We start from the raw sequence: 55,791 nt of genomic DNA on the forward strand, positions 1-55,791 counted from the left end.
TTCTCACGCTGACCCCGGCCCCGGTCCCGCGCGGGGTCCGCGGTCAGCGTGAGAACACGTCGTCCAACGTGTACGTCCCGAGCCGACGCTGCCGGACGAGCGCGCCCAGCCGGGGGAGCGCGTCGATCGTCCCCGGGAAGTTCGCGTGCCCGATCACGATCCGGCCCGGCGTGAACCACTGGTCCGCGAACCCGACGATCTGCCCGGCACCGATGTCTCCGGAGTCCGCGAGCGTGCCGTACCAGAGCAACGGCGTGGTGTAGCCGACCCGAGCGGCCACCGCGTCGACCCGGGCGTCGTGGTACCCGAACGGCGGCCGGAAGTACGGGCGCGCGTCGACGCCGAACGTGCGCTCGATGAACTCGTGGTTGCGCGTCAGCTCGTCCTCGATGGCCTGGTCGCCGAGCTTCGTCAGCGCCGGGTGGTCCCAGGTGTGGTTGCCCATCTGCACCTGCCCCGACTCGACGAGGGGCCGGAGCACGTCGGCGTGCTCCGTCCAGGAGGGCCGCGCCCCGTTCACGAAGAACGTCAACCGAGTGCCGGTCGCGGCGGCGAAGCGGGCGTAGGCACCGACGACGTCGGAGGACGCTCCGTCGTCGACGGTCCACGCGATCCCGGGCGTCCCCGCCGGTAGTCCGGTCACGGTGCCCGCCGGGAGCGGCGTCCTCGAGATCGTCGGCTGCACCCACGTCGGTGTCGGCGTCGGAGTGGGCGTCGGCGTCGGGGAACGCGTCGGGGTCGGTGGGTGCGTCGCGACGGCCTCCCGTCGTGGTCCGGTCGGCGAGCAGGCGGAGAGCGCCCCGGCGGCGAGCAGGGCGCCCGCTCCGGCGAGCAGGGAGCGGCGGGTGGTGCGGTGGTCCATCGGCACCAGCTTCGGTCGACCGGCCGGTCGGGCGCATCGGCTGGCGGGACGATCCGGTTGGCCGGTCGGCCACCTGGCGCGGGCACGGGACTGCGCACGGCGACGACGAGTGCGCACGGTGCACGGCGCGCAGACGTCGTTCCGATGCGCACCTCCGGCAGGCGGCTGACGCGGGACCCGGGGGCGCCGCGGGCGGGCCAGGAGGCGCGGGTCGCGTCCGCCACGGAACGCGCTGACCGGACGGGGCTGGGAACGCACCACGGGGCGGGCGGGTACCGACGTGGGGAGACGAGCCGCGCCTCCTGGCCGGCCCGAAGCGACCACGAGAGGAACGCGACGTGCGCGCACTGACCTGGCAGGGCACCGAGAAGGTGTCCGTCGAGACCGTCCCCGACCCGACCATCCAGGAGCCGACCGACGCGATCGTGCGGATCACCTCGACCGCGATCTGCGGCTCCGACCTGCACCTCTACCGGGTGCTGGGCGCCTACATCGACAAGGGCGACGTCCTCGGCCACGAGCCGATGGGCATCGTCGAGGAGGTCGGCTCCGCCGTCACCAACCTCAAGGTGGGCGACCGTGTCGTCGTCCCGTTCAACATCTCCTGCGGCCACTGCTGGATGTGCCGCAACGGCCTGCAGTCGCAGTGCGAGACCACCCAGACCACCGAGTACGGGACGGGCGCCTCGCTGTTCGGCTACACGAAGATGTACGGCCAGGTCCCCGGCGGACAGGCCGAGTACCTCCGCGTGCCGCACGCCGACTACGGACCCATCGTCATCCCGGACGACGGCACGCCCGACGACCGCTGGCTGTTCCTCAGCGACATCCTGCCGACCGCCTGGCAGGCCGTCCAGTACGCCGACGTGCCCGAGGGTGGGACGCTCGCGGTGCTCGGCCTCGGTCCGGTCGGACAGTTCGCCGCCCGCATCGGCGCGCACCTCGGCTACCGGGTGCTCGCCGTCGACCCCGAGCAGGTCCGCCGCGACCTGGGGGCGAAGCACGGTGCCGAGGTGTTCGACCTGACGAAGGACGTCGTGCCGCAGCTCATCGACCTGACCGACGGTCGCGGTCCCGACGGTGTCGTCGACGCGGTCGGCATGGAGGCGCACGGCAACCCGGTCGCCGGGTTCGCGCAGCGCGCCGCCGGACTCCTGCCCGACGCGATCGCGCAGAAGGCCATCGAGGTCGCCGGTGTCGACCGGCTCGCCGCCGTGCACGCGGCGATCGACCTGGTCCGCCGTGGCGGCACGGTCTCGTTGAGCGGTGTCTACGGCGGTCGAGCGGACCCGATGCCGATGTTCACGCTGTTCGACAAGCAGATCACCGTCCGCGAGGGGCAGTGCAACGTGAAGCGCTGGATCGACGACATCATGCCGCTCGTGCAGGACCCGTCGGACCCGCTCGGCACGCTCGACCTGACGACCCACCGGGTCTCGCTCGAGGACGCCCCGCACATGTACGAGGTGTTCCAGAAGAAGGAGGACGGCTGCGTGAAGGTCGTGCTCGACCCCGCACTGGCCGCCGCCTGATGCGGATCGTCGTCGTCGGCGCGACCGGCAACCTGGGGACCGCCGTGCTGCGTCGGCTGGCAGCGGTCCGTGCCGAGGGCACCTCCGTCGAGGTCGTCGGGGTCGCCCGGCGGCTGCCGGACCTCCGTGCCGAGCCGTACGGGACGGCCGTCTGGCACGCCGTCGACATCGGCGCCCCGGACGCGGTCGACCAGTTGGCCGCCGTCTTCCGGAGTGCCGACGCGGTGGTCCACCTCGGCTGGGCCCTGCAACCGACGCACGACATCCCGGCGCAGTACCGGACGAACGTGACCGGGACCGCCAACGTCCTCGAGGCCGTGGCGCGCGTCGGCGTCCCCCAGGTCGTCGTCGCCTCGTCCGTTGGCGCGTACCGCGGGGTCGACGTGGACGGCAAGCGGACGCCCGTCGACGAGGAGTTCCCCGTCACCGGCATCCCGACCGCCACGTACTCGATCCACAAGGCCGAGAACGAGGCGGCGATGGACGCCTTCGCCGCTCGCCACCCGGACGTCGTCGTGACCCGGCTCCGCCCCGGACTGGTCTTCCAGCGCAGCGCCGCCGCCGAGCTCCGCGGACTGTTCCTCGGACGTCTCGTGCCGATGTCGATCGTCCGGTGGATCCGCTGGGCGGTCCTGCCGTTGCCGCTGCCGTTCGTGTTCCAGGCCGTGCACGCCGACGACGTCGCCGATGCCTTCTGGCGCGCGATCGACCGACGTGCCGGCGGGGCGTTCAACATCGCTGCCACCCCCGTGCTCAACCCGCCGAGGATGGCGCGGGCGTTCGGGATGCTCGGGGCGATCCGAGCGCCGATGTGGCTGATCCGCGGGCTCGTCACGCTCACGTGGCGGCTGCGGTTGCAGCCGACGGACGCCGGGTGGGTGGACATCGCGGCCCAGGTGCCGATCATGCGGACCGACCGGGCGCGGTCGGTGCTCGGGTGGGAGGCGCGGCACACCTCCGAGGAGGCCTTGCGCGAGCTCGTGGCCGGGTTCGCGGACGGGGCGCGGGTGCCGGGGTCGGGGCCGTTGAGCGGGTGAGGGTGGCCCCTTCGCGGGGCAGCGCCCGGGCCGGGGAAGCGCTACGGTCGGATCGTTCCGACGAAGGGGGACGGCGTGTTCGGGGATCTGTACAGCGACGGCAGCGGCGGGTTCGGGGGTTTCGGCGGGCTCGGCGACTTCGGCGCGTTCGGGGTCCTGTTCGGCGTGGGCTCGGCCGTGATCGGTCTCGGGTTCGTCGCGATCGTGGTGACGATCGTCCTCCGCAGCGCCCGGATGGCGAAGCGGGGCCAGAACCCGTTCACCATGGAGGAGGACCTGGCGTACCAGGCCATGCAGAGCCGGACGCTCGCGCCCGAGAAGTCGCTCGAGCAGCGGCTCGCCGAGCTCGACGACCTGCGCGCCCGCGGCGTCATCTCCGACGAGGAGCACCGCACCGCCCGCACCGAGGCCCTCCGCGGCTAGCCTGGGCGGGTGCTGCAGCCCATCGACCTGCTCGGGGAGTGGACCCTGCGCCGCACGGTCCACGACCGGCGGGCCGGGGTCGACGGCCTCGTGACCGGGACGACCACGCTGACGCGCGCGGCCCCGGACGAGGTCCGCTGGGACGAGACCGGCACGATGGCCTTCGACGGGCGGACCGTCCCCGTGGCACGGACGCTCCGGGTGCGCCGGGGCCCGGACGACCGCTGGACCGTGCACTTCGCCGACGGCCGGGTGTTCCACGACTGGGTCTGGGGATCAGCGGTGTCGCACGCGTGCGCGCCCGACGACTACTCCGGGGTGCTCGCCGGGGACGCCGAACGGTGGACGGTCCGGTGGGAGGCACACGGTCCCGCGAAGGACTACGTCCTCGACAGCACGCTGCGACGTCGGTCCCACGCGGCAGACTGAGCGCATGCCCCGCAGCTCCGGTACCGACGCACCGCGCATCACCCTGACCGAACCGACGGACCTCGACGACTGGACGCCCGGTCCCGGCGACGTCCTCACGGGCGACCGGATCGAGGGGAAGCGCATCGACGTGTTCGACCTCGCGGGGGAGCGGCTGCCGGACCTCGAGATCGAGGAGTCGGTGATCGGCACCCTCCGGGTCGACGGCGCCGACCTCCGGGGACTGCGGGTGCGTGACTCGGTCGTCGAGACGCTCGACGCGCCGGTGCTCCGGGCGTCGAGCAGCTCCTGGCGCGAGGTCCGGATCGCCGGCGGCCGCATCGGTTCCGCCGAGCTGTACGACGCGGGGCTGAACGGCGTCGAGTTCGTCGGGATGAAGCTCGGGTTCGTGAACCTCCGCGGCTCGACGCTCACCGACGTGGTGTTCCGCGACTGCGTCGTCGACGAGCTGGACATCGCCGATGCCCGACTGCTGCGGGTGTCGTTCGAGGGGACGAGGATCCGCGCGGCCGAGGGCTCGAACACGCGGATCGAGCACGTCGACCTCCGCGCCGCCGACCTCGACCGGGTGGAGCGGCTCGAGGGGTTCCGCGGCGCGACGATCGCCGCCGACCAGCTGTACACGCTCGCGCCGCTCCTCGCGGCCCAGGCGGGCTACCGCGTCGACTGACCCGCCAGCGCGGACGCGGTCGCCAGCGCGCGCGCCAGGTCGGCCTGCACGAGGTCGCCGTGCACCGCCGCGCCCGCCTGCGTCCCGGCCGCCGCCGACGCGATGACGGTCGCCATCGGCGCCGCCACGTTCCCGGCCGCGTACACGCCCCGCACGCTCGTCTGTCCGGCGGCGTCCACCGTCAGGGCACTCGCGTACCGGTGGTCTCCCATGAGCTGATCGGTGGCCTCGAGCCCGAGTCCCTCGAGGAACCCGATGCGCGCCTCCGCCGTGCTCGCGGCGGCCAGGGCGTCGAGCGCCACGAACTCGCCGGACACCAGCGAGACGCCGGTGAGCCGATCACCGTCGGACACCACGTCGCGCACCGGTCCCGTCACGACCCGGACACCGCGGGCGGCAAAACCGGCCAGGGTGGTGTCGTCGACGAGCGCCGGGTCCGTGACGAAGGCCGTCACGTCCTCGCTCAGCGCGCGGAACATGAGCACCTGGTGCGCGCCGATCGGCGACGTCACGAGCACGCCGATGCGCTGGTCGCGGATCTCCCACCCGTGGCAGAACGGGCAGTGCACCACACCGCGCCCCCACTGCTCGGCGAGGCCCGGGACCTCCGGCAGGACGTCCACGGCGCCGGAGGCGACGACCAGCCTGCGGGTCGCGAGGATCGCGCCCGACTCCAGCGTGACCGAGAAGCCGACCGGGTCGACACCGTCACCGTCCGTGGCGGACGCGGCCACGATCCTCCCGGTCGTCACCTCGACGCCGTAGGCGGCCACCTCGTCGCGGCCGACCGAGCCGAGCTCCGCTGGCGAGGCGCCCTCGCGCCCCAGGTAGTTGTGGACCCCCTCGGCGCGGGCGTTCCGCGGCTCGCCGGAGTCGACGACGAGCACGGACCGTCGCGACCGGCCGAGGACGAGTGCTGCTGACAGGCCGGCGGCTGCTCCGCCGACCACGATGACGTCGTAGTGATCACGCATGCCTGCATCCTGCGGATCCGTGCGCGCAGACGGCAAACATCCTTGCCGGTCTGGCAACATGGTTGGCATGACGACGGATCGGGAGGAACGGATCACCCCGCGCACGACGGCCGAGGTCGTCGACGGGGTCGGTCCACGACTGCGCGCGCTGCGGACGCGCCGTGCCGTCACGCTCGCGGCGCTCGCCGCCGAGACCGGGATCTCTGTGTCGACGCTGTCGCGGCTCGAGTCGGGCCAGCGGAAGCCCACGCTCGAGCTCCTGTTGCCGCTCGCACGGGCGTACCAGGTGCCCCTCGACGACCTGGTCGGGGCGCCGAGGACCGGGGATCCACGCGTGCACCTCGCGCCGGAGCGGCACGGCGGCCGGGTGGTGGTGCCGCTCACCCGACGGACCGGCGGCGTGCGCTCCTTCAAGCAGCTGATCCCGCCGGAGCCCGCGAACACCGATCGATCCCTCCGGACGCACGAGGGCTACGAGTGGCTCTACGTGCTGTCCGGACGGCTCCGGCTGCTCCTCGGCGACCGTGACTTCGACCTCGGACCGGGCGAGGTCGTCGAGTTCGACACGCACACGCCGCACTGGGTCGGGAACACCACGGACGAGGTCACCGAGGTGCTGTGCCTGTACGGGCCGCAGGGCGAGCGGGCGCACATCCGGTCGCGGCCCGCCGACCGCTAGAAGACGTGTGCGATGACGTCGTCGAGGAGACCCGACGTCGGCGTGTTCGACTGCTGGACGTGGATGCCGACGTCGCCGCGGGTGTAGTACGTGTCGCCGTCGGTGACCGGGTACTCGGCGTTCTGCGTGATCTTCTGGCAGCGGTACCCGTAGCCGTCGAGTGAGCAGTCGTACCCGTCCAGTGCCGTCTTCAGGTGCTCGTACGCCTTCGTCGAGTCCACGGTCGCGACCCGGATCGACAGGAACGAGATGTCCGCCCGCGGGTCCTTCCAGACGCAGGAGAGCTGCTTGCCGTCCGGCTGGAGCACCGGGGTGAGGTCGTCCTTCGGCACCACCACCGGGTCGCCGACCACCGTGGGGTCGTTCAGGGGCGAACCCGCGAACGAGGAGTCCCACTTGCCCGCCGTGATGAGGGCCTCGCACGAGTCCGGGATCCGGCCGGCGTCGTCGTCGACCCCGGGCACCGGGGTGATCGTCGAGGTCGGATGCGGGGTCGAGCCCGGCGTGGTCGGGGAGGCGCTCGGAGCCTCGGCGGACGTCGTCCCGGTCGGGGCAGGGTCGGCGCCGGTCGAGCCCTGGGCGCAGCCGGTGAGGGCCAGCGCTGCGAGCGCGATCGCGATCGCCGTGCTCCCCGTGGTCGTCGTCCGTCGCATGTGCTCCCCCTGGTGCCGCGATCACGGGCCGGTCGGCGGCCCCGCAGCCGACCGTAGTCGTCGGCGTCCCCGGACCGGTCCGATCGTCATCGGATCGTGTCCGGGGTGGTTCCCGCCGGCGATGGGAGGATGACCGGGTGACCACGCCCACCGTCCCGCTCTTCCTCGACTGCGACACCGGCGTCGACGACGCCCTCGCCCTCACCTACCTGCTCGACGTCCCGCACGTCGACCTCGTCGGCATCGGTACGGTCTCCGGCAACACCGACGCGGCGACCGCTGCCGTCAACACCGCGGCGCTGCTGGCCCTGTGCGGCCGGACCGTGCCCGTCGCGGTCGGCGCGCACGACCCGATCGGCGGCTCGTACGGCGGCGGCGCACCGCACGTGCACGGGGTGAACGGCATCGGCGGAGTCGACCTCCCGCCGGGTGTCGCGGCCGCGGAGGACCCCGCCGCCGAGCTCCTCGTCCGGCTGGCCCGCGACCACGCAGCCGGTGACCGGAAGCTCGACGTCTTGGCCATCGGCCCGCTCACGAACCTCGCCGTCGCGCTCGAGGCCGAGCCGCGTCTGCCGGAGCTCGTCGGCACGCTGACGATCATGGGCGGTGCCGTGTGGGACGCGGGCAACGTGTCGCCCACCGCCGAGGCGAACGTCCACAACGACGCCGAGGCCGCCAGGCGGGTCCTCCGCGCCGGATTCGATCTCGTGCTCGTGCCGCTCGACGTCACCCGGCAGCACCGCTTCGACGACGCCGATGCCGACCGGTTCACGGCGGCCGGCGATCCGCTCCGGGTCGCGCTCGGCACGATGCTGCGCAGCTACGTCGACTTCTACGAGTCGGTCGACCGCGTCCGTCGCGCACCGCTCCACGACCCGCTGGCGGCGGCCGTCGCGGCGGGCGAGGTCGAGCCCTCCGTCCGGACCACGCCGCTCGACGTGGTGGTCGGTGGGGTCGAGCACGGCCGGACGGTCCCCGCTGCGGACGGGCCGGCGGTCCGTGTCGTGGTGACGGCCGACGATCGTGCGGCGGACGTCATCCGCGAGCGCATCCTCCACGTCGGCACGGTGTCGAGCGGGTCGGTCGGGCGCGACGGCGTCGGTCGGTAGCGCAGCGACACGCCGTGGTCGCGCGGTCTCAGCTCCGCCAGACCACCCGCGGAGCCAGCAGGCGGTGTCCGGTCGACGCGGGCAGGACGGTCCGACCGGCGCCCATGAGCAGTTCGATCGCGGCCGCGGCGACCCCGCCCAGGGGCTGCTCCACGCTGGAGATGCCCACCGCCTCGGCCACCGGGGTGTCGTCGTAGCCCACCACCGGCACCGCCGCCCCGAGCGCGAACCGGGCTCCGAGGGCGAGGGTGTCCGACGCACAGACGAGCGCGTCGAACCCGGCGCCGTCCTCGACCGCCGCCGCGACCGTGCCGGTGGCCGCGGTGACGTCGTCCTCGCACGTGAGCCCGGGATCGTCGGGCAGCCCGGCCGCGCGCATCGCGTCCCGCCAGCCCCGTCGGCGCTCGTCACCCTGTCCGGACGGGCTCGGCCAGCCCAGGAACCCGATCCGGCGGTGCCCCTGCGCCACAAGGTGCTCGGTCGCGTCGTGCACGCCCGCGTACCCGTCGACGTCGACCCAGGGGTGCGGCGCGGCGTCCATGTCCGGTAGACCCCACGGCCGGCCGAAGGTCACGAAGGGGATGTCCCGGGCGCCGAGCCACGCCGCGCGGGGATCGCCGTGGAACGTCGAGGTGAGGACGAACCCGTCGACGTCCGAGCCCTCGACGAGGCGTTCGATGTGTGCGAGTTCGTCGTCGACGTCGGTGGCGGTGAAGAGCAGGATGCGCATCCCGCGCAGGTCGGCACACTCGACGAGCGCGTGCAGGAAGCGGTCGAGCACGGCGCCGGAGATGCCGTGCACCGGTTCCAGCCGGACGCCGAGCGTGGAGCTCTGGCGGGTGCGGAGCCGGCGGGCGGACGCGTGCGGCCGGTACCCGAGGTCGTCGATGGCGGCCCGGACCCTGGTGAGCGTCGCGGGGCGGACGACCTCGGGCCGGTTCAACGCGTTTGACACCGTCTGCCGTGAGACGCCCGCGGCGAGGGCGACGTCGGCGACGGTGGCGGGATGCGACATGGGGTTCACCGTAGCGCCTCGCAGGTGTATGGTCGACTCGTTTGATCGATCAAATTTGAACGATCGAAGTACTGCACTCGACGAGGAGTCCCCCTGATGCAACGACGCACAGCACGCATGCTGACCGCGGGAGCGATGGCGCTCACCGCAGCTCTGACCCTCTCCGCCTGTGGCTCCGGCTTCTCGAGCTCGGGCGGCAACGGTTCCGGCGGTGGCGCCGCGAAGCTCACCTCGAGCGACGACCCCCTCACCGTCCTCATCGGCTCGTCGGGCGACGCCGAGACCGCCGCCGTGAAGAGCGCCGCCGCCGCGTGGTCGAAGTCCTCGGGCACCGACGCGACGGTGCAGCCGGCGAACAACCTCGACCAGCAGCTCGCCCAGGGCTTCGCGGCCGGCAAGCCCGCCGACGTGTTCTACGTCAGCACGTCATCCCTCGCCGGGTACGCCGCGAACGGCTCGCTGTTGGCCTACGGCGACCAGCTCGAGGACACGAGCGACTTCTACCCGACGCTCACGAAGTCGTTCACCGTGGACGACCAGCTCTACTGCGCGCCGAAGGACTTCTCCACCCTCGCGCTGTTCATCAACACGAAGGACTGGAAGGCCGCCGGGCTGACCGACAGCGACGTCCCGACCACCTGGGACCAGTTGCGGACGGTCTCCGAGAAGCTCACCCGCGACGGACGGGTCGGACTCACGACCAGCCCGCAGATCGAGCGTCTCGGGGCGTTCATGACCCAGGCCGGCGGTGCCCTGACGAACAGCGCCCAGACGAAGGCGACGGTCGACTCGGCCGCGAACGTCGAGGCCCTCGACTACGTGAAGAGCCTGCTCGACGACGGCTCGATGAAGTTCTCGAGCGACCTCGGCGAGAGCTGGGGAGGTGACGCGTTCGGCAAGGACAAGGCCGCGATGACCATCGACGGCAACTGGCTCACCGGGGCGATGTCGTCGAGCTACCCGAGCGTGGACTACAAGGTCGTCGCCCTGCCGAAGGGCCCGAAGGGTGCCGGCACGCTGCAGTTCACGAACTGCTGGGGCATCGCGAAGGACTCCCCGAACCAGAAGGCAGCGCTGTCCTTCGTCGAGAAGATGACGAGCACCGACCAGCAGCTCGCGTTCGCGAAGGCGTTCGGTGTGATGCCCTCGGTCGAGTCGGCCGCCGGCACCTGGAAGCAGGAGTACCCGCAGTACGCCGCGTTCCTCGACCAGGCGGACGCCGCCCAGGGCCTGCCGAACGCGTCCGGGACCGCCGACGTGATCGCCGACTTCGACTCGAAGCTCGGCAGCCTCAGGACGACCGACACCAAGACCCTGCTCGAGGGCGTCCAGAAGAACATGGCCGCCGCGCTGAAGGGCTGACGGACGTGTCCCGGAAGAACCGTGCCGAAGCCGTCTCGGGCTGGCTGTTCACCGCGCCGACGATCATCGTCCTCGGCCTGTTCCTCGCCGTGCCGGTGGTCATGGCGGCCTGGGTCAGCGTGTCCGACTGGCGGGGTGTCGGCAGCCCGTTCTCGTCCGACGTCTCCTTCGTCGGCGGGCAGAACTACGCCAAGATTCTCGGCGGCGGAGGCCTCGACGAGCAGAACTTCGGCACCGCGCTGCGGAACAACCTCTGGTACGTCGTGTTCGTCGTCCCGCTGCAGACCGCCGTGGCGCTCGGGCTCGCCCTGCTCGTCAGCGGTCGGGCACTGCGCGGGCGCGGGTTCTTCCGGACCGCGTTCTACTTCCCCTCGGTGACGAGCTCGGTCGCCATCACCGTCCTCTGGCTGTTCCTGTTCTCGTCGACGGGAGCCGTCAACAAGATCATCAGCTGGGCGGGGATCAACGGACCGAACTGGTTCAACGAGCCCACCGGCCTGTTCCACCTCGGCGCAGGCACGCCACCGGCCTTCCTCGCCGACCACACGATGCTCGGCATCTCGTGGTGGGAGTGGCTCGCCGGTCCGTCGGTCGCGATGACCGCGTTCATCCTGCTCGCGGTGTTCACGACGAGCGGCACCTTCATGCTGCTGTTCATCGCGGCGCTGCAGAACCTCTCACCGGAGGTCGACGAGGCGGCGATGATCGACGGCGCCGGGTCCTGGACGCGGTTCTGGCGGGTCACCCTGCCGCAGCTGCGCCCGACGCTCTTCACGGTGCTGACGCTCGGGCTGATCGGGACGTGGCAGGTCTTCGACCAGATCTACACGGGCACGAAGGGCGCCCCGGCGAACACGACGCTCACGCCGGCGTTCCTGTCGTACACGTCCGCGTTCCAGAGCCAGCAGTGGGGCGTCGGCGCAGCCATCGCCTTCATCCTGTTCGGCATCATCGTCGTCTTCACGCTGCTGCAGCGGTGGGCGCTGCGCGACCGCCCGGTGTCCCGCCGTCGGATGCGGTGGATCGAGAAGGGGAGCACACGATGACCAGCGCACCCACCCCGGCGACCGCAGGCGGCGGGACCGAGCCGACCCGCGCCTCCAGGGCGGCAGTGCCAGGAGGCGCGGTGCCGGACCTCGGCGCCACCACCGTCACGCAGGCACCCGGCCCGGGCCGGCGGCCACGTCGGCTCACGCCGCGGAGCGTGGTGCTGCTGGTGTTCGGCGTCCTGATCGCCGTCGTCTACCTGCTGCCGTTCTACGTCGCGATCGTGAACGCGTTCAAGACCGACCAGGACGCCTCCCTGCACCCGCTGGCGCTCCCCGTCACCTGGACCGGCGCGGCGTTCCAGACCCTCTTCGAGAACTCCGACTTCGGGATCTGGGCGATGAACTCGATCATCGTCGCGGTCTTCGTCACGCTCGGCCGGATCTTCTTCGACTCCCTCGCCGGGTACGCGTTGGCGCGACTGCGGTTCCCGGGTCGCCAGACCGTCTTCGCCCTGCTCATCGCCGTCATGGCGGTGCCGGGCGTGGTCCTGCTCATCCCGAAGTTCCTCGTGATCAACCAGCTCGGCATGTACGACTCGTACTCGGGCATGATCGTGCCGTTGCTCGTGGATGCCGCCGGGGTGTTCATCATGAAGAACTTCTTCGAATCGATCCCGGTGAGCGTCGAGGAGCAAGCGAAGATCGACGGTGCCGGCACGTTCCGGACCTTCTGGTCGGTCGTGCTCCCGATGGCGCGTCCGGCCGTCGTGACGATCACCATCCTGTCGTTCCAGGGATCGTGGAACGAGCTCGCGCACTTCATCGTGTCGACCTCGTCGCCCGACCTCACCACGCTCACGAAGGGCGTCGCATCACTGGCGTCGGGCGCGCTGAGCGCCGGGAACCAGTTCCCGGTCAAGCTCGCGGCGGCCTTCGTCATGACCATCCCCGTGGCGGTCGCGTTCTTCGTGTTCCAGAAGCGCATCATGAACGGCAGCGACGGGGCGGTCAAGGAATGAGCACCCCGACGTGACCGCCACCGAACCCACGATCCTGGCCACCTGCGGCGGTCTGGTCGGCGGCGAGTGGGACGACTCGGCGTACGGTCCGCTCCTGTTCGAGGCCGTCCGGCTCGCCCGCGTTCCCGCCGGTCGGCCGCCACGCGTGTTGCACGTGAACACCGCCGGCGGCGACCAGCGGACCGTCGAGGGGGCAGAGCTCGCCGCGGCCCGTACGGCCGGTGTCGAGGCGTCGCACCTGCGGTTCTTCCCGAGACGGAACGTGCCGTCCCTGCGCGACGCCGTCCTCGGTGCGGACGTCGTCTGGGTCTCGGGCGGCTCCGTGGTCAACCTCCTCGCCGTGTGGCGTGCCCACGGTCTCGACGAGGTCCTCCGTGAGGCCTGGGGAGCCGGGGTGGTGCTCGCCGGTGGATCGGCCGGCGCGCTCTGCTGGCACACCGGCGGCGTCACGCAGAGCCACGGCCCGCAGCCGTCGGTCCTCGCCGACGGACTCGGCTTCGTGTCCGGCTCGCTCGGTGTCCACACCGACTCGGACCCGGACCGGTCGCCGGTCTTCCGCGCAGCCGTCGCGGCGGGGGACCTCCCGGCGGGCATCGAGCTCGACGAGGGCGTCGGCGTCGTCCACCGTGGGCGCTCGGCCACGTTCGTCGAAGCCGTCACCGACCACGACGGAGGCGGCGCGGTGCGCATCGCCCGTGCCCCCGGCGACCCGACCGGCATCCGTGCCGAGCCCCTGCCCGTGCGTCGCCTGCCGGACGCACCCCGATCCGTACCGAGCTGGACACCCAGCGCCTGGACCCCGTCCCCCGAACCCGTCGACGAGGAAGCCCCATGACCTCCACCACCACGAACACCACCACCGCCGCTGCCACGACCGCCACGCTGCAGCCCCTGCTCCACGACGAGGTCGCCGTCATCGCGGCACCGACGCAGGCATGGTCCGGTCGGGACGGTGCCATCGGCGCGAACCCCGTGCACGGCTACTGGACCGGCGACCAACGGTTCGTCTCCGCCGTGCGCGTCAGCGTCGAGCACTCCGCGGTGGAACCGATCGCCGTCGTGCCCGCCGGTGCCCGCGAGGTCGTATTCACCGGACTCCTGCGCGGCCTCGACGGTACCGGCGCCGATCCCGACGTCCGCCTCGACCGTCGTCGGACGGTGCGCATCGACGGGGTGGCCGAACGCCTGCGCGTCACCGATCGGCTCCAGGGGCCCGGCGCGAGCACCGCGGAGCTCGTCGTGACCGTCAGGCTGACCCCGGACGCTGCCGGGATGGACGCGGTGAAGGCCGGTCACGGCCCCCAGCCGGTCCCCGCCGACGCCTCGGACCAGGCCGCATCGTGGACCTCGGGCTCCGTACGGGTCCGGCTCGACGCCCCCGGCGCATCCGTCCGCGTCGAGGACGGTGACGTCGTGCTGCGCTGGCGGACGGAGCGCGCGCACCAGGTCGACCTCGCGTGGGACTGCGCCGTGGAGACGCCCGACGCCGTCGTCACCGGCGTGACGACCCCGCGCCCGTTCGACGTCCCGGCCGGCGTGCAGGACGACCGGCTCCGGCGCTGGCTGGAGCGTGCCACCGACGATCTCGACGCCCTCCGGCTGGCACGGCCCGAGGGCGAGTTCATCGCGGCCGGCGCCCCCTGGTTCTTCACCCTGTTCGGCCGCGACGCGATCTGGGCCGCCCGCTTCCTGCTGCCCGTCGACACCAGCACCGCCGGGGGCACCCTCCGGGTCCTCGCCGCGCTGCAGGGCACCGCGGACGACCCCGCGACCGCCGAGCAGCCCGGCAAGATCATGCACGAGCTGCGCCAGGCGTCCCTGCCGGTCGACAACGACGAGATCTCCCTGCCACCGCTCTACTACGGGACCGTCGACGCGACGGCGCTCTGGGCGTGCCTGCTCCACGACGCCTGGCGTGCGGGGCTCCCCGACGCCGAGGTCGAGGCCCTCCTGCCGACGCTCGAACGCGCCCTGGCGTGGATGCGCGACCACGGCGACGCCGACGGCGACGGGCTGCTCGAGTACGTCGACGAGTCCGGCCGAGGGCTGGCGAACCAGGGCTGGAAGGACTCCGGGGACAGCGTGCAGTGGCGGGACGGCACCCTCGCCGACGGCCCGATCGCGCTGTGCGAAGTGCAGGGCTACGCGCACGAGGCCGCGGTGCACGGTGCCGACCTGCTCGATGCGTTCGGCCGTCCCGGCGGCGACGAGTGGCGTGCCTGGGCCGCGCGCCTGGCCGATCGCTTCCGCGACGCCTTCTGGGTGGCCGACGACATCGGTCGGTACCCGGCGATCGCCCTCGACGCCCGCAAGCGCCCCGTCGACTCCGCCACGAGCAACATCGGCCACCTGCTCGGCACCGGCCTGCTCACCCCGGACGAGGAAGCCGTCGTCGCAGCACGCGTCGTGAGCCCGGACCTGGCGAGCGGCTTCGGCCTCCGGACCCTCTCCACGACCGCCGCCGGGTACTGGCCGCTCAGCTACCACGGGGGCACGGTCTGGGCGCACGACACCGCCGTGGTGATCACGGGCCTCGTCCGGTCCGGACACCACGACGAGGCCCGGGTCCTGTCCGAGCAGCTGCTCGCCGCGGCGGTGGCGTTCGACTTCCGGATGCCCGAGCTGCACGCCGGTGACGACGCGTCCGCCGTCACACGTCCGGCCCCGTACCCGGCCGCCTGCCGCCCGCAGGCCTGGAGTGCCGCCGCCGCCTTCCCCGTCTGGGTGGCGCTCCGGTAGGCCGCCGTCGCAGGGATCCGGCGGTACGGTCGAGGGCATGACGACGACCCCGGACGACCTCGCCGAGGAGCTCCGCGAGTCGATCGGCCGGATCGTGCGGGCCACCCGGGCACTCACCGACGAGCTGCCGCAGGCGCAGAGCGCGAGCCTGGGCCTGCTCGACCGGCAGGGGCCGCAGACCATCGCCGAGCTCGCGCGGGCCCGCGGCGTGAAGCACCAGGGACAGTCGCGGACCGTCGCGGAGCTCGAGGAGCGCGGCTTCGTGGAGCGAGGCGTCTCCGACGGGGACCGGCGGGTCTCGGTGATCCGGCTGACGGACTCGGGCCGCACGGTCATGCTCCGGGAACGGAGCGCCCGAGCCGGGGCGTTCGCGTCGGTGATCGGCTCCGAGCTGTCCGAGGCCGAGCGTGCGGCACTCGCCAGGGTGCCGGAACTGTTCGACCGCATCGCGGCGAGACTCGAACGGTGAACGCCCTCTCATCCGGATCGACCACGTCGATGTACAACACTGTTGTAGACTCGTCGACATGGAGCTGACGAAGTACAACCACGCCACCGTCGTCCTCGAGCAGGACGGCGCCACCCTCGTCATCGACCCGGGCACGTTCACGCCGGAGGGCGCCGACCTCGCGACGGCCGCCGTCGCCGTCCTCGTCACCCACGAGCACTTCGACCACTTCGACGTCGACGCCGTCCGTACCGCCCTCGACGCGAACGACGCCCTCGTGGTGCGCGGGCCCGCCGCGATCGTCGACCAGCTCGGCGCGCACGACGGCCGCGTCGCCGCGGTCTCGGCCGGTGACGCGTTCGAGGTCGGCCCGTTCTCGGTGCAGGTCTTCGGTGAGGAGCACGCCGTCATCCACGGCGACATCCCGACGATCGCGAACGTCGGCTACCTCGTGAACGGCGCCGTGTTCCACCCCGGCGACGCCTACCTCGTGCCCGGCGTCCCGGTGCAGACCCTGCTGCTGCCGACCAGCGGCCCGTGGACGAGCACCGCCGAGGCCGTCGACTACGTCCGCGCGGTCTCCCCGGAGCACGCCGTGCAGATCCACGAGGCCATGCTCAGCGAACTCGGGCAGCAGTCCGCCGCGCGGTTCCTCGGCCCGGACGGTCTCGGACCGGTGCCGGTGCAGATCCTGCCCGCCGGCGAGTCGATCACCGTCTGACGGACGTGACGCGCCCCTGAGAGGCGATCCGCGCCTCCAGGGCAGGGTGGAGGGATGCCCGACGCACCCTCCACCGCCGTCCTCTTCGACATCGACGGGACCCTCGTCGACTCGAACTACCCGCACATCGACGCCTGGTGGCGGGCGTGCACGGCAGCGGGCGAGTCCGTCGACGCCTGGCGGATCCACCGCGCGATCGGCATGGACTCGGCGAAGCTGCTCGAGGAGCTGCTGCCGGACGCCACCGACGAGCAGCGCGACACCGTCAAGCAGTTCCACACCGCGTACTACGCCGAGCAGATGCCGCGGTTGCGGCTCCTCCCGGGTGCCCGTGAGCTGCTCCGGTCCGTCGCCGAGGCCGGTCACGCCGTCGTGCTGGCCACGAGCGCGCCCGAGGACGAACTCGTGCGCCTGCGCGAACTGCTCGACGCCGAGGCGTGGATCACCGCCGTCACGAGCTCGGAGGACGTCGAACAGGCCAAGCCGGACCCCGGGATCATCGAGGTCGCACTCCGGAAGGTCGGCGTGTCCGCCGATGCCGCGGTGATGGTCGGCGACGCGATGTGGGACGTCGAGTCCGCCGGACGGGTCGGTGTGCCCTGCGTTGCCGTGATGACGGGCGGGATCGGCGGCGACGAGCTGCGCCGGGCCGGGGCGGTCCGGGTGTACGACGACGCGGCAGCGGTCCTCGCCGACCTGCGGGCCGGCAGGGGCCCCATCGCGGACCTGGCGGGCCGCGCCGGGGGAGCCGCCGGCAGCGGGGCGGGCGCGTGAGCGTCCGCGGCGTCGACCACATCGGACTGACCGTGCCCGACGTCGACGCGGCCAGCGCGTTCCTCGTCGACGCGTTCGGTGCCGAGGTGCTCTACGACACGCTCCCCGACGACCAGCCTCCGAAGGGCGGCGCGGCGACGACGTCGCGCCTCGGTGTCCCCGGAGACGCCCGTGAGGTGCGGATCCGGATGCTCGCGCTGCCCGACGGCCCCGGCATCGAGCTGTTCGCCTTCGACCACGTCGAGCAGGACGCCCCGGCGGTGCCGTCCGACCTCGGGTGGCAGCACCTCGCGCTGTACGTCGACGACCTCGACGCCACGCTCGACCGGGTCGTGGCCGCGGGGGCGACCGCGCTCGGCGCACCCCGCCCGCTCCCGGGTCCCGAAGCCGGCGACCGGAACCGGTTCGTGTACGTCCGTACCCCGTGGGGCAGCACCGTCGAGCTCCTGACCTACCCCGATCCCCAGCCCTACGAGGAGCACACGTCGCGCCGACGCTGGCATCCGTGACAGGATCGTCGGTCGTGATCACGATCGAACGCGTTCGGTGGGACGACCCCCGTGGTGTGGCGCTCCGCGCCCGCATGGACGAGGAGATGCACGAGCGCTACGGCGCCGCGAACGGCGACGAGGATCCGGCGGTGACGGCCGAGCGGGGCCGGGCGCTCGCCGTGGACCCGGCGACGATCATCACCTCGATCCTCGCGATCGACGAGGACGGCGAGGCCCTCGGGCACATCGCCGTCCGGCGTCTCGGTGACGAGGTCGAACTGAAGCGCCTCATCGTCCTCGCCGCCGCCCGCGGGAAGGGCGCGGCCACGGCGCTGCTCACCGAGGGGGAGCGCGTCGGGCGTGAGGAGGGCGCAGCGCGGCTCATCCTGCAGACCGGCGACAAGCAACCCGAGGCCGTGGCGCTCTACGAGAAGACCGGCTGGACCCCGATCCCGGTGTACGAGCCGTACGCCGCGACGATGCCGTGGTCGTTCTGCTTCGAGAAGGCGCTCTAGCGGTACCCCACTTCCACATTGCACTCTCAGTCCAATAGTGCAATTCTTGTCCGGTGAGCACCACCGAACGCACCCGCGCGCTGCGCCGACGCATGATCGTCGAGGCACGTCGGGCGACCATCGAGCACGGGCTGCACGGCTTCACGATCGAGCAGCTCTGCGAGACGGTCGGGGTGTCCCGGCGGACGTTCTTCAACCACTTCGCGTCGAAGGACGACGCCGTGCTCGGCATCGAGATCAACGCGGACGTCGAAGCCATCGACGCGTACGCCGCCGGCGGTGTCGTCGCGGCCGACCTCGAGCCGCTGGACTCCATCGTCGCGCTGGCGATCGACCAGTTCCACCGGGCCGGCATCGACCGCGCCGACGAGGTCCTCGTCCGCGGGGTCTTCGAACGGGAGCCGGCGCTCGTCGCCCGGTTCCTCTCGGCCACCGACGTGCAGCTCGGCCGCATCACCGACGCCGTACGAGCGCGCTTCGGTTGGGGCGACGCCACCGACCGCCGTGCGCGGCTCGTCACCGAGGCCGCCGCAGGGCTGCTCAAGGTGACGGCGGAGACCTACTTCGACGACGCGTTCGACGAAGCGACCGGCCCCGCGTTCGACGAGCTGCTCACCCAGAACCTCCGCCTGATGAGGGCGGCCATCACGACCGGACAGGACACCACCGAATGAGCGCCACCGCGCCGGGCACGACCAAGCGTGCCCGCCCAGGCTCCGACGGACCGCTGCTCCTCACGCAGCGCCGGATCTGGATCATCTTCTCCGCGCTCATCGCGGGGATGCTGCTCTCCAGCCTCGACCAGACCATCGTCTCCACGGCGATGCCCACCATCGTCGGCGAGCTCGGCGGCGTCGCGCACCAGGCGTGGCTGACGACCGGGTACCTGCTCGCCTCGACCATCGTGATGCCCGTCTACGGCAAGTTCGGTGACGTCCTCGGCCGCCGCAACCTGTTCCTCATCGCGATCGCCCTGTTCACCATCGCGTCGGCCGGGTGCGCCTTCGCCGGCGACTTCACCCAGCTCGTGGTCTTCCGTGCCATGCAGGGCCTCGGCGGCGGCGGCCTGATGATCCTGTCGCAGGCGATCATCGCGGACATCGTGCCGGCCTCCCAGCGCGGCAAGTACCTCGGGCCGCTCGGTGCGATCTTCGGCCTCTCGGCGATCGGCGGCCCGCTGCTCGGCGGGTTCTTCGTCGACCACCTCACCTGGAACTGGGCGTTCTACATCAACATCCCGGTCGGCATCGCCGCGTTCTTCGTGGCGTGGTTCGCGCTGACCCTGCCGAGCAAGAAGGCGACGAAGCGCATCGACGTCCTCGGCGTGCTCTTCATGTCCGCCGCGACGACGTGCCTGGTGTTCTTCTCGGAGTTCGGCGGCAGCAAGGACCACGGCTGGGACGCCCCGGAGACGTGGGCCTGGTTCGCCGGTCTCGTCGTGTCGGCAGCGCTCCTCGTGCTCGTCGAGTCGCGTGCGGCGGACCCCGTCCTGCCGCTGTCGTTCTTCCGGAACCGCACCTTCCTGCTCGCGACCGGCATCGGCCTCGTGCTCGGCATCGGCATGTTCGCGGCGATCGGCTTCGTCCCGACGTTCCTGCAGATGGCGTCCGGCACCTCCGCGGCGGTCTCGGGTCTCCTGATGCTGCCGATGATGGTCGGCCTGATCGGGACCTCGATCGCGTCCGGCAACCTGATCACCAAGACCGGTCGCTACCGGATGTTCCCGATCATCGGGACGATCCTGGTCGCCCTGGCGATGCTCGCGATGACCCAGCTCGCGGCGGACACCCCGATCTGGCTCATCTGCGCGTACCTGTTCGTCTTCGGTGCGGGCCTCGGCCTCATCATGCAGGTGGTCGTCCTCGTGGCGCAGAACGCGGTACCCGCCGAGCAGGTCGGTACCGCCACGTCGACGAACAACTACTTCCGCGAGGTCGGCGCCTCCCTCGGCACCGCCGTCTTCGGTGCGCTCTTCACGGCGCGGCTCACGACGTCGCTCACCGACGTGTTCCGCGGCGCCGGCGGATCGGCGACCGACGCTGCGTCGTCGGCGGGCAGCATCGACCCCGCGACCGTGGCGAAGCTGCCGGAGGCGGTGCAGGACGGCATCGTGAACGCGTACGCCGACTCCCTGGCGCCCGTGTTCTGGTACCTGCTGCCGTTCATCGCGGTGGCGTTCCTGCTCGCGCTGTTCCTCCCGCAGATCAGGCTCTCCGACACGGCCGGCATGGTCGCCCGTGGCGAGGCGGTCGGCGGAGCCGAGGCCGACGAGCTCGAGCGGGCGCAGCGCGCGGGGCACACGGCCGGCGCGGCCGAGCCGCAGCCGGAGCCCGAGTCGGCGGATGCCGGTCCGGACCGTCCGGAGCGCTGACCGCGCGATCCACGAAAGCGACAGTCCCCCGCAGGATCCCTGCGGGGGACTGTCGCTTCCGCTGCACGGACCCGCCGCGGCGGCGCCGATCTGTCGCTTCGGCGGGGTGGTCCGGACCACCGCCGGCCAGGAGGCGCGGTGCCAGCTCGCACCGCGCCTCCCGTCCGCCACGGCGCGCGCCCACCGCGCCCCGCTCGCGAAAGCGACAGGCTGCCGCCGGATCTCGGCGGGTACCTGTCGCTTCGGCGGGGTGATCACCGCACGGTCGCCGCACATCGTCGCTCTCGCGGCACGAACCGCCGCGGTCCGCAGCCGCGCGCGGCGCCCGCGCGCCGCGACGGCGCGCTACGCGCCCGTGCTCGCGCGGCGCACCAGGCGCGTGGGGAGCGCCGCGGCCTCCGGCGCGGTGCCGTCGAGCGTCGCGAGCAACCGCAGCGCCGCGGCCCGGCCGAGGTCCGCGCCGGGGAGTGCGACGCTCGTCAGGGCCGGCGCCGTGACCGAGGACGACGGCAGGTCGTCGAACCCCGCGACGGCGAGTTCGCCGGGGACCGCGATGCCGAGCTGCCCGGCGACCCGGAGCACCCCGTACGCGAGGGTGTCGGCAGCCGCGACGACCGCCGTGACGTCGTCCTCCTGCCAGGCCTCGAGGACGTGCTCGGTCGCCGAGGCCGCGGCGTCCACCGTGAGGTCGGCGCGGGCGGTGACCTCGGAGACCTCGATGCCGACGGCTGCGCACTCCTGTTCGAAGAGCTCCCGACGGACGCCGAACGTCGCAGCCCGCGAGGTCCCGTCGAGGTACCCCACCCGCCGGTGCCCGCGCTCGTGCAGGTGGGCGACGAGCTCGTGGACACCGGGGGAGAGGTCGTAGTTGACGGCCTCGGGGCCGCCCGGTGCATCGAGCAGCACCACGGGGACGGTGGCGGTCATCGTCTCGTCGGCGGCGGGCGCGTCCACCAGGATGCCGGCCGGTCGGAGCCGCTCGAACCGCCGGACGTCGGCGGCCACCGGCTGGGCCCCGCGCTCCGTGACGGAGAGCACGAGCTGGAAGCGGTCGCCGACGGTGTCGCGCACGCCGCGGATCACCTCGGCGAAGAAGGGGTTCGACAGGTCGGGGGCGATCAGGACGACGAGGTCGCCGCTGCCCCGCGCGAGTGAGCTGGCCGCGTGGTCGACGACGTAGCCGAGTTCGTCGACGGCGTCGCGGACCCTCGTGGCGATCGGCACGGAGACCCGGCCGCGGTCCTTGCCGTTCACGACGAGCGACACCGTGGCGATGCTCGTCCCCGCGCGCTCGGCCACCATCGCAGCGGTCACACGACGGCCGGGGGCGGCGGAGGATGGCACGCGTCGATGCTACCGAGCGCGGACCGCGCAGTTCGGGTCCGCCGCCGATGACTTGACGTCAAACGCTTGACGTGTTTCCATGTCAAACGCTTGACGTGCCGCGGGACCTGATCCTCGCCGCGGATCCCCACCTCGTCGAGCCTCGACCTCCTGATCCCCGAAGAAGTGGAGCGCCCCGCGTGCCCGAGAAGATCATCCTCGACTGCGACCCCGGCCACGACGACGCCGTCGCGATCCTGCTGGCCCACGGCAACCCGGACATCGAGCTCCTCGCCGTGACGACCGTCGTCGGCAACCAGACGCTCCCGAAGGTCACCCGCAACGCCCTCGCCGTCGCCCGCATCGCCGGGATCACCGGGGTCCCGTTCGCCGCCGGTGCCGACCGTCCGCTGCTCCGCGAGATCGAGGTCGCCGGTGACATCCACGGCGAGAGCGGTCTCGACGGGCCGATGCTCCCCTCGCCGTCGTTCGAGCTGGACGAGCGGCACGCGGTCGACCTCATCATCGAGACCGTCATGGCGCACGAGCCCGGCACGGTCACCCTGGTGCCGACCGGCGGCCTGACGAACATCGCCCTCGCGGCCCGCAAGGAGCCCCGCATCGTCGAGCGCGTCAAGCAGGTCGTCCTGATGGGCGGCGGGGTGCACGTCGGCAACTGGAGCCCGGTCGCCGAGTTCAACATCGTCATCGACCCCGAGGCCGCCTCGATCGTCTTCGACGCGGGCTGGGACGTCGTCATGGTCGGCCTCGACCTGACGCACCAGGCGCTCGCGACGCCCGAGGTCGCCGAGCGCATCGCCGCCGTCGGCACCGCCCCGGCCGCGTTCGTCGGCGAGCTGCTCGACTTCTTCGGCCAGACGTACAAGGACGCCCAGGGCTTCGACGCCCCGCCCGTGCACGACCCCTGCGCCGTCGCGTACGTCATCGACCCGACCGTCGTCCGTGCGGTGAAGGTCCCGATCCACGTCGAGACGCAGGGCACCCTGACCCTCGGCATGACCGTCGCCGACTTCCGCGCGCCCGCGCCGGAGGACTGCCGCACGAGCGCCGCGACGGAGCTCGACCACGGCCGGTTCTGGGACCTCGTCGTCGACGCCCTCGAACGCATCGGCGAGACCCCGGACACCGGCTGGACGCCCCGGACCGCAGCCACCACGACCACCACGACCACCACGGAGCACTGACCCCCATGACCACCACATCGACGAAGAAGTCGATCGGCGCCCTCACCGCCGCACTCCTCGCAGCCTGCATCGCGTTCCAGCTGAACGCGAGCATGCTCAGCCCCGCCCTGGTCACGATGGCCCGCGAGCTGCACACCGACGACGCCACGATCGGCCTGTCGCAGACGCTGTTCTTCACCCTGGCGGCGCTGTTCTCGCTGTTCCTGCCGCGCCTGTCCGACATCGTCGGCCGCAAGCGCGTCCTGCTCGGCATGCTCGCGGTGATGCTCGTCGGCAGCATCGTGGCGGCGCTCGCGGTCAACGTCCCGATGCTGTTCGTCGGTCGCATGATCCAGGGCGTCACCGGCCCGGTCGTCCCGATCGGCCTGCTCATCCTCCGCAACGAGATCGCCGACCCGAAGCGCTACGGCGCCGCCCTCGGCCTGCTCACCGCGGTGAACGGCGGCATCGCGGGCGTCGACGCGCTCGCCGGTGGGTGGATCGCGACGCACTTCGGGTTCCGCGGGATCTTCTGGGTCATCGCGATCGTCACCGTCGTCGCGGCGCTGATGGTCGCTGCGTGGGGCGTCGAGTCGAAGCCGTCGGCCGGCACCCGCATGGACTGGTGGGGTGTCCTGCCGCTCGTCGTCAGCGTCGGCGCACTGCTCACCGCGTTCAACGAGGCGGGCAAGCTCGCAGCCGCCAACTGGGGCCTCGTGGTCGGTGGCATCGTCCTCGCCCTCGTGGCCTTCGGCGTCTTCTGGGCGGTCGAGTCGCGGGTGCGCGAGCCCCTCGTCGAGACACGGTTCCTCAAGCGCCGTGCGACCTGGGCGTTGCTCGTCACGACCCTGCTCACCATGACGGGCGTGTTCGCGGTCGTGAACGGCCTCGTCACGAGCCTCGCGCAGAACCCGGACGCGGGCTTCGGCATGGAGGCCGACCTCGCCTCGCTCGCGTTCCTCACCCCGTACGCGCTGGTCGGCTGGATCGTCGGACCCTTCGCCGGCCGGCTCGCGCCGACCCTCGGCTACCGCGCCGTGCTGCGCGTCGGCCTGGTCGGGAGCATCGTCGCGACGCTCGTCATGGCGTTCGTCGGCGTGCACTCGCTGCCGGTGCTCATCGCCGCGACCGTGCTGATCGGCATCACCTACGCCGGCATCGCGAACATCATCCTGAACGGGCTCGGCATCGTGCTCTCGCCGGAGTCGAACCCCGGCTTCCTGCCCGGCCTCAACGCCGGTGCGTTCAACCTCGGTGCCGGCATCAGCTTCGCCGTCCTGCCGGCCCTGCAGATCGCGCTCGGGACCGGCGGGTCCGCGGGCACCGCCGGGTACTCCGGTGGCATGCTGCTCGGTGCCGTGATCACCTGCGCGGCACTCGCCACGTCCTTCCTCATCCCGCGCCCGGCCTCGGCCGAGACAGGAGCCGCCGCATGACCGGCATCGTCGTCGTGGGGAGCCTCAACGCGGACCTGGTGGTCCGCACGGAGCGCTTCCCGAAGCCCGGTGAGACCCTCCAGGGGTCCGACCTCGCGATCCTGCCAGGCGGCAAGTCCGCCAACCAGGCGGTTGCTGCCGGGAGGCTCGGGGGCACCGTGCGCATGATCGGCGCGGTCGGCGACGACGGGAACGGTCGACTGCTGCGCGACTCCGTCGCGGCGGCGGGTGTCGACACGACGCACGTCGCCGTCCGGGAGGGCGTGGCCACCGGCACCGCCGTCATCACGGTCGACCGCGCAGGGGAGAACACCATCGTGATCTCCGCCGGCGCGAACGGCACGCTGACCCCGCACGACGTCCCCGCCGATGCCCTCGACGGTGCCGGCGTGCTCGGTCTCTGCCTCGAGGTCTCGATCGACGTCGTCCTGGCCGCCGCCCGCGCAGCGCACGCCGCCGGGGTCACGGTGCTCACGAACCTGTCCCCGTTCGGTGCCGTCCCGGCGGAGCTGCTCGAGCTGACCGACGTCCTGCTCGTCAACGAGCACGAGGCCGCCGAGCTCGGGGAGCACGGTGTCCGACGGTCGATCGTGACCCGTGGTGGCTCGGGCTGCGTCGTGCACGACGGTGACGCCGAGCCGGTGTCGATCGACGCCGTCCGGGTCGACCCGGTGGACACCACGGGCTGCGGCGACGCGTTCATGGGTGCGGTGGCGCTCCGCCTCGCCGCCGGGGACCCGCTGGTCGAGGCCGCGCGGTTCGCGGTCGGTGTCGGGGCGTACGCCGCGACGAAGGCGGGCGCGCAGGCGTCGTACCCGACCACCGCGGAACTGGAGTCGTTCCTGCGGGGCTGAACCGCGCCTCCCGGGCCGTGCCCGTCCGGCGGGGCCACTAGCGTTGTGGCATGCGCGTGGGAGTCCTCGACATCGGGTCCAACACCGGCCACCTGCTCGTGGTGGACGCCCACGGCGGTGCCGCCCCGCTGCCGGCGTCGTCGTTCAAGCAACCGTTGCGCCTCGCCGAGCACCTCGACGACGCCGGCGCGGTGACGGAGGCGGGCGTCGACGCCCTGACCTCGTTCGTCGCCGACGCCGTCCGCGTCGCCGAGGACCGCGGGTGCGAGGACATGCTCGCGTTCGCGACCTCGGCCGTCCGCGACGCCGTGAACTCCGACGCGGTGCTCGCCCACGTCGAACGGGCGACCGGCGTCGAGCTCGCCGTGCTGTCCGGCGGAGACGAGGCGCGCTTGACGTTCCTCGCCGTGCGGCGGTGGTTCGGGTGGTCCGCCGGTCGCCTGGCCGTGTTCGACATCGGCGGTGGGTCGCTCGAGATCGCCGGCGGAGCGGACGAAGCGCCCGACGTCGCGTGGTCGATGCCGATCGGCGCCGCGCGGCTCGCCCGGTCGTACTTCGCGGCGGGGACCCCGACCGAGGACGACGTGCGCCGGATCCGGCACGAGATCCGGGTGGAGATCGCCCGCGACGCCGGGCTGCTGCTGCGCGCCGGGCGGCCGGACCGTGCCGTGGCGACCTCGAAGACGTTCCGGTCGATCGCACGGATCTGCGGCGCGGCGCCCTCGGGTGCTGGGCCGCTCGTGCCGCGCGCGCTCGACGGCGACGTGCTCCGCGCGAAGCTGCCGGCGCTCCTGACGATGTCGGTCGCCGAGCTGGCCGAGCTCCCCGGGGTGTCGCCGAGCCGAGCACACCAGGTGGTGCCGGGAGCCCTCGTCGCCGAGGCCTGCCTGGACATCTTCGACCTGCCGGCGCTCGAGATCTGCCCGTGGGCGCTCCGCGAGGGCGTGATCCTCGAGCGGCTCGACCAGCTGTCGGTGCTCGGCTAGCCGTTCCTCGGCGGTGCGAGGAGCCACGGGCGGATCATCCGCGTGACGAACGGCAGCACCCAGAACGTCATGATCGGCGTGAGCACGAGCGTCGTGACGAGCACGCGCGGCAGCACGGGGAGTGCGCCGAACGCGGGGACGAGCCAGCCGACGAGGTAGGTGAACGCCAGGTTGACCGGGAAGAACCCCAGCCAGATGCTCACGGCCTGCTTCCACCGCGGCGGTGCGCTCGACGCCGGGGCATCGGCCGGTGCGTCGAACCACCCCTCGATCCCGGTGCGCTTCTCGACGCGGGACTCCACCACGAGGTCACGGCCGAGGTCGAGCCACCGCAGCCGGTCGTCGGAGTTCTCCCACGTGGCGAGGGAGTCGTGGTCGGCGAACCGGTAGAGCATGTGCCACTCACGGCTCGTCGCGTGCGAGCGGACCCAGCCCGAGCCGAGGAAGCCCGGGTAGCGGTTGGCGAGGTTCACGCCGGACTGCACCCAGCGGGTGACGTCGGGGATCCGTTCGGGTTCGACGAGTCGTGTGATGGAGACGGTGACGGGCGGGCCATCGGTCGCGGGTGGCGACGACAAGGCCCCAGGCTCTTCTGGAGTCATGCGTCAAGTCTGGCCGACGCGTGTTTCCTGCTCGTGTCGCGCGGTCCGGCTAGCTGGCCTGCTTCTTGGCGGCCGGCTTCTTCGCGGGGGTCTTCTTCGCGGGGGTCTTCTTCGCGGGTGCCTTCTTCGCGGGTGCCTTCTCGGCCGGGGCCTTCTCCGGTGACTCGTCGGCCGTGGAGTCCTGCTTCGTGGAACGGGACCCGCTCCGGGAACGTGACCCCGTGCCTCCCGACCCGGACCGCTTCTTGTCCACCGACGCGCGCAGGGCGGCCATCAGGTCGATGACGTCGCCACCCTCGTCATCATCGTCGTCCTCGGAGCGCTCACCGAAGGTCTTCTCGGTGTCGATGTCGTCGCCGGACTCCAGCTTCGCGTCGATGAGCTGCTGCAGCTCCACCTGGTAGGCGTCGGTGTAGCGGTCGGGGTCGAAGTCCGTGGACATGCTGTCGACGAGCGACGACGACATCTTCAGCTCGTTCGCGCTGACCTTCACCGCTGCGTCGAGCCCCTTGAAGTCGGCGGCACGGACCTCGTCGCCCCAGAGCAGCCCCTGCAGCAGGATCACGTCGTCGTTCACCCGCAGGACGCCGAGCCGGGTCTTCTGCCGGAGCGTGAACTGCACGATCGCCAGCCGGTCGGTCTTCGCGAGGGTCTCGCGCAGGAGCACGTACGCCTTGGGGGAGCGGGAGTCGGGCTCGAGGTAGTAGGACTTCTCGAACATCATCGGGTCGACCTGGTCGACGGGGACGAACTCGAGGACCTCGATCTCGTGCGACTGCTCCTCGGGGAGCTGCTTGAAGTCGTCGGCGGTGAGCACCACCGTCTTGTCGCCGTCGTCGTAGGCGCGCTGGATGTCGGCGTACTCGACCTCGTGGCCGAACTCGCAGACGCGCTTGTACCGGATGCGGCCCTTGTCCTCGTCGTGGACCTGGTGCAGCGACACGTCGTGCGTCTCGGTCGCCGCGTAGACCTTGATCGGCACGTTGACGAGCCCGAACGCGATGGAGCCCTTCCAGATCGACCTCATGGGCACATGATGCCCGTCGGGACCTGCACGTGTGCGATTCTTGTTGTCATGTGAAATACTGAATATGACGTTCGATCGCGAAAGGTGCCTCATGACCGCTCTCCGCCCCAGCCCGATGCGCCGCCGAGTCCGCGGCCGCGTCCTGCTCATGCTCTGCGTCATGTACGCGATCGCCTACATCGACCGGACCAACATCTCCACCGCCCTGCCCTACATCAAGGACGACCTGGGCCTCACGGACACCATGGCCGGCTACGTCGTCGCGGCGTTCGCGCTGCCGTACGCGTTCCTCCAGATCTTCGGGGGTGCGATCGGCGGTCGCATCGGACCGCGCAAGATGCTCGCGATCGTCGCGGTGCTGTGGGGCGTCGCGACCCTGCTGACGGGCTTCAGCGTCGGACTCATGTCGCTGATCGGTGCGCGACTGCTGCTCGGGCTGACCGAGGCGGCCGCGTTCCCCACCGCCACCCAGGCGATGAGCAAGTGGATCCCGATCGACCGGAACGGCTTCGCACAGGGCATCACGCACTCGGCGGCCCGCCTCGGCAACGCACTCGCGCCGCTCATCGTCGCCGGGCTCATCATCGTGGCGGGCTGGCGCAGCTCGTTCCTCGTCGTCGCCGCGCTCAGCGTGATCTGGGCCGGGCTCTGGTGGGTCGTGTTCCGGGACCGCCCGGCGGACCACCCGAAGATGACGTCCCAGGAGCTCTCGGAGCTCGGGGAGCTGCACACCCCCGCCGGTGCGGGGGACCGCGTGAAGACCCCGTGGAAGCAGCTCGTGCCGCAGATCCTCCCCGTCACGTTCGTCGACTTCGGCTACGGCTGGACGCTCTGGGTGTTCCTGACCTGGCTCCCGACGTTCCTCAGCGACACGTACGGTCTCGGCATCGGCGGCTTCGCGCTGTACACGTCGATCATCCTGCTCGCGGGTGTCGTGGGCGACACGGTCGGCGGCATGCTCAGCGACCGGATCGTCGCACGGGGCGGGGACGTCCGGCACGCGCGACGCGTCATCCTCGTCATCGGCCTCGGCGGCGCCCTCCTCTGCCTCACCCCGCTGCTCTTCGCGCAGAGCCTCCTCGTCGCGACCGTGGCGCTCACGCTGTCGTTCTTCTTCCTCGAGCTCTGCAACGCCAACCTCTGGGCCATCCCGATGGACGTCGCGCCCCAGTGGTCCGGTGCCGCGTCCGGGCTCATGAACACCGGGTTCGGCATCGCCGGCGTCGTCTCGCCGATCGCGTTCGGCGTCCTCATCGACGCCTCCGGCTGGGTCGCGCCGTTCGGGCTCTCGATGGGCCTGCTCGCCGCGGCGATCGTCGTCGCCTGGTTCATGCACCCGAAGCGCGTGCGCATGGTCGACGGCACCGTCGTCGTCGGCGGCGCAGCGGCCGCGACGACCGAGACGGTGTCCCGGTGAGCCGCGAGCTGACCCTCCGTGCCCTGATCGCCGAGCGTACCCGCGCGACCCCGGCCCACCCCTACCTCGAGGACGCACGGTCCGACCGGGTGCTCGACCACGAGACGCTCGCCCGCGCCGTGAGCGCCTGGGAGCGGGTCTTCGACGGCCTGGGCATCGCCCCGTCGGGCGCCGTCCTGGTCGACCTCGGCGACCCGCTGTCGTTCGCCGTGGTCCACCTCGCCGCGATCGCGACCGGGCGTCGGTCCGTCCCGGTGGACCCGGGGCAGCCGGCGTCCGAGGTGGCCCGGCTGGGATCGCTCATCGGCGGGGCGTCGCTCGTCGTGTCCGACCGCGAGGAACGTTCCGCACTCGACGGGGTCCCGGCGGCGCGGGTCGGCAGGGACTTCGGCCCGGTGCACGTGGTGCGCGGTCCCGTCCCCGGCAGCGACCTGGACGCACCGGGGGAAGGGTCGGCGGTGCTCTTCACCTCGGGTTCGACCGGCACGCCGAAGGGGGTCGAGATGCCCGAGACGCAGCTCCTCTTCGTCGCACGGCAGGTCGCACAGCACAACGGCCTCACGCCGTCCGACCGCGGCTTCAACTCGCTCCCGCTCTCGCACGTGAACGCCGAGGTCGTCGGGCTGCTGGCGACCCTCGTCGCCGGGGCGACCCTCGTGCTCGATCGTCGCTTCCACCGCACCGGGTTCTGGGAACTCCTCGCCGAGCGCCGGGTGACCTGGCTCAACGCCGTGCCGGCGATCCTCGCGGTCCTCGTCAAGACCGGACCACTCGTGTTCCCGCCGGGCCTCCGGTTCGTCCGCAGTGCGTCCGCTCCGCTCCCGGAACCCGTCCGTGCAGCACTCGGCAACGTGCCGCTGGTGGTCAGCTGGGGGATGACCGAGGGCGCGTCGCAGATCGCGGCCACCCCGCTCGGTGCGCCGGCCCGACCGGGCAGCGTCGGCGTCCCGGTCGGCTCCGAGGTGCAGGTGCGGGACGAACACGGCAACGTGCTGCCCGCGGGCGACGTCGGGTCGCTGTGGGTCCGCGGCGCGGGGATCGTCCGGTCGTACCTCTGCGGACGCGCGGCCGAGCGGTTCGACGCCGACGGCTGGCTCTGCACGGGTGACCTCGGCCACGTCTCGGAGGACGGGTGGGTCTGGCTCGTCGGGCGTGCGGACGACGTCATCAACCGCGGCGGTGAGAAGGTCTACCCGGCCGAGGTCGAGGACGTCCTGCTCGGGGACCCGCGGGTGCTCGAGGCGGTGGTCGTCCCCCGCCCGCACGAGGTGCTCGGCAGCGTCCCGGTCGCCTACGTCGTCGTCCGGCCGGACTGCGACACCGACGCCGCCGTGCTGCACGCGGCACTCCTCGAGCGTGCCGAGGCCGAGCTCGCACGGTTCCGCCGCCCGGTGGAGGTCTTCATCGTGCGGGACCTCCCGCGTGCGTCGACCGGGAAGGTCCGGCGGGTCGAGGTCCGCGCGATGGCACAGAGTGCCTGAGCGGACGGGTTCTCCACAGATCCCGCTTCGCTGAACCGCGGTGGCCGCGGCGCGAGCACCATGGGCGCATGAGCCAGCTCGACAAGCAGGACCCGCGCGACCAGTTCCCCCGTCCGCCCTTCCCGGCCCAGACGCAGCAGGGATCCGGACTGGCGAGCGCGATGGACCCGGCACCGGACCACGGCGAGACGAGCTACCTCGGCACGGGCCGCATGCCTGGCTACCGCGTGCTCGTCACCGGGGCCGATTCGGGCATCGGACGGGCAGCGGCGATCGCGATGGCGAAGGAGGGCGCGGACGTCGCCCTGAACGCCCTGCCCGAGGAACGCGACGACCTCGAAGCCGTGCGGGACATCGTGGGCGACCTCGGGCGGAAGGCCGTGCTGCTCCCCGGCGACCTGACCGACGAGGGGTTCTGCGACACACTCGTGCGCGACGCGGTCAGCGAGCTCGGGGGGCTCGACGCGCTGGTCCTCGTCGCCGGCCACCAGAAGGTCCACGACGACGTGACGGAGCAGTCGACCGAGGACTTCGACCGCACGATGAAGGTCAACCTGTACTCGCTGTTCTGGCTGGTGCGTGCGGCCGTTCCGCACATGGCGCCCGGCAGTGCGATCGTCACGACGAGCTCGGTGTCCGCGTACCAACCGCAGGACCGGATGATCGACTACGCGGCGACGAAGGCCGCCATCATCACGTACACGAACGGGCTGGCGCGGCAGCTCGCGGCGAAGGGGATCCGGGCGAACACCGTCGTCCCGGGCCCGGTGTGGACGCCGCTGCAGCCGATCAGCTACCCGGGCGACGAGATCGCCGCCTACGGGCAGGACACGCCCTTCGGTCGACCTGCACAGCCGGTCGAGCTCGGCAGCGCGTACGTGTACCTGGCCGGCCCCGAGTCGTCGTACACGTCGGGGACGACCCTCACGGTGGCGGGGGCGACCGGGGTGGCGCTGTGAGTCCGACCTCGCGCAAGACCGTGGTCCTGGTGGGGGACCGCCGCATCGCCCTGACGAACACCGACAAGGTGCTCTACCCGGAGACCGGCACCACCAAGGGACGCGTGATCGAGTACTACGAGCGGGTCGCACCGTGGATGATCCCGCACGTGAAGGACCGCCCCGTGACCCGGAAGCGCTGGGCGAACGGCGTCGACGGCAAGGTGTTCTTCGAGAAGAACCTGCCGGACTCCGCGCCCGACTGGGTCCGGCACCACACCATCCACCACGCCGAGCACGACAACGAGTACCCGATCATCGACGACCTGCCGACCCTCGTGTGGATGGCGCAGCAGGCCGCGCTGGAGCTGCACGTGCCGCAGTGGCGGTTCGGCCCCCGCGGCGGGCAGCAGAACCCGGACCGGCTCGTCCTGGACCTCGACCCCGGCGACGGCGTCGGGCTGCCCGAGTGCGTCGAGGTCGCCCTCGCAGCGCGCGAGATCCTGCACGGCATGGGGCTGGACCCGTACCCGGTCACGTCCGGGTCGAAGGGCATCCACCTCTACGCCGCGCTCGACGGCGGGGCCTCCACAGCACACGTCTCCGAGGTGGCGCACGAACTCGCGAAGGCGCTCGAGCAGGACCTGCCGGACCTCGTGCTCTCCTCGATGAGCCGGGCGGAGCGGACGGGCAAGGTGTTCGTCGACTGGTCGCAGAACAACGGCAACAAGACGACGATCGCGCCGTACTCCCTGCGCGGCCGTGACCGGCCGACGGTCGCCGCGCCGCGCACCTGGAAGGAACTCACCGAACGCGGGCTCGCGCAGCTCACCCTGGACGAGGTCCTCGAACGCCTGGAGGAACGGGGCGACCACCTGCACCCGGTCGCCTCCGCCTCGTTGGCGGTCGGACGGGACGACCACGGTCACTGGGACAGCGACCGGACCCAGCAGGCGAACGACGCGGAGCAGCCCGCGCGCGACCGGCTCGCCGCGTACCGCGCCAAGCGCGACGCGTCGAAGACCCCGGAACCCGTGCCCGAGGACGCGCCGACGGTGCGGAAGGACGGCACCCCGACGTTCGTCATCCAGGAACACCACGCCACGCGCGACCACTACGACTTCCGGCTCGAGCACGACGGGGTCCTGGTCAGCTGGGCGCTGCCGAAGGGTGAACCCACGGATCCGGGGAAGAACCACCTGGCGGTGCAGACCGAGGACCACCCGCTCGAGTACGGCGCGTTCGAAGGCACGATCCCGAAGGACGAGTACGGCGGCGGCACGGTCACGATCTGGGACGACGGCACGTACGAGCTCGAGAAGTGGCGCGAGGGCGAAGAGGTCATCGTCACGCTGCACGGCCGGACCGGGGGCGCTCGCCGACTGGCGCTGCTGCACACCCGCGGGCGGGGTCGTGGGCGCGACGGCGACGAGAAGAACTGGCTCATCCACCGCACGAAGGACCAGCCGGACCGCCTGGCGGACGGCGGGGACGGGGCGGGGACGAGCCGTGCCTCCCGGCCCGCACCCGCCGGCGGCGACCCGACCGCGCGCATCGACCGGACGGCCGCGTCGGACACCGCTCCGGCTGATCGCCGCACGATGCAGGCGACCCTCGCGAAGGGCGAGCCGACGCTGGACGAGTCGGACTGGGCGTTCGAGATGAAGTGGGACGGCATCCGCGCGCTCGCGACCGTCCGGGACGGTTCGGTGACACTCCGCAGCCGCAACGACAACGACCTGACGGTGCAGTACCCCGAGCTCCAGGAACTCGGCGACCGCGCCGGGGTGGACGGCGTGTTCGACGGCGAGATCGTGGCCCTCGACGATCGGGGGCGGCCCTCCTTCCAGCTGCTGCAGAACCGGATGGGACTGACGAAGTCGCGCGAGGTCGAGGCGGCACGGCGGGAGACGCCGGTCCGGCTGCTGCTCTTCGACGTGCTCGAGGCGGACGGGCACGAGCTCACCCGCCTCGGGTACGACGCGCGTCGCCTGGCGCTCGAGACGGTGGTCGAACCGGGCGGCGCGATCGACGTCCCGCCTGCGTACCAGGGCGACCTCGCCCGGGCGATGGCGGACTCGGCGGAGCAGGGACTCGAAGGGGTCGTCGCGAAGAAGCGGACGTCGAAGTACGCCGAGGGTCGGCGATCGGAGGCGTGGCTCAAGCTGAAGCACCACGCCACGCAGGAGGTCGTGGTCGGCGGGTGGAAGCCGGGGAGTGGTCGGCGTGCGGGTGGGGTCGGCTCGCTGCTCCTCGGCGTCCCGGGGCCGGACGGGCTCGAGTACATCGGGAAGGTCGGCACCGGCTTCCGCGACCGCGACCTCGACGAGATCGGTGCGACGCTCGCCGCGCTCGAGCGGAAGACCTCGCCGTTCGTCGACGTCCCACGGCCCGATGCCCGCGACGCGCACTGGGTGACGCCGAAGCGCGTTGGGGAGGTCGAGTTCGCCGAGTGGACCTCGGACGGCCGGTTGCGACAGCCCTCGTGGCGCGGGTGGCGGGTGGACAAGGACCCTGGGGACGTCGTCCGGGAATCGTGAGCATGCATCCGCATGGGGTCAGCCCGGGGCGAACTTCCGTCCCCCGTTCCACCCTCGACCGGGGGACGAATCGGGGGTGATCCCCCGGGATTCCGGTACGGGCTGTTACGTTCGCCGGGACGAAAGGGCGCGAGCATGAGCGCGAGCAAGTACCTGCCCCCGTTCACCGCGGAGGAACGAGTCACGATCGCAGGGGACCGATCGGCGCGCACACCCGTGGACCCGGGGGTCGCGGTGACGGAGTCCGAGGTGACCTACGCGGACTTCCTCGGTGACGAGGTCGACGAGTAGGTCGGGGACGACGGTCCACGCGGTGTTCGCTCCGCGTGGTGATCGACCACCGACGCCGCGGGCTGGGGGAGAAGACGGCCCGTGCGCCGGATCAGGGGACGCACGGGCCGCCGTCGGGGCGCCGTGACCGGTCGTTCAGGGATGACCGGTCACGACGCGCTTCGCACCAGGCACGCACCGCGCTCCTGGTAGACCCGTACGTAAGACGTGACGACGACCGCGATCGTCACGCGAGAACCGAAGAAAATCGACGAGGAGCCGACCCTGAGCGACGCTGACGCCCTGGCGTCCCTGTCGGACGCCTCCCTCGTCGCGCGCAGCGCCGACGGCGACACGGTCGCGTTCGGGGTGCTGATCCGCCGCTACGGCCCGCACATGCGCGCCTACGCCGCTCGGATCCTCGGACACGGCGACGGCGAGGCCGAGGACGCCGTGCAGGAGGCGGCGCTCCAGGCCTGGCAGCGCATCGACCGGGTGGACGACCCCGACCGTGTGCGGAACTGGCTGTTCCGGATCGCGGCGAACAAGGCGCTCGACCGCCTCCGTCGGCGGCATCCACACCTGGACCTCGAAGCGGTGGTCGACTCGGCCGACGACCGCCCCGTCGACGAGGTCGTCAGCACGCGGCTGCAGGTCCAGGAACTCGCGCGTATCGTGCAGGCACTCCCGGACGCGCACCGTGCCGTCTGGGTGATGCGGGAGATCGGTGGGGCGTCGTACGCCGAGATCGCCGAGGCGACGGGGATGCCGCAGGCGACCGTGCGCGGGGTGCTGGCGCGGGCACGACGTCGTGTCCTCGAGCAGATGGAGGGGTGGCGATGACCGACGACGAACGGTTCGGCGCGTTCACCCTCGAGGAACTCTCCGACTACCTGGACACCGACCGCACCCCGGCGCGGCCGGACATCGAGGGCGACCCCGACGCGGCCGCCGCGTTGGTGCGGCTCGAGTCGCTGCGGACGGCCTCGCGGGACCTGCTCGACGCCGAGGCCGCGGAGGCCGCCGGGGCCGACGCCGGTTGGATCGCCAGCGTGCTCGCGTCGGTGCGGACGACGGCGCACGCGGGGCGGGACATCCCCGTCCCGGACGACGACCCCGCGTCGACGCTCGTCGTGACCGAAGGCGCACTCCGCGGACTCGTGCGGGCTCTCGGCGACGAGGTACCCGGCGTGGTCGTCCGCCGGACCCGGTTCACGGGCGACGTCGGGACGGCCGGCGGATCGGTCGACGTCGAGGTGTCGATCGCCGCGAGCGCCGACGGGCCGGTGCACCTCCGCGCCGAGGCACTCCGGTCGATCATCGAGGACGCGCTCGCGGCGCACGCACCCTTCGTGGTGCGGTCGCTCGTGGTGCGGGTGGCGGACCTCATCGAGGGAGGACGACCGTGACCGACGACGTGCGCAGTGTCTCGCGCGGACTGACCGCGGTCGTGCTCGGGGTCCCCGGGGTCCATTCGGTGCTGCCACCGGGGCCGAACCTCGCCACGCTCGTCCGCGACGTCCACTCGGTGCTCGACCTGCCCCGAGACGGTGGCGCGGTCCTCGTGCAGGACCGACGCGAGGGCGCCCGGATCCGCGTGGTCGTGACGACGGACCGGCGGGTCCCGACGCTCGGGCTCGTCCGGAACGTCCGCGACGCGGTGGTCGCCGAGGGGACGGCGTCGCTGGGACGTCGACCGTCGGACGTCACCGTGCGGGTCGTCGAGATCGACTGAGCGCCGGCGACCGCCAGCCGGGGGAACTCAGGGAGCGGGCGCGGGACCGTCGGCGGGCTCGGCGTCGTCGGCGACCGGGAGGTCCTCGTCGATAAGGTCGTCCTCGTCCGGTTCGACCACCTCGGCCGCAGCCGCCTTCGCCTCGTCGATGGACTCCTGGGAGCGGCGGAGCAGGTCGTCGTCGTGTGCTGGCTGGTCGGTCATGCCGGTGACGCTACGCCGGAGCTCCTGAGTCGGCGTCGCGGCGACGGTCGCTCGGCGGGGGAGCTGCCGGCGGCTCGAAGTCCACCGCCGAGGTCGGCGCCGGGGTCGTCGGCATCGCGGGGACGGCGGGCGTCCCGAAGGCGTCGGCGGCGTCGAGCACCGCCCGGGTCGCCGCGGCAGCGGTCCGGAGGGCGTCCCCGATCGGCATCGCCCGGTGTGCTGCCGTCCGCACCTCGACGCCCCACGGCTCGTCGAACCCGAGGTCGCGCACGGTGCGGACGAACCCCGGGACGTCCCAGGCGCCGGCGCCGGGCAGGTGGCGAGCTTCGCGGGCCTCCTCGGCGAGGGTCATGCCCGCCGGCGTGTGGAGCAGACCGTCGCTCAGCTCGACCGCGGCGAGCGACGCCGGCGCGACGCCCTCGCGGATGGAGGCGAGCGTGGACCCGCCGCGCAGTGCGTGCATCACGTCGACCAGGAGCCCGCCGTTCGGGTGACCGGCGGCGGTGACGAACCGGGACGCGCGCTCCACCGTCGGCAGGTTCGACCACGGCTCGGGCTCGAGGACGAGCTGCGCACCGACCTTCGCGGCCTGCCCGGCCAGTTCGTTCCAGTCGTCGACCATGGCGGACGGCGAGACGCCGGGCAGCGTGACGTCCGCACGCGCGACGACCTGCCAGGCGCTCAGGGTCGCGGCGGCCTCGAGCACCACACCGCGGTCGGCGTCCTGGTCGGTGGTGTGGTTCGAGCAGGTCCACCAGCGTTCGAGCGGTCCCAGCTGGACCCAGACGATCCCCGCACCGTCGAGCATGCGGCGGAGGGCGGCGAACCCGATCGTCGCCCGCACCTCGTGCAGGTCACCGAGCGACAGCGAGAGTCCGGCGAAACCGGCAGCACCGACGGCGTCGATGCGCTCGCCGATCGGTTCGGTCCCGGCCCATGTCCAGGACGTCGCGAGCAGGTCGTGTTCCTGCACGGCGGCACCTCCGTTCTCCGGACACGCCGCCCCGCCCCGTCGCGGTCGGGTGTCCCCAGTGTGGCGACACCGCGCACCCCGCAGCGGCGTCGAGACATTGCTACTCGGTGGTGCTGCGAGCCCTCCCAGGCCGCCGACACACGGGGGAAACGCGTGGGGTCACACGATCACGGTCCGGACCGAGCCCACGCCGGCGATCGAGCCCTCGAGGAGGTCCCCGCGGGCGAGGACCCCGACACCGTCCGGCGTGCCGGTGAACAGGAGGTCGCCCGGCGCGAGGGACACGAACCGCGAGAGCTCCGCGATGGTCTCGGCGACGGACCAGATCTGGTCGGCGAGGTCCCCGGACTGTCGGAACTCGCCGCCCACCCGCAGCTCGATCGTGCCAGAGGTCGGGTCGACGTCGGCTGCGGGGACGATCGCGCCGACCGGGGCCGAGGCGTCGAAGCCCTTGGCGGTGTCCCACGGGCGGCCGAGCCGCTTCGCCTCGGCCTGCAGGTCGCGCCGCGTGAGGTCGATCCCGACGGCGTAGCCCCAGACGTGGTCGAGGGCCGTGTCGACCGGGATGTCCGTTCCGCCGCGACCGATCGCCACGACGAGCTCGACCTCGTGCTCGAGGCGCTCGGTGACGGACGGGTACGGGGTGTCCGCGTCGTCGGTCACCACCGCGCCCCCCGGCTTCGTGAAGAAGAACGGCGGCTCGCGGTCCGGGTCGTGGCCCATCTCGCGTGCGTGCGCGGCGTAGTTGCGGCCCACGCAGAACACCCGCCGGACGGGGAAGCGTCCGCCGGTCGTGGTGGGGACGGTCGGGAGGGTCGGGGCCGGGATGACGAGGTCGCTCACCCGTCCAGCGTGCCACCGGCAGCGCGGTGCTCGGTCAGCCCTCGCTGATCGAGGCCTCCCACCGGAGCTTCCGTGCTCGTGCCCGTTCCTGTCGTTCGCGCCACTCGATCCGCATCTCCGCGAGTCGTTCGAGGTCACCGGCCGCACGGACGAGCGGCCCGTAGTGCGGGTGCGCGAGCAGGCTGGGGGTCCGGCGTTCCATCCGGTCGAGTCGGGCCTTGAAGGACGCGTCGTCTTCATCCGAGATCATCGTCGGGTCGTTCCTCTCTGCCGCGGAGCCGTCGCGCGGCGGTCGTCTCGTGGTCGTCGAGCGCGCGCTCGACCCACTTGTCGTCGTCGGTGACCCAGGTCCGGGTCATCAGGGCATCGGTCATCAGAGCGGCCGCATCACGGCGCCGCTCATCGGCCGACAACGCCCGCTCGACCACCCACGACCAACGCTGCCACCAGTGGTCCCGATGCCCCAAGAACTCTGTATTCCGCCGCGCCCGACGCCCCTCGACCACCGTCACCACCACGCTCGCGACCGCCACCAGGGCGCTGAGCAACGACACGCTCGCGCTCGTCCAGCCTGTATCCATGCCGACCACCCTGACGCGACAGGACCGGCCACGCGCCGAGCGTGACCGGTCCTGTGGAACGTGATCCGCGCCTCCTGGATGTGGAGGAGTGCGCGGACGCGCGTCAGTTGCCGGGCGCGGCCCCCTCGGTCTCCCCCTCGCCCGGGTCGCCGCCCGTGCCCTCCGATGCCGCCTCGTCCTGCGGCCACCCCGAGAACCGCCACGCACCGACGCTCGGGTGGTCCTCGCCCTTCGTGTACGCGTACTCGCGGGCCGCCGTGCGGGCCTCGGACAGCCGCGTGCGCAGCGCGTCGTGCGCCGACGCGTCCACCCGGGTCAGGGCGTCGTGCGCGAGCGCGAACCGGTCCATCTCGTTTCGCATGAGCATGTCGAACGGGGTCGTCGTCGTGCCCTGCTCGAGGAACCCGTGCACGTGCAGGTCGTCGTGGCCGTTCCGGCGGTAGGTGAGCTGGTGCACGAGGGACGGGTACCCGTGGAACGCGAAGACGGTCGGGGTGCCGGGCAGGAACAGTTCGTCGTAGCGCTCGTCGGGGACCGGGTGCTCGTGCTTCCGGGGGTCGCCGATGGACAGCAGGTCCACGACGTTCACGACACGGACGCCGACCTCGGGAGCGTGCTGGCGGATGATGTCCGCGGCGGCCACGGCCTCGACGGTGGGGACGTCACCGGCGCAGGCGAGCACGACGTCGACGCGGCCGACGGTCTCCTCGGTGCCGGCCCAGGCCCAGACCCCGAGCCCCGCGGCGACGTGCTCGACCGCGTCGGGCAGCGACAGGAACACCGGCTCGGGGTGCTTGCCGGCGACGATCACCTCGATGCGGTCGGTCGTCTCCAGGGCGTGCGCGGCGACGGCGAGCAGGGTGTTCGCGTCGGCCGGCAGCTTGATGCGGACGAGGTCCTGCTGCTTCGACGCGACGACGTCGAGGAACCCCGGGTCCTGGTGCGAGAAGCCGTTGTGGTCCTGGCGCCAGACGTGCGACGACAGCAGGATCGACAGGTTCGAGACGGGTGCCCGCCAGTCGATGTCCGTCGAGGACTCGAGCCACTTCGCGTACTGGCCGACCATCGAGTCGATGATGTGTGCGAACGCCTCGTAGGTGTTGAGGACGCCGTGGCGGCCGCTCAGCACGTAGCCCTCGAGCATCCCCTCGAGCAGGTGCTCGGACAGCACTTCGGTGACCCGGCCGTGTGCGCCGAGGTGCTCGTCCCCGACGCCACGCTGGGCACGCCAGACGCGCGACGTCACGTCGAAGACCGCGTCGAGCTTGTTCGACACCGTCTCGTCCGGGCCGAAGAGCCGGAAGGACGAGGGGTTCCGCTGGATGAGTGCGGCGAGCCAGGGGCCGAGCGTGCCGGTGGCGCTCGCGTCCTCGCCCACGGGGACGCCGAACTCCTCGAGCCCGGGGCGGTCGAGTGCGGTGCGGAGCCGGCCGCCGTTCGCGTGCGGGGTCGCACTCATCCGCAGGTCGCCGGTGGGCCGGATGGTGGTGAGGATGCCGATCGGCTGGCCGTCGTCGTCGAACAGCTCCTCGGGGCGGTAGGACCGCATCCACTCCTCGAGCTGCCGGCGGTGGTCGTCGTCCTCGCGGACGGCGGGCAGGGGGACCTGGTGGGCGCGGAAGGTCCCCTCGACCTGCTGGCCGTCGACGACCTTCGGGCCGGTCCAGCCCTTGGGCGTGCGGAGGATGATCATCGGCCAGCGCGGTCGGAGGTCCGCAGCACCGGCCGGCTGCCCGGCGGCCGCTCGCTCCGCCTGGGCGCGGGCCGCGGCCTGGATGTCGTCGATCGTCGCGAGTGCACGCCGGAGCGCACCGTCGAACAGGGCGTGCACGGCGAACGGGTCGTCGTCGACGCGGGCGGAGTCGACCACGATCGGCTCGTACCCGAGCCCACGGAAGTAGGCGTGCAGGTCGTCGTGCGGGATGCGTGCGAGGACCGTCGGGTTCGCGATCTTCCACCCGTTCAGGTTGAGGATCGGCAGCACGGCGCCGTCCGACACCGGGTCGAGGAACGTGTGCGCCTGCCAGGACCCGGCGAGCGGCCCGGTCTCGGCCTCACCGTCGCCGACGACGCAGGCGACGACGAGGTCCGGGTTGTCGAGTGCCGCTCCGTACGCGTGCGCGAGGGAGTAGCCGAGCTCGCCGCCCTCGTTGATCGACCCCGGGGTCTCGGGCGCCGCGTGCGAGGGGATCCCACCGGGGAAGGAGAACTGCCGGAAGAACTGCCGCAGCCCGTCCGGGTCCGGCGTGATGTCCGGGTAGAGCTCGCCCCACGTGCCGTCGAGCAGCGCGTTCGCGTTCATCGCGGGACCGCCGTGACCGGGCCCGCAGATGTACAGGAGCTGCCGGTCCGTCTCGGCGATGAGCGCGTTGCAGTGCGCGTAGACGAGGTTGAGCGCCGGCGAGGTGCCCCAGTGTCCGAGCAGCCGGGGCTTCACGTCGTCCGGCGTGATCGAGCGGTCGAGCAGCGGGTTGTCGAGCAGGTAGATCTGCCCGACGGTGAGGTAGTTCGCGGCGCGCCACCAGGCGTCGATCGCGCGGATCCGGTCGGTGCTCGAGGGGGATGCGGGGGCCATGCCCCCACGGTACGGAGGCGGTCGCGGGGGAATCCCAGAAAAACTTCCAAACCGTTCGGCAGGGGGTGCCGAATGCATGTCACAAGGGCAAACGCCCAGGGCGCTCTCCGGTCACGAACGGCCGGGCCACAGCAAGCACACAGCACGGCGCGTGCACAGGAGCACGTCGCCACCGGCCGGAGCCCCCGAGACAGCAAAGGACCCAACCCATGCGCAAGTCCCTGAAGACCTCCATCACGCTCGCCACGACGGGTGCGCTCGTGCTGGGTGGTGCCGCGTTCGGCATCACCTCGGCGCAGGCCTCGACCCCGTCGGTGCACACCGTGTCGTCGTCCTCGTCGAAGATCCCCGGCCCCGTCGCGTCGGTGCCCGAGGTCCTCGGTGGCGACACCGCCGTGAAGCTCGACTCCGGCTTCACCGACGCCCTGACCGCGCTGAAGCTGACCCCGGGTGTCTCCGGTGACGCCAAGCTCGCCGACGGGTCCGTGTCGTTCCCGATCACGTCCGGTTCGGTCACGTACTGGTCGCCGGACGGTGACTACCGTCCGTACGTGCAGGGTCTGCTGAACCACGACGACTCGGGTCTGACCCTCACCGCGGGTGAGACGACGGTCACGCTGGAGAACTTCGTCGTGAACCCGGGCTCGTCCAAGCTCTACGGTGACGTGCTGGTCAACGGCAAGGTCGCGGTGAACAACGCGTACCTGTTCTCGCTGCACGGTGGCACGCTCAAGCCGCTGCAGCTCGAGGGTGACAACGCGATCCTGACCGGCACCACGGTGCACGTCTCGGGTGACGCCGCGAAGCTGCTCAACAGCACCTTCAAGACCGACGCCGTGAAGTCCGGCCTCCTCGTCGGCACCGCCACCATCACCGCCAAGATCAAGTAACGCTTCCACGCCAGGGACGACCGCAGCACCGCGCCACGAGCGCGGTGCTGCGGTCGTTCCCGTGTCCGGGGGCGGTCCAGGAGGCGCGGATCACCTCACCGACGTCGGCGCCACCACCGCCGTGGTCGGTCCGCCTCGGCAGCGGCCCGGTCCGCGGCCACCTGCGCCTCGGTCGCCAGTCGCTCCTGCCGACGCGCTCGCCAGCCGGCGACCTCGGTCTCGACGTCTCGGAGCGGCGTCACCACCGGCGGCCCACCGAGGAGCTGCCGGCGGGCCTCCTTCACGCGGGCGTTGAAGTCGTCGAGCACGGCACGGACGTCGGCCTCGGCGGAGAGGGCGTCGAGGTGCTCGTCGAGCTCGGCGTCCTCCTTCCGCAGCGCCAGGGCGGGCGGGGCGATCCCGGTGATCTCCTCGCGCTCGATCTTCGCCTTGATCCACCAGTCGGGGTCGTGGCGTCCGTCGTTCCCCGGGAGCCGCTTGCCGTGGTACGGGTTGCCCTCGAAGACACCCCGACGCTCGGCCTCCTCGATCTGGGCCCGAGCGTGCGCCGCGACGTCGGCGGCCTTCAGGAGCCGACGCTCCTCGCGCACCTCGTCGGGGTCGAGGGAGCCGCGTTCGATCTCGCTGTCCACGAGCTGCTGGTACCGGTAGCGGGCGGCCCGTCGCAACCGGTCCATGCGTGCATCGACGTCGTTCATGACCCCTCCATGATCACTCCCCGGAGCGCTCCTCGCCAGCGACCTCCTCGATCGTGAGCGCTGCCTGGATGAGCGCCAGGTGCGACAGCCCCTGCGGGATGTTGCCCATGAACGTGCCGTCCTCGCTGATCATCTCGCTGAACATGCCGACGTCGTTCGCCTGCTCCACCATCTCGTCCATGAGGTCGCGGGCGTCGTCGACCCGTCCGACGCAGGCCATCGCGGCAGCGAGCCAGAACGAGCACGCCACGAACGGCGACTCCTCGGACTCCATGCCCGAGTACCGGTACACGAGCGGGCCGTGCTGCAGCTGCTCCTCGATCGCCCGGATGGTCGACTCCATGCGGGGACCCCGGTCGAAGGCGCTCATCGCGTGCAGCAGGATCGACGTGTCGAGCTTGTCGGAGCCCGGGTACATCACGTAGTACCCGCGTTCCTCGTCCCACCCGTGCTCGGCGACCCACTGCTCGATGAGCTCGCGGTTCTCGATCCACTTGTCGCGCGGCCCGTCGATCATCCCGGCCTCGTGCAGCTCGGCCGCGGCGTCGAGCGCCTGCCAGCAGCCGATCTTGCTCGAGACGTAGTGCTGCGTGTCCTGGAGCTCCCACATGCCCGAGTCCGGCTCCTCCCACCGGTGGCAGGCGTCGTCGGCGAGCTCCTGCAGGACGGCCGCGGTCTTCCGGTCGAGGACGTTGCCGGCGCGGACGTACTGGCGCAGGATCTCGAAGACGTCGCCCCACACCCCGAGCTGCAGCTGGTCGCCGGCGCGGTTCCCGATGGTCACGGGGCCGATGCCGTTCCAGCCGGGGACGTCGCGCTCCTCGACGCCGTCGCTCTTCGAGCCGTCGAGCTCGTAGAAGATCGGCATGTCCTCGTCGTGCTCGGCGATCGTGCGCATCACCCAGGACACCGCGGCGTGGGTCTCCTCGCGCAGCCCGAAGCGGGTCAGCGCGTGCACCGTGTACGACAGGTCGCGCACCCAGGCGAACCGGTAGTCCCAGTTCTTGCCGCCGGTGCGGTCCTCGGGCAGGCTCGTCGTCGGAGCCGCTGCGATCGCGCCGGTCGGCGAGAAGATGAGCAGCTTGAGGGCGAGGGCGCTCCGCTGCACCGGCTCGGCCCACGGCCCGTCGTACGAGAACTCCTCCGACCAGGTCGCCCAGTTGTCGATCGTCCGGTCCATCGCCTGGAGCGCGCTCTCCGGCCGGGGCATGAAGATCGGCTCGTCGTGGGTCCCGACGATGGTCAGGATGTGCTTCGAGCCATCGGCCGTGGTGAAGCGGCCGGAGAACCGGGGCCCGTCGTCGTGCACGGGCTCGAAGCCCTGCTCGACGATGGCGATCGTGATGCCGTCGATGCCGATCACGGCGCCGTTCGCGGTGTCGAGACGTCGCGGTTCGGCCGTGTTGAGCAGGGTCCCCGGCACCACCGCCCACTCCATCTCGACCGTGCCGTCGACACCCTGCACGCACCGGGCGACCTCGGCCCAGGGCAGGCGTCCCGCGACGCCGGTCACCATCGCGTCGGTCACGGTCACGGAGCCCGACCGCGTGGTCCAGGTGGTGACGAGCACGTTCGTGCCCGGCAGGTACTCGCGCGCGACCTCGGCGTCGGCGTCGACCGGCCGGAGGGCGATGTGTCCGCCGTGCTCGGCGTCGAGGATGCTCGCGAAGACCGGCGGCGAGTCCATCGAGGGGATGGGCAGCCAGTCGATCCGGCCGTCCCGTGCGACGAGCGCCACCGTCCGACCGTCGCCGATCGCGCCGTAGGACCGGAGCGGTGCGTAGCCGTCGGTGCGCTCCTCGTCGTCGATCACGTCAGGGGTGTCTCGGGTCCGCTCGGTCATGCTCCCAGCCTGCCCGCGCCCTGGGCCCGACCATCAGGCGGGCGTACCCCGCTGTGGAGGACGCCCGCCGTTCCTCCAGGCTGTGGAGAACCGGCGACACGTCCGGGGCGACTTGTGTACCTCGGGCGTGTCGCACTACTGTCGTCCTCCTGCCCATCGGCAGGACCGCCCGTCCCGGGCACCACCGGAAGGACCGCGCGTGCGCACCGTGCAGCACCACGAACAGCGCAACCAGCAGCAGTCCGACCGCTATCCCGCGTAGGCACGCGCCGTCACCCGACGCCCCGTGCCCACCCGGCCCGGGGCGTCCTCTCCACGACGCTGCCCTCCGAACGCCACGCCTCATGGTGCCGGACGGCAGCAGGACCTCGCCCCGGACCGTCACCGAAGACCGTCACGAAAGCGAGACGAAGCAATGGAGAAGATCACCGACCGGCTGCTGAGCTGGGCCTCGATGCTCGAGGACAACACCGAGCAGCAGGCCCGCACGACCGCTCGCATGCCGTTCGTGTTCCCGCACCTGGCCCTCATGCCGGACGCCCACCTGGGCCTCGGCGCCACCGTCGGGTCGGTCATCCCGACCCTCGGCGCGGTCATGCCGGCAGCCGTCGGCGTGGACATCGGATGCGGCATGATCGCGGTCCGGACCCAGTTCACCGAGGCCGACCTGCCCGACGACCTGCAGGAGCTGCGCGAGCAGATCGAGCGGGCGATCCCGCTGTCGGCCGGTGCGTCGAACCGGAAGATCGTTGCCACGGCCGAGCCCCGGATCGCGGAGCTCGAGACGATGGCCGAGGCCGCCGGGTTCGACCCCGCAGGAGCGCACGGTGGCTGGCGCAACCAGCTCGGCACGCTCGGGTCCGGGAACCACTTCATCGAGGTGTCGCTCGACGAGGCGGACCGCGTCTGGCTGTTCCTGCACTCCGGGTCGCGGGGCGTCGGCAACAAGATCGCCCAGCGGCACATCGCGGTCGCCAAGAAGGCAATGCAGCGCTGGTGGATCGAGCTGCCCGACCCCGACCTGGCGTACCTGGTCGAGGGGACCCCGGAGTTCGACCGGTACATCGCCGAGCTGCGGTGGGCGCAGCACTTCGCGCTCCTCAACCGCGAGGAGATGATGGACCGCGTCGTGCGGCAGCTGTCCGAGGTCGTCGGCACGCCGGTCGACGAGCAGGAGCGGATCAACTGCCACCACAACTTCACGCAGCGCGAGACGCACTGGGGGAAGTCGGTGTGGATGTCCCGGAAGGGTGCGATCCAGGCGAGGGCGGGGCAGCCCGGTCTGATCCCGGGGTCGATGGGCACCGCGTCGTACGTCGTCGAGGGCCTCGGCAACAAGCCGTCGCTCGAGTCGTCCCCGCACGGCGCCGGTCGGCTGTTCTCGCGGAGCGCCGCCCGGCGGACGTTCACGCACGACCAGCTGCGCGAGGCGATGGTCGGCATCGAGTACCGCGACACGGACGCGTTCCTCGACGAGATCCCGGCGGCGTACAAGCCGATCGACCAGGTCATGGCCGACGCCTCGGAGCTCGTGTCGATCCGGCACACGCTGCGGCAGGTCGTCAACGTGAAGGGCGACTGACGTCGCCGTCACGCCGGGTCGGGAGGCGCGGTGCGGGCCCGCACCGCGCCTCCCGACTGCCAGACGGCCGGGTGTCACCGCCCCTGCCGGACAGGGCCCGTTCCGTCGGGCACGCTCGATGGCGTGAGTGAACAGGCGGAACAGGCGGCCCGGAAGACCGGTCGTGGAGCGAAGCGCGTGGCCGACAGCCGGTGGTTCGAGCTGACGGCGCGCGCCGGGTTCGTCGGCAGCGGCATCGTGCACCTGCTGATCGGCTACCTGGCGATCCTGCTCGGTGTCGGCAACGCGTCCTCGGGCAGCGAGACCGACCAGTCGGGTGCGCTGCAGCAGCTCGCCGCGGTCCCCGGCGGGGTCGTCCTCCTGTGGATCGTGGCCGTCGGCTGCGCGGCGTTGACGCTCCGGCTCGTGGTCGAGGCCGTGGTCGGCGGGCGGACGGACAGCGCCCGTGCCTGGGGCAACCGGTTGAAGAACGTCGGCAAGGCCGTGGTCTACGGGCTCATCGCGTACTCGGCAGCGTCCTACGCGGTCGGAGCCGGCACGAGTTCGAGCGGGTCGTCGCGGAGCGCTGCGGCGAAGGCCCTCGCGACCCCCGGCGGCGTGTTCCTCCTGCTGCTCGTCGCCGCGGTCGCCGTCGCGATCGGCGTCGGCCTCGTGGTGATCGGCTGCCGGCGCTCGTTCTGGAAGCAGCTGGTGCGCCCGCGGCAGCCCCTCGACCGTGTCGTCACCGTGCTCGGCGTCGTGGGGTACGTGCTGAAGGGGATCGCCGTGGTGGTCGTCGGCGTGCTCATCGCGGTCGCGGGCTTCCGGAGCGACCCCGACCAGGCGACCGGGCTCGACGGGGCGTTCGACGCGCTGCGCTCGATGCCGGGCGGGGTGTTCGTGCTCGTCGCGATCGGCATCGGGTTCCTCGCGTTCGGCGTCTTCAGCTTCTTCCGCGCCCGCTACGCCCGCCTCTGACACGGACACGGTGGACGCGCGCGGAGGCGGCACCGGTAGACCGGTGTCATGAGCAGCAGCGCGACGACCGGACCCGTGACCGTCTTCTCCGACGCCGGAGCCGTCCTCGCGGAGAGCATCGTGTGGGACCCCGGGACGAACGAGCTGCGGTGGGTCGACATCACCCTCGGCACCCTCACCACCGCGGACGCCCACGGCACGACCACGTCCACCGTGCAGCTGCCGCCCCCGCTGGCGAGCTTCCAGCCCCGCGCGGGCGGTGGCTTCGTCGCGGCCCTCGGCGACTCCGTCGTCGTGACGGACGCCCAGGGCGTCGTCGAGCGCGAGATCGCCCGGGTCGAGCACGCCACGGCCGGCCTCCGGTTCAACGAGGGCAAGTGCGACCCGTTCGGCCGGTTCCTCGTGGGCAGCATGAACCTCACCACGGGGGAGCCTGACGGTGCCCTGTACTCGATCGAGCCGGACGGCACCACGAGACTCCTCCGCGGCGGCTTCGGCGTGACGAACGGCATCGAGTGGTCGGAGGACGGCACGGTCATGTACGTCACGGACACGAGCGCGTCGACGATCTACCGCGGGTCGTACGGCCCCGACGGGGAGCTCGGCGAGCTGGAGCCGTTCGTCGTCGGGTCCGCCCACGACGGACTCGTCCGCGACGACGAGGGCTGCTCGTGGAGCGCGGTCTACGGCGGCGGTCGGGTCGAGCGGTACGGTCCGGACGGCTCGCACCTCGAGACCGTCGAGCTCCCGGTGCCGAACGTGACGTCGGTGGCGTTCGGCGGCCCGGACATGTCGACGCTGTTCGTCGCGTCGGCGCGGGAGAACCTCACCGAGGAGCAGCTCGTCGCGCACCCGCACTCCGGTGCCGTCCTCGCGGTGCCGACGCGAGTGCACGGGTTCCCCGCGAACACCTTCAGCGGCTGACGGGGCGCCGACGGCGGGATCGGCGGCGCCGCGGGTATCGTGGGCGATCGCCCGAACCGAGGAGCGATGCCCGACCCGAGGAGACCGAAGTGGACGACGAGCACACGGACGCGACACCGGACCCCGCGAAGCGACTGGGCGAGGCCGAGAACGCCGACGTCACGGTCGAGGTCGACCGGGTCGCGGTCGACGGCACGTACGTGCGCGTCAGCTCCGTCGGCGAACCCGGCGACCGCGCCTTCCTGCTCGTCGCGGGGCTCGGCATCGCCGCCACCTACTACGAGCGGCTCGCCCCGCACCTCAACGAGAACGGCCCCGTGCACGCCCTCGACCTGCCCGGGTTCGCCGGTGTCCCGCGATTCCGCGGGAAGGTCTCGATCGAGCGGTACGCCGACGCGGTCGAGAAGGTCATCGACGACCTCCGGCTCGTCGACCCGGTCCTCGTCGGCCACTCGATGGGCACCCAGGTCGTGACCGAGGTGGCAGCGCGTCGTCCGGACATCTCCGACCTGGTGCTCATCAGCCCGGTGGTCGACTCGCACGCGCGCACGGTCCGGCAGTCGGCGTTCCGGTTCCTCCGGTCCACGCTGCACGAGCCGGCGGCCGTCCGCTGGCACGGCATCACGGCGTACGCCCTGTGCGGCTGGCACTGGTTCTCGAAGGTGCTGCCGCGGATGATCGCCTTCCCGATCGAGGAGCGCGCCGCCCGCGTGCAGGCACGGACGCTCATCGTGCGCGGGGAGCACGACGCGATGGTCCCGCGGGACTGGGTGCGTCGGCTCGCCCGGGTGTTCCCGTACGCGGTGCTGCGTGAGGTCGTCGACGGCGCGCACTCGGTGATGCACGCACAGGCGGACGCGGTGGCACGGCTCGCGGTGGACCACGTCGCCGGCCGGCTCCCCGACCGCGGCGTGTCCTCGCTGCAGCGCGTCCGCGACGACTCGACGGCGTCGGACCTGTCGCGGCTCGGCCCGCGCGAAGCCTGGATGCTCGTCAAGTCGCGCTTCGTCGAACTGCTCGGCATGGCGAAGAACGACGACGAGACGCTCGAGGCGGCGAAGTCCGCGCACGCGGTCGCGATGGCGGACGGCGACGACCTGCCGGTCGACCCGGCGGATCGCCGCGAGATCGTCGACGAGGTGGCTCCGGAGACCCGCAAGGCGGGCTGATCCCGCGGATCGGCCCGCGGACGGACGCGACCCACAGGAGGCGCGGTGCCGGTCTCTAGCGGCACCGCGCCTCCAGGGTGGACGCGACGCTACGGCGTGATGCGCCCGATCAGCATGTCCGGCGTGAGCGCGTGGGCCTCGGCGAGGACCTTGCGGGCCTCGTCGGTCTTGTCCCAGACGTTCCAGAGCAGGACGCCGCGCACGAGGTCGTCGTCGTCGAGGTAGTAGACGACGCCCGTGACCGTCGGTTCCTGCCAGTCCTCGACCGTGCGCAGCTTCGTGGTGACCTGCCCGACCGCCTCGTACCCCATGTCGAAGACGTCGGAGTAGAACATCGGCGTGTGGTCGTAGGTCTCGTCGGCGTCGGCGAGGTTGCGCCCCGCCTGCCGGCCCTGCTGCTGCGCGTTGTCGACGTGCTCGACCCGGCGCGTGCCGAGGATCCGGTCGGGGTACTCGGCGACGTCGCCGGCGGCGAACACCGAGTCGTCGTCGGTGAGGAGCGTCGAGGAGACGACGATGCCGTCCCGGACGGTGAGCCCGGCGTCGGCGGCGAGCCGGGTCGCCGGTTCGATGCCGAGTCCGACCACGACCGCGTCGGCGGTCACCTCGGACCCGTCGTCGAGGGTCAGCGTGACGCCACCCTCGTGCTCGGACCCGTGGTCCACCCGGCGCCCGAGCCGGAGCTCCACGCCGTGGTCGACGAAGCGCTGCTGGAACGCCCGGGCGAGGTCCTCCGGGAACATCCGGCCGCCGACGACCTCGTCCGGGTCGACGAGCGTCACCCGGGCGCCGTTCTGCACGACGCCGGCCGCGATCTCGGTGCCGATGTACCCGCCACCGACGACGGCCACGTGGGCCCCGGCGTCGGCGAGCTCGCGGAGGCGTCGGTAGTCGGTGGCGCTCCGGTAGTCGAGCACCCGGTCGGACGGCGACAGCCCGGGGAGCCCGCGGGGCTTGCCGCCGGTCGCGAGGAGCAGTCGCTCGTAGCCGTGGGTGTGCCCGTCCGAGGTCGTGACGGTCTTCGCCGCGCGGTCGATCGCCGTCACCGCGGTGCCGAGCACGAACGTCGCGCCGGTCTCCTCGGTGTGCAGGTCGACCTTCTCGTCCCAGCTGAAGTCCGGGTCGGTCCACAGCTTCTTCGAGAGCGCCGGCCGGGCGTACGGCCGGTCGACGTCCTCGCTGATGATGCCGATCGAGCCGTCGGCATCGAGTTCGCGGACACCGCGGGCAGCGGCGTCGGCGACCATCCCGCCGCCGACGACGAGGTAGCGGAAGTCGGTCATGGCGTCTCCTAGATCGTTGCGACCGAGCCGGAGTCGACCCGGTAGTTCGAGCCGTTCACGAAGCTGGCGAGGTCGGAGCAGAGGAACGCGATGACGTTCGCGACCTCCTCCGGCTCGCCGCGACGCTGCAGCTCCATGTACGGGCGCTCGTCGTCGAGGAACGACGCGATCGCCTCGTCGAAGGTCTGGCCGGTCTCCTCGGCACGCTTCCTCATCATCGCGTCGGTCATCGGCGTGTGGATGAACGCCGGCGACACGGTGTTCACGAGCAGGCCCTCCTTCGCGTAGGTGCGGGAGAGGCCCTTCGCGAAGGACAGCACCCCGGCCTTGGCCGCGCAGTAGGGGAGCTCGTCGTCGTACGGCTGCGACGCGTCCTCGGACACGAGGTAGACGATGCGACCCCAGCCGCCCTGGCGCAGGTCACCGATGAACTCACGCGTGATCCGCACCGGCCCCATCAGGTCGACGTCGATGGTGTCGAGCCATCCCTGTTCGTCGATCTCGTGGAACAGGCCCTGGGCGCCCGTGACGCCGGAGGACTGCACGAGGATGTCGATCTCGCCGACGGCGTCGCGCACCCTGGTGTGCAGGTCGGCCAGGCTCGCGGCGCTCGTGACGTCCGCGGCGAAGGCGTGCAGCCTGCCGTACGGCGCCTCGAGCTGGTCGGCGCTGTTGTCGAGCTGCGACTGGTCGAGGTCCGACACGACCACGGTCGCACCCTCCGCGAGGAGGATGCGAGCCGTGTTCCAGCCGATGCCGGAGTCCGCGCCGAAGACCAGGGCGGTCTTGCCCTGGATCCCGAGGTCCACCTGGTGGCCGCTACGCGTGCGCCGAGGCGTCCGCGACCGCGGGCGTGGTGGCCGAGGCGAGCGGGGTGCTCGGTGCGCGGTTCTCGGCCGAGACCATCCACGCGAGCTGCTCGAGGCGCTCGATGAAGCCGTGCAGCAGGTCGGCCGTCGTCGGGTCTTCCTCGTCGACCTCGTCGTGGACGTCGCGCATGGTGCCGGTCGCCTGGTAGAGGCGGAGCGTCACCTGGTCGATGGCGTCGTGCGTGGTGATCTCGCCCTCGGGGAACTGGTCGAGGTGGCTCGACGCCGCGACGGTGCTCGAGCGGCCGTCCGGGACCGCGTACAGGGCGCGCATGCGCTCGGCGGTGTCGTCGGCGAACTCACGTGCGGCGTCGACGATCTCGTCGAGCTGGAGGTGGAGGTCCCGGAAGTTGGTCCCGAGGATGTTCCAGTGGGCCTGCTTGCCCTGCAGGTGCAGGTCGATGAGGTCCACGAGGACCGCCTGGAGGTTCTTGGCGAGCTTGTCCGATGCGTGCATGATCGGTTCCTTCCGCGTTGGTGACCGGTACCAGACCGGTCTACGCGGTGCGGCAGGACGTCCGCTCAGAGGACGCGTCCCCCGTGGTCCGATCAGTGCGTGACGGCGGGGTCGACCTGGTCGACGGCGGAGCGCATCTGCTCGAGGAACACGGCGACGACGCGGGCGTCCTCGGGGGAGAGCCCCTCGGCGATGCCCATCATCCGACGGTGCATGATGCCGAGGGTCGCGCGGACCTCTTCGTCGGTCTCGGTGGTCGGGGTGATCACGAGCGCGCGGCGGTCGGTCGGGTGCGGGTCGCGGCGGACGTGGTTCGACTTCACGAGGCGGTCGATGAGGATCGTGGTCGAGGCCGACGAGATCTTGAGGTACGCCGCCAGGTCCTTCGGCTTCACGGTGCGTCCGGCGCGCTGCGCCTGCAACAGGAAGCGCACCGCGAGCAGGTCGGTCTCGCCCATGCCCATCGAGTCGCGGGTGCGTCGACGCATCGCGGTCTCGGCGGCGCGGTACCGGCGGAGGGCGTTCAGGACGGTGACGCCCCGCTGGGTCGCGTCGTCATCGGGGAACCAGTACCCGGACGCTTCCGTGATCTCCTGCGTGGACATGGCGTTCAGGGTAGCCCGTCTCGTTGCTAGAGCGTCTAGGGATCTCACGGGATGCGGTCTCCCGCACCCGTGGACGGACGGGAGGCGCGGTGCGAGCCCGCACCGCGCCTCCCGTCCGTCGTCACGTGCGTGACGTCGTCAGGCTGCGGCCTGCTCCTCGGTCGCCTCGGCGAGCGCGGTGAGGGCGCCCTGGACGAGCGTGGTGACCTCGGCGTCCTCGCGCGGGTGGGTCTCGGCGAACCGGACCACCGACTGCGGGATGGCGACCTTGACGTCCTCGAGGACCTTCGCGCCGGCGATCCCGGCGACCTTGCGGGCGTCGTCGTGCGCCCAGACGCCGCCGAACTGGCCGAAGGCCGAGCCGATGACGGCGAGCGGCTTGCCGGACAGCGGCGAGGCGCCGAACGGACGCGAACCCCAGTCCAGCGCGTTCTTCAGGACGGCCGGGATGGTCCCGTTGTACTCGGGGGTGACGAGCAGGACGGCGTCGGCGGCGGCGACCGCGTCGCGGAAGGCGACGGCCGAGGCGGGCGGGGTGTCGCCGTCGATGTCCTCGTTGTAGAAGGGCAGGTCGACGATGCCGTCGAAGGTCGACAGCTCGATGCCCTCCGGGGCGTGGTGCGCAGCCGCCTCGGCGAGCTTGCGGTTGATGGACTCGGCGCGGAGGCTGCCGACGAGGGCGAGGACGTTCGTCATCGGGGATCCTTACTGGTTCTGTGACGGAAAGGTGTCATCGACAACCAATGCGTGCGCGTGGACCCCTATTCCCGGTCCGGTGGATCGTCGGTACGTTGGCGACGTGAGCACGCTTCGGACGCCGGCCAGCACGCCCCGTACGACCGACCCGGACTGGTGGCGGAACGCCGTCGTCTACCAGGTCTACCCGCGGAGCTTCGCGGACACGGACGCCGACGGGCTCGGCGACCTCGCGGGCGTGACGAGCCGCGTGCCCTACCTGGCGTCGCTCGGCGTCGACGCGGTCTGGCTGTCGCCGTTCTTCCCCTCCCCGCTGGCGGACGGCGGCTACGACGTCGCCGACTACCGGGACGTCGACGATCGCCTGGGCACACTCGACGACTTCGACGCACTGGTCCGTGCGCTCCACGAGCACGACATCCGGCTGATCGCGGACATCGTCCCGAACCACACCTCGGACGAGCACGCGTGGTTCCGTGCCGCGCTCGCCGCGGGCCCCGGCTCGCCCGAGCGCGCTCGCTACGTGTTCCGGGACGGTGCCGGTGCCGACGGTTCGCTCCCGCCGAGCGACTGGGTGTCGAACTTCGGCGGCAGCGCCTGGACCCGCGTGCCCGACGGCCAGTGGTACCTGCACCTGTTCGCGCCCGAGCAGCCGGACCTCGACTGGTCGAACCCGGAGGTCCGCGCCGACTTCGAGGACACGCTGCGCTTCTGGTCCGACCGCGGGGTCGACGGCTTCCGGGTGGACGTCGCGCACGGCCTGGCGAAGGACCTGTCGACCCCGTACCGTCCGTCCGACGAGCACCACCTGCCGCTCGACGGCTCCGACCCGCTCTACGACCGCGACGAGGTGCACGAGATCTTCGCGGCGTGGCGCCGGGTGCTCGACGAGTACGACCCGCCGCGAGCCGCCGTGGCGGAGGCCTGGGCGCCCGCGCCGCGCCGCGTGCTCTACGCCCGGCCGACCGAGCTCGGGCAGGCGTTCAACTTCGACCTGCTCGAGGCGCCGTTCGAGGCCGCGGCGTTCCGGGGCATCATCGACCGGAACCTGTCGGCGTCGGCGCAGTCCGGGGCGTCGAGCACGTGGGTGCTGTCGAACCACGACGTCGTCCGGCACGCGACCCGGTACGGCCTGCCGGACGGCACGGACACCGATGCGTGGCTCATGACCGACGGCACGACACCGTCGCTCGATCGTGCACGGGGGCTCCGGCGGGCGCGGGCGGCGACGCTGCTGATGCTGGCGCTGCCCGGTTCGTCGTACGTCTACCAGGGCGAGGAGCTCGGGCTGCAGGAGGCCGCGGCGATCCCGCACGAGGCGCTGCAAGATCCGAAGTGGATCCGCACCGGGCACACCGTGAAGGGGCGGGACGGGTGTCGCGTGCCGATCCCGTGGACCACGTCCGGGCCGTCGTTCGGGTTCGGGGCGGTCGCACCGCACCTGCCGCAGCCGGCCGACTTCGGGGCGTCCTCGGTCGAGGCGGAGGACGGCGACCCCGGGTCGACCCTCTCCCTCTACCGCGCGGCGACCGCCGCCCGACGGGACCTGCAGCGGGGCGAGGACCTCGCGTGGATCGAGGCGCCGGACGGGGTCGTGGCGTTCGCGCGGCACGACGGGTGGCGTTCCGTCACGAACTTCGGGACCGAGCCGGTGGAGCTGCCCGCCGGCGAGGTCGTCGTCTCGTCCGGTCCGCTCGGCCACGGGGTGCTCCCCGGGGAGACCACCGTCTGGTTGCGCTGAGCCGGACTCTTCCTCCACAGCCAGGAGGCGCGGGGACGCGTTCCACAGATCGGCCGATGCCCGCCTGACGGGGACCCTCCGGTCGCGACGATCGGGGCATGACAGCTCCCAACACCCCGCCGGGCGGTCGACCGCCCGCCAGGTCACGCCGGCTCCGCCGCGTCGCGGCCGTCGCGTCCGTCCTGACCGCGCTCGGTGTCCTCGCGGCACCCGGCCTCGTGCCGTCGGCCTCCTCGGCCGACGAGCTCGCCTTCCCCTACGAGAACCAGTTCTCCACCGCTGCCGGCGGCGCCCTG

At 72.0% G+C, this 55,791-nt stretch carries 58 protein-coding genes (1 of these 58 only partly in view); 38 read left to right on the forward strand and 20 right to left on the reverse strand.

Annotation, left to right across the window (positions count from 1 at the left end; translation table 11 throughout):
• Positions 1-43: 43 nt before the first annotated feature.
• Entirely contained in the window at positions 44-862 is an 819-nt protein-coding gene (locus JSX79_RS12065; protein ID WP_267484370.1) for a polysaccharide deacetylase family protein, read from the reverse strand.
• 338 nt (positions 863-1,200) lie between these two features.
• Between JSX79_RS12065 and JSX79_RS12070 the strand changes: the two genes are divergently transcribed.
• The 5 genes from JSX79_RS12070 (at position 1,201) to JSX79_RS12090 (ending at position 4,953) form a co-directional block, all read left to right on the forward strand.
• Complete coding sequence (locus JSX79_RS12070) at positions 1,201-2,394, forward strand: zinc-dependent alcohol dehydrogenase (RefSeq protein WP_229086477.1); 1,194 nt, start codon at positions 1,201-1,203, stop codon at positions 2,392-2,394.
• Positions 2,394-3,431 carry an NAD-dependent epimerase/dehydratase family protein gene (locus tag JSX79_RS12075; protein ID WP_229086479.1) on the forward strand — a complete coding sequence of 346 codons (1,038 nt, stop codon included), beginning with the start codon at positions 2,394-2,396 and terminating at the stop codon, positions 3,429-3,431. The genes JSX79_RS12070 and JSX79_RS12075 overlap by 1 nt, the downstream gene beginning before the upstream one ends.
• Before the next feature lie 75 nt (positions 3,432-3,506).
• Positions 3,507-3,854 carry an SHOCT domain-containing protein gene (locus JSX79_RS12080; protein WP_229086481.1) on the forward strand — a complete coding sequence of 116 codons (348 nt, stop codon included), beginning with the start codon at positions 3,507-3,509 and terminating at the stop codon, positions 3,852-3,854.
• 9 nt (positions 3,855-3,863) lie between these two features.
• The gene (locus JSX79_RS12085) at positions 3,864-4,283 is read left to right on the forward strand and encodes a DUF6314 family protein (protein WP_229086485.1); all 420 of its coding nucleotides are present in this window, start codon (positions 3,864-3,866) and stop codon (positions 4,281-4,283) included.
• A gap of 4 nt (positions 4,284-4,287) precedes the next feature.
• Positions 4,288-4,953, forward strand: a complete 666-nt coding sequence (locus tag JSX79_RS12090; RefSeq protein ID WP_070417213.1) for a pentapeptide repeat-containing protein — start codon at positions 4,288-4,290, stop codon at positions 4,951-4,953.
• Here the strand turns inward: JSX79_RS12090 and JSX79_RS12095 are convergent.
• Positions 4,938-5,927: an NAD(P)/FAD-dependent oxidoreductase gene (locus JSX79_RS12095; protein WP_229086487.1), complete on the reverse strand. Its 990-nt coding sequence runs from the start codon at positions 5,925-5,927 to the stop codon at positions 4,938-4,940. The two genes, JSX79_RS12090 and JSX79_RS12095, sit on opposite strands and share 16 nt — an antisense overlap.
• Positions 5,928-5,994: 67 nt before the next feature.
• Here JSX79_RS12095 and JSX79_RS12100 point away from each other — a divergent pair, with 67 nt between their 5' ends.
• Positions 5,995-6,606, forward strand: coding sequence for a helix-turn-helix domain-containing protein (locus JSX79_RS12100; RefSeq protein ID WP_229086489.1), 612 nt, complete (start codon positions 5,995-5,997; stop codon positions 6,604-6,606).
• Here the strand turns inward: JSX79_RS12100 and JSX79_RS12105 are convergent.
• Positions 6,603-7,259 (reverse strand): hypothetical protein, encoded by a 657-nt coding sequence (locus JSX79_RS12105; protein WP_229086491.1) that lies wholly within the window; start codon positions 7,257-7,259, stop codon positions 6,603-6,605. The genes JSX79_RS12100 and JSX79_RS12105 overlap by 4 nt on opposite strands.
• A gap of 137 nt (positions 7,260-7,396) precedes the next feature.
• On the opposite strand from JSX79_RS12105, the gene JSX79_RS12110 reads away from it, so the two are divergent.
• Entirely contained in the window at positions 7,397-8,368 is a 972-nt protein-coding gene (locus JSX79_RS12110) for a nucleoside hydrolase (RefSeq protein WP_229086492.1), read from the forward strand.
• A gap of 28 nt (positions 8,369-8,396) precedes the next feature.
• Here JSX79_RS12110 and JSX79_RS12115 read toward each other — a convergent pair whose 3' ends face one another.
• Positions 8,397-9,383, reverse strand: coding sequence for a LacI family DNA-binding transcriptional regulator (locus JSX79_RS12115; protein ID WP_229086494.1), 987 nt, complete (start codon positions 9,381-9,383; stop codon positions 8,397-8,399).
• Positions 9,384-9,479: 96 nt separating this feature from the next.
• Between JSX79_RS12115 and JSX79_RS12120 the strand changes: the two genes are divergently transcribed.
• Genes JSX79_RS12120 through JSX79_RS12175 form a run of 12 tightly spaced genes read left to right on the forward strand, consistent with a single transcriptional unit; the run spans position 9,480 to position 20,812 of the window.
• Complete coding sequence (locus JSX79_RS12120; protein WP_229086496.1) at positions 9,480-10,745, forward strand: extracellular solute-binding protein; 1,266 nt, start codon at positions 9,480-9,482, stop codon at positions 10,743-10,745.
• A 5-nt stretch (positions 10,746-10,750) separates the two neighbouring features.
• Complete coding sequence (locus tag JSX79_RS12125; RefSeq protein WP_229086498.1) at positions 10,751-11,791, forward strand: carbohydrate ABC transporter permease; 1,041 nt, start codon at positions 10,751-10,753, stop codon at positions 11,789-11,791.
• Entirely contained in the window at positions 11,788-12,753 is a 966-nt protein-coding gene (locus tag JSX79_RS12130; protein ID WP_083295110.1) for a carbohydrate ABC transporter permease, read from the forward strand. Before JSX79_RS12125 ends, JSX79_RS12130 begins: the two co-directional genes overlap by 4 nt.
• Positions 12,754-12,763: 10 nt before the next feature.
• Positions 12,764-13,588, forward strand: coding sequence for a Type 1 glutamine amidotransferase-like domain-containing protein (locus JSX79_RS12135; protein ID WP_071296578.1), 825 nt, complete (start codon positions 12,764-12,766; stop codon positions 13,586-13,588).
• Positions 13,585-15,492: an amylo-alpha-1,6-glucosidase gene (locus tag JSX79_RS12140; protein WP_229086499.1), complete on the forward strand. Its 1,908-nt coding sequence runs from the start codon at positions 13,585-13,587 to the stop codon at positions 15,490-15,492. Before JSX79_RS12135 ends, JSX79_RS12140 begins: the two co-directional genes overlap by 4 nt.
• Positions 15,493-15,529: 37 nt before the next feature.
• The gene (locus JSX79_RS12145) at positions 15,530-15,961 is read left to right on the forward strand and encodes a MarR family winged helix-turn-helix transcriptional regulator (protein WP_071296579.1); all 432 of its coding nucleotides are present in this window, start codon (positions 15,530-15,532) and stop codon (positions 15,959-15,961) included.
• 58 nt (positions 15,962-16,019) lie between these two features.
• Positions 16,020-16,661, forward strand: a complete 642-nt coding sequence (locus JSX79_RS12150; RefSeq protein ID WP_229086500.1) for an MBL fold metallo-hydrolase — start codon at positions 16,020-16,022, stop codon at positions 16,659-16,661.
• 54 nt (positions 16,662-16,715) lie between these two features.
• A complete protein-coding gene (locus JSX79_RS12155; protein ID WP_229086501.1) occupies positions 16,716-17,435 on the forward strand; it encodes an HAD family hydrolase in 720 nt (239 codons plus the stop codon).
• The gene (locus tag JSX79_RS12160; protein ID WP_229086502.1) at positions 17,432-17,944 is read left to right on the forward strand and encodes a VOC family protein; all 513 of its coding nucleotides are present in this window, start codon (positions 17,432-17,434) and stop codon (positions 17,942-17,944) included. Before JSX79_RS12155 ends, JSX79_RS12160 begins: the two co-directional genes overlap by 4 nt.
• Positions 17,945-17,958: 14 nt before the next feature.
• The gene (locus tag JSX79_RS12165; RefSeq protein ID WP_229086503.1) at positions 17,959-18,441 is read left to right on the forward strand and encodes a GNAT family N-acetyltransferase; all 483 of its coding nucleotides are present in this window, start codon (positions 17,959-17,961) and stop codon (positions 18,439-18,441) included.
• Positions 18,442-18,494: 53 nt separating this feature from the next.
• Positions 18,495-19,115 (forward strand): TetR/AcrR family transcriptional regulator, encoded by a 621-nt coding sequence (locus JSX79_RS12170; protein ID WP_070417197.1) that lies wholly within the window; start codon positions 18,495-18,497, stop codon positions 19,113-19,115.
• Positions 19,112-20,812: an MDR family MFS transporter gene (locus JSX79_RS12175; RefSeq protein WP_229086504.1), complete on the forward strand. Its 1,701-nt coding sequence runs from the start codon at positions 19,112-19,114 to the stop codon at positions 20,810-20,812. The genes JSX79_RS12170 and JSX79_RS12175 overlap by 4 nt, the downstream gene beginning before the upstream one ends.
• A gap of 345 nt (positions 20,813-21,157) precedes the next feature.
• On the opposite strand, the gene JSX79_RS12180 is transcribed toward JSX79_RS12175, so the two are convergent.
• The gene (locus JSX79_RS12180; RefSeq protein ID WP_229086505.1) at positions 21,158-22,156 is read right to left on the reverse strand and encodes a LacI family DNA-binding transcriptional regulator; all 999 of its coding nucleotides are present in this window, start codon (positions 22,154-22,156) and stop codon (positions 21,158-21,160) included.
• A gap of 179 nt (positions 22,157-22,335) precedes the next feature.
• Between JSX79_RS12180 and JSX79_RS12185 the strand changes: the two genes are divergently transcribed.
• Genes JSX79_RS12185 through JSX79_RS12200 form a run of 4 tightly spaced genes read left to right on the forward strand, consistent with a single transcriptional unit; the run spans position 22,336 to position 26,595 of the window.
• The gene (locus JSX79_RS12185) at positions 22,336-23,340 is read left to right on the forward strand and encodes a nucleoside hydrolase (protein ID WP_229086506.1); all 1,005 of its coding nucleotides are present in this window, start codon (positions 22,336-22,338) and stop codon (positions 23,338-23,340) included.
• Positions 23,341-23,345: 5 nt separating this feature from the next.
• The gene (locus JSX79_RS12190) at positions 23,346-24,755 is read left to right on the forward strand and encodes an MFS transporter (protein WP_092388224.1); all 1,410 of its coding nucleotides are present in this window, start codon (positions 23,346-23,348) and stop codon (positions 24,753-24,755) included.
• The gene (locus JSX79_RS12195; protein ID WP_229086507.1) at positions 24,752-25,609 is read left to right on the forward strand and encodes a ribokinase; all 858 of its coding nucleotides are present in this window, start codon (positions 24,752-24,754) and stop codon (positions 25,607-25,609) included. The genes JSX79_RS12190 and JSX79_RS12195 overlap by 4 nt, the downstream gene beginning before the upstream one ends.
• A 50-nt stretch (positions 25,610-25,659) precedes the next feature.
• Positions 25,660-26,595 carry a Ppx/GppA phosphatase family protein gene (locus tag JSX79_RS12200; RefSeq protein ID WP_071296586.1) on the forward strand — a complete coding sequence of 312 codons (936 nt, stop codon included), beginning with the start codon at positions 25,660-25,662 and terminating at the stop codon, positions 26,593-26,595.
• Here the strand turns inward: JSX79_RS12200 and JSX79_RS12205 are convergent.
• Entirely contained in the window at positions 26,592-27,197 is a 606-nt protein-coding gene (locus tag JSX79_RS12205; protein ID WP_071296587.1) for an antibiotic biosynthesis monooxygenase, read from the reverse strand. The two genes, JSX79_RS12200 and JSX79_RS12205, sit on opposite strands and share 4 nt — an antisense overlap.
• 49 nt (positions 27,198-27,246) lie before the next feature.
• Positions 27,247-28,224: a Ku protein gene (locus JSX79_RS12210; RefSeq protein ID WP_229086509.1), complete on the reverse strand. Its 978-nt coding sequence runs from the start codon at positions 28,222-28,224 to the stop codon at positions 27,247-27,249.
• Between the two features lie 91 nt (positions 28,225-28,315).
• Here JSX79_RS12210 and JSX79_RS12215 point away from each other — a divergent pair, with 91 nt between their 5' ends.
• The 8 genes from JSX79_RS12215 (at position 28,316) to JSX79_RS12250 (ending at position 36,605) form a co-directional block, all read left to right on the forward strand.
• A complete protein-coding gene (locus tag JSX79_RS12215; RefSeq protein ID WP_229086510.1) occupies positions 28,316-29,641 on the forward strand; it encodes an MFS transporter in 1,326 nt (441 codons plus the stop codon).
• Positions 29,638-31,122 (forward strand): class I adenylate-forming enzyme family protein, encoded by a 1,485-nt coding sequence (locus JSX79_RS12220; protein ID WP_229086511.1) that lies wholly within the window; start codon positions 29,638-29,640, stop codon positions 31,120-31,122. The genes JSX79_RS12215 and JSX79_RS12220 overlap by 4 nt, the downstream gene beginning before the upstream one ends.
• A 68-nt stretch (positions 31,123-31,190) precedes the next feature.
• Positions 31,191-32,081: an SDR family oxidoreductase gene (locus tag JSX79_RS12225; protein ID WP_092388240.1), complete on the forward strand. Its 891-nt coding sequence runs from the start codon at positions 31,191-31,193 to the stop codon at positions 32,079-32,081.
• Positions 32,078-34,600, forward strand: coding sequence for an ATP-dependent DNA ligase (locus JSX79_RS12230; RefSeq protein WP_229086512.1), 2,523 nt, complete (start codon positions 32,078-32,080; stop codon positions 34,598-34,600). Before JSX79_RS12225 ends, JSX79_RS12230 begins: the two co-directional genes overlap by 4 nt.
• A gap of 135 nt (positions 34,601-34,735) precedes the next feature.
• The gene (locus JSX79_RS12235; protein ID WP_175473746.1) at positions 34,736-34,891 is read left to right on the forward strand and encodes a hypothetical protein; all 156 of its coding nucleotides are present in this window, start codon (positions 34,736-34,738) and stop codon (positions 34,889-34,891) included.
• A gap of 207 nt (positions 34,892-35,098) precedes the next feature.
• On the forward strand, positions 35,099-35,713 hold the full coding sequence (locus tag JSX79_RS12240) for an RNA polymerase sigma factor (protein WP_229086513.1): 615 nt from the start codon (positions 35,099-35,101) through the stop codon (positions 35,711-35,713).
• The gene (locus tag JSX79_RS12245) at positions 35,710-36,279 is read left to right on the forward strand and encodes a hypothetical protein (protein ID WP_229086514.1); all 570 of its coding nucleotides are present in this window, start codon (positions 35,710-35,712) and stop codon (positions 36,277-36,279) included. Before JSX79_RS12240 ends, JSX79_RS12245 begins: the two co-directional genes overlap by 4 nt.
• Positions 36,276-36,605: a hypothetical protein gene (locus JSX79_RS12250; protein WP_229086515.1), complete on the forward strand. Its 330-nt coding sequence runs from the start codon at positions 36,276-36,278 to the stop codon at positions 36,603-36,605. The genes JSX79_RS12245 and JSX79_RS12250 overlap by 4 nt, the downstream gene beginning before the upstream one ends.
• Positions 36,606-36,632: 27 nt before the next feature.
• Here the strand turns inward: JSX79_RS12250 and JSX79_RS12255 are convergent, their stop codons facing one another.
• From JSX79_RS12255 to JSX79_RS12280, 6 genes are all read right to left on the reverse strand, one after another.
• The gene (locus JSX79_RS12255; protein WP_156794789.1) at positions 36,633-36,809 is read right to left on the reverse strand and encodes a hypothetical protein; all 177 of its coding nucleotides are present in this window, start codon (positions 36,807-36,809) and stop codon (positions 36,633-36,635) included.
• 10 nt (positions 36,810-36,819) lie between these two features.
• Complete coding sequence (locus JSX79_RS12260; RefSeq protein WP_229086516.1) at positions 36,820-37,782, reverse strand: sugar phosphate isomerase/epimerase; 963 nt, start codon at positions 37,780-37,782, stop codon at positions 36,820-36,822.
• Between the two features lie 159 nt (positions 37,783-37,941).
• Positions 37,942-38,625, reverse strand: coding sequence for a fumarylacetoacetate hydrolase family protein (locus JSX79_RS12265; RefSeq protein WP_229086517.1), 684 nt, complete (start codon positions 38,623-38,625; stop codon positions 37,942-37,944).
• A gap of 34 nt (positions 38,626-38,659) precedes the next feature.
• Complete coding sequence (locus JSX79_RS12270) at positions 38,660-38,875, reverse strand: hypothetical protein (protein WP_229086518.1); 216 nt, start codon at positions 38,873-38,875, stop codon at positions 38,660-38,662.
• The gene (locus tag JSX79_RS12275; protein ID WP_229086519.1) at positions 38,862-39,179 is read right to left on the reverse strand and encodes a hypothetical protein; all 318 of its coding nucleotides are present in this window, start codon (positions 39,177-39,179) and stop codon (positions 38,862-38,864) included. Before JSX79_RS12275 ends, JSX79_RS12270 begins: the two co-directional genes overlap by 14 nt.
• A gap of 130 nt (positions 39,180-39,309) precedes the next feature.
• Positions 39,310-41,781 carry a phosphoketolase gene (locus JSX79_RS12280; protein WP_229086520.1) on the reverse strand — a complete coding sequence of 824 codons (2,472 nt, stop codon included), beginning with the start codon at positions 41,779-41,781 and terminating at the stop codon, positions 39,310-39,312.
• A 209-nt stretch (positions 41,782-41,990) separates the two neighbouring features.
• On the opposite strand from JSX79_RS12280, the gene JSX79_RS12285 reads away from it, so the two are divergent.
• Entirely contained in the window at positions 41,991-42,671 is a 681-nt protein-coding gene (locus tag JSX79_RS12285; RefSeq protein WP_070417182.1) for a hypothetical protein, read from the forward strand.
• Between the two features lie 95 nt (positions 42,672-42,766).
• On the opposite strand, the gene JSX79_RS12290 is transcribed toward JSX79_RS12285, so the two are convergent.
• Together JSX79_RS12290 and JSX79_RS12295 are read right to left on the reverse strand one after the other, a co-directional pair.
• Positions 42,767-43,369, reverse strand: a complete 603-nt coding sequence (locus tag JSX79_RS12290; RefSeq protein WP_071295559.1) for a DUF1992 domain-containing protein — start codon at positions 43,367-43,369, stop codon at positions 42,767-42,769.
• Positions 43,370-43,382: 13 nt separating this feature from the next.
• Positions 43,383-45,212 (reverse strand): glycoside hydrolase family 15 protein, encoded by a 1,830-nt coding sequence (locus JSX79_RS12295; protein ID WP_229086521.1) that lies wholly within the window; start codon positions 45,210-45,212, stop codon positions 43,383-43,385.
• 415 nt (positions 45,213-45,627) lie between these two features.
• Here JSX79_RS12295 and JSX79_RS12300 point away from each other — a divergent pair, with 415 nt between their 5' ends.
• The 4 genes from JSX79_RS12300 to JSX79_RS12315 all read left to right on the forward strand — a co-directional run bounded on the left by JSX79_RS12300 (position 45,628) and on the right by JSX79_RS12315 (position 49,844).
• Positions 45,628-46,794: an RtcB family protein gene (locus JSX79_RS12300; RefSeq protein ID WP_229086522.1), complete on the forward strand. Its 1,167-nt coding sequence runs from the start codon at positions 45,628-45,630 to the stop codon at positions 46,792-46,794.
• Positions 46,795-46,917: 123 nt separating this feature from the next.
• On the forward strand, positions 46,918-47,751 hold the full coding sequence (locus tag JSX79_RS12305) for a DUF1206 domain-containing protein (protein WP_229086523.1): 834 nt from the start codon (positions 46,918-46,920) through the stop codon (positions 47,749-47,751).
• A 48-nt stretch (positions 47,752-47,799) separates the two neighbouring features.
• The gene (locus JSX79_RS12310; protein WP_092384822.1) at positions 47,800-48,675 is read left to right on the forward strand and encodes an SMP-30/gluconolactonase/LRE family protein; all 876 of its coding nucleotides are present in this window, start codon (positions 47,800-47,802) and stop codon (positions 48,673-48,675) included.
• An 89-nt stretch (positions 48,676-48,764) separates the two neighbouring features.
• A complete protein-coding gene (locus JSX79_RS12315) occupies positions 48,765-49,844 on the forward strand; it encodes an alpha/beta fold hydrolase (protein WP_229086524.1) in 1,080 nt (359 codons plus the stop codon).
• Between the two features lie 89 nt (positions 49,845-49,933).
• Here JSX79_RS12315 and JSX79_RS12320 read toward each other — a convergent pair whose 3' ends face one another.
• The 5 genes from JSX79_RS12320 to JSX79_RS12340 form a co-directional block, all read right to left on the reverse strand.
• Positions 49,934-51,127 (reverse strand): NAD(P)/FAD-dependent oxidoreductase, encoded by a 1,194-nt coding sequence (locus tag JSX79_RS12320; protein WP_229086525.1) that lies wholly within the window; start codon positions 51,125-51,127, stop codon positions 49,934-49,936.
• Between the two features lie 8 nt (positions 51,128-51,135).
• On the reverse strand, positions 51,136-51,936 hold the full coding sequence (locus JSX79_RS12325; protein ID WP_229086526.1) for an SDR family NAD(P)-dependent oxidoreductase: 801 nt from the start codon (positions 51,934-51,936) through the stop codon (positions 51,136-51,138).
• Positions 51,937-51,946: 10 nt separating this feature from the next.
• Entirely contained in the window at positions 51,947-52,453 is a 507-nt protein-coding gene (locus JSX79_RS12330; protein WP_070417172.1) for a Dps family protein, read from the reverse strand.
• A gap of 92 nt (positions 52,454-52,545) precedes the next feature.
• The gene (locus tag JSX79_RS12335) at positions 52,546-53,058 is read right to left on the reverse strand and encodes a MarR family winged helix-turn-helix transcriptional regulator (RefSeq protein ID WP_070417171.1); all 513 of its coding nucleotides are present in this window, start codon (positions 53,056-53,058) and stop codon (positions 52,546-52,548) included.
• 138 nt (positions 53,059-53,196) lie between these two features.
• The gene (locus JSX79_RS12340) at positions 53,197-53,754 is read right to left on the reverse strand and encodes an NADPH-dependent FMN reductase (protein WP_070417170.1); all 558 of its coding nucleotides are present in this window, start codon (positions 53,752-53,754) and stop codon (positions 53,197-53,199) included.
• 103 nt (positions 53,755-53,857) lie between these two features.
• On the opposite strand from JSX79_RS12340, the gene JSX79_RS12345 reads away from it, so the two are divergent.
• Complete coding sequence (locus JSX79_RS12345) at positions 53,858-55,495, forward strand: alpha-amylase family glycosyl hydrolase (RefSeq protein ID WP_229086527.1); 1,638 nt, start codon at positions 53,858-53,860, stop codon at positions 55,493-55,495.
• Positions 55,496-55,593: 98 nt separating this feature from the next.
• Positions 55,594-55,791, forward strand: partial view of a DUF11 domain-containing protein gene (locus tag JSX79_RS12350; RefSeq protein WP_229086528.1) — the 5' portion only. Its footprint extends 1,773 nt past the window's final position; only the first 198 of its 1,971 coding nucleotides appear in the window; the start codon lies at positions 55,594-55,596; the stop codon falls past the right edge of the window.

This window comes from Curtobacterium sp. GD1 (assembly GCF_020882855.1).
GTDB lineage: Bacteria > Actinomycetota > Actinomycetes > Actinomycetales > Microbacteriaceae > Curtobacterium.

What these genes read in the sequence shown, in the direction of transcription:
- JSX79_RS12065 (WP_267484370.1), bottom strand. Translation starts at nt 862, where the DNA reads ATGGACCACCGCACCACCCGCCGCTCCCTGCTCGCCGGAGCGGGCGCC.
- JSX79_RS12075 (WP_229086479.1), top strand. Translation starts at nt 2,394, where the DNA reads ATGCGGATCGTCGTCGTCGGCGCGACCGGCAACCTGGGGACCGCCGTG.
- JSX79_RS12090 (WP_070417213.1), top strand. Translation starts at nt 4,288, where the DNA reads ATGCCCCGCAGCTCCGGTACCGACGCACCGCGCATCACCCTGACCGAA.
- JSX79_RS12095 (WP_229086487.1), bottom strand. Translation starts at nt 5,927, where the DNA reads ATGCGTGATCACTACGACGTCATCGTGGTCGGCGGAGCAGCCGCCGGC.
- JSX79_RS12100 (WP_229086489.1), top strand. Translation starts at nt 5,995, where the DNA reads ATGACGACGGATCGGGAGGAACGGATCACCCCGCGCACGACGGCCGAG.
- JSX79_RS12105 (WP_229086491.1), bottom strand. Translation starts at nt 7,259, where the DNA reads ATGCGACGGACGACGACCACGGGGAGCACGGCGATCGCGATCGCGCTC.
- JSX79_RS12115 (WP_229086494.1), bottom strand. Translation starts at nt 9,383, where the DNA reads ATGTCGCATCCCGCCACCGTCGCCGACGTCGCCCTCGCCGCGGGCGTC.
- JSX79_RS12120 (WP_229086496.1), top strand. Translation starts at nt 9,480, where the DNA reads ATGCAACGACGCACAGCACGCATGCTGACCGCGGGAGCGATGGCGCTC.
- JSX79_RS12130 (WP_083295110.1), top strand. Translation starts at nt 11,788, where the DNA reads ATGACCAGCGCACCCACCCCGGCGACCGCAGGCGGCGGGACCGAGCCG.
- JSX79_RS12140 (WP_229086499.1), top strand. Translation starts at nt 13,585, where the DNA reads ATGACCTCCACCACCACGAACACCACCACCGCCGCTGCCACGACCGCC.
- JSX79_RS12145 (WP_071296579.1), top strand. Translation starts at nt 15,530, where the DNA reads ATGACGACGACCCCGGACGACCTCGCCGAGGAGCTCCGCGAGTCGATC.
- JSX79_RS12150 (WP_229086500.1), top strand. Translation starts at nt 16,020, where the DNA reads ATGGAGCTGACGAAGTACAACCACGCCACCGTCGTCCTCGAGCAGGAC.
- JSX79_RS12155 (WP_229086501.1), top strand. Translation starts at nt 16,716, where the DNA reads ATGCCCGACGCACCCTCCACCGCCGTCCTCTTCGACATCGACGGGACC.
- JSX79_RS12175 (WP_229086504.1), top strand. Translation starts at nt 19,112, where the DNA reads ATGAGCGCCACCGCGCCGGGCACGACCAAGCGTGCCCGCCCAGGCTCC.
- JSX79_RS12190 (WP_092388224.1), top strand. Translation starts at nt 23,346, where the DNA reads ATGACCACCACATCGACGAAGAAGTCGATCGGCGCCCTCACCGCCGCA.
- JSX79_RS12195 (WP_229086507.1), top strand. Translation starts at nt 24,752, where the DNA reads ATGACCGGCATCGTCGTCGTGGGGAGCCTCAACGCGGACCTGGTGGTC.
- JSX79_RS12200 (WP_071296586.1), top strand. Translation starts at nt 25,660, where the DNA reads ATGCGCGTGGGAGTCCTCGACATCGGGTCCAACACCGGCCACCTGCTC.
- JSX79_RS12205 (WP_071296587.1), bottom strand. Translation starts at nt 27,197, where the DNA reads ATGACTCCAGAAGAGCCTGGGGCCTTGTCGTCGCCACCCGCGACCGAT.
- JSX79_RS12210 (WP_229086509.1), bottom strand. Translation starts at nt 28,224, where the DNA reads ATGAGGTCGATCTGGAAGGGCTCCATCGCGTTCGGGCTCGTCAACGTG.
- JSX79_RS12215 (WP_229086510.1), top strand. Translation starts at nt 28,316, where the DNA reads ATGACCGCTCTCCGCCCCAGCCCGATGCGCCGCCGAGTCCGCGGCCGC.
- JSX79_RS12225 (WP_092388240.1), top strand. Translation starts at nt 31,191, where the DNA reads ATGAGCCAGCTCGACAAGCAGGACCCGCGCGACCAGTTCCCCCGTCCG.
- JSX79_RS12235 (WP_175473746.1), top strand. Translation starts at nt 34,736, where the DNA reads ATGAGCGCGAGCAAGTACCTGCCCCCGTTCACCGCGGAGGAACGAGTC.
- JSX79_RS12245 (WP_229086514.1), top strand. Translation starts at nt 35,710, where the DNA reads ATGACCGACGACGAACGGTTCGGCGCGTTCACCCTCGAGGAACTCTCC.
- JSX79_RS12255 (WP_156794789.1), bottom strand. Translation starts at nt 36,809, where the DNA reads ATGACCGACCAGCCAGCACACGACGACGACCTGCTCCGCCGCTCCCAG.
- JSX79_RS12270 (WP_229086518.1), bottom strand. Translation starts at nt 38,875, where the DNA reads ATGATCTCGGATGAAGACGACGCGTCCTTCAAGGCCCGACTCGACCGG.
- JSX79_RS12280 (WP_229086520.1), bottom strand. Translation starts at nt 41,781, where the DNA reads ATGGCCCCCGCATCCCCCTCGAGCACCGACCGGATCCGCGCGATCGAC.
- JSX79_RS12285 (WP_070417182.1), top strand. Translation starts at nt 41,991, where the DNA reads ATGCGCAAGTCCCTGAAGACCTCCATCACGCTCGCCACGACGGGTGCG.
- JSX79_RS12290 (WP_071295559.1), bottom strand. Translation starts at nt 43,369, where the DNA reads ATGAACGACGTCGATGCACGCATGGACCGGTTGCGACGGGCCGCCCGC.
- JSX79_RS12295 (WP_229086521.1), bottom strand. Translation starts at nt 45,212, where the DNA reads ATGACCGAGCGGACCCGAGACACCCCTGACGTGATCGACGACGAGGAG.
- JSX79_RS12300 (WP_229086522.1), top strand. Translation starts at nt 45,628, where the DNA reads ATGGAGAAGATCACCGACCGGCTGCTGAGCTGGGCCTCGATGCTCGAG.
- JSX79_RS12310 (WP_092384822.1), top strand. Translation starts at nt 47,800, where the DNA reads ATGAGCAGCAGCGCGACGACCGGACCCGTGACCGTCTTCTCCGACGCC.
- JSX79_RS12320 (WP_229086525.1), bottom strand. Translation starts at nt 51,127, where the DNA reads ATGACCGACTTCCGCTACCTCGTCGTCGGCGGCGGGATGGTCGCCGAC.
- JSX79_RS12330 (WP_070417172.1), bottom strand. Translation starts at nt 52,453, where the DNA reads ATGCACGCATCGGACAAGCTCGCCAAGAACCTCCAGGCGGTCCTCGTG.
- JSX79_RS12335 (WP_070417171.1), bottom strand. Translation starts at nt 53,058, where the DNA reads ATGTCCACGCAGGAGATCACGGAAGCGTCCGGGTACTGGTTCCCCGAT.
- JSX79_RS12340 (WP_070417170.1), bottom strand. Translation starts at nt 53,754, where the DNA reads ATGACGAACGTCCTCGCCCTCGTCGGCAGCCTCCGCGCCGAGTCCATC.